This is a genomic window from Pseudobutyrivibrio sp. 49, assembly GCF_900100545.1.
GTDB lineage: Bacteria > Bacillota > Clostridia > Lachnospirales > Lachnospiraceae > Pseudobutyrivibrio.
Genome location: NZ_FNDP01000017.1, coordinates 1 through 57,671 on the forward strand (window position 1 = coordinate 1; position 57,671 = coordinate 57,671).

At 36.2% G+C, this 57,671-nt stretch carries 54 protein-coding genes and 2 tRNA genes (1 of these 56 running past the window's edge); 23 read left to right on the forward strand and 33 right to left on the reverse strand.

Going from position 1 to position 57,671, the window contains the following annotated elements:
* Positions 1–1,264: 1,264 nt before the first annotated feature.
* From BLP54_RS12280 to BLP54_RS12305, 6 genes are all read left to right on the forward strand, one after another.
* On the forward strand, positions 1,265–1,810 hold the full coding sequence (locus BLP54_RS12280) for a replication/maintenance protein RepL (RefSeq protein WP_090170094.1): 546 nt from the start codon (positions 1,265–1,267) through the stop codon (positions 1,808–1,810).
* 128 nt (positions 1,811–1,938) lie between these two features.
* A complete protein-coding gene (locus tag BLP54_RS12285) occupies positions 1,939–2,568 on the forward strand; it encodes a hypothetical protein (protein WP_090170096.1) in 630 nt (209 codons plus the stop codon).
* Positions 2,569–2,843: 275 nt separating this feature from the next.
* Entirely contained in the window at positions 2,844–3,614 is a 771-nt protein-coding gene (locus BLP54_RS12290) for a hypothetical protein (protein WP_090170097.1), read from the forward strand.
* Positions 3,615–3,775: 161 nt separating this feature from the next.
* On the forward strand, positions 3,776–4,153 hold the full coding sequence (locus BLP54_RS12295; protein WP_090170099.1) for a hypothetical protein: 378 nt from the start codon (positions 3,776–3,778) through the stop codon (positions 4,151–4,153).
* A 434-nt stretch (positions 4,154–4,587) separates the two neighbouring features.
* Complete coding sequence (locus BLP54_RS12300) at positions 4,588–5,373, forward strand: plasmid recombination protein (protein WP_176754551.1); 786 nt, start codon at positions 4,588–4,590, stop codon at positions 5,371–5,373.
* 2 nt (positions 5,374–5,375) lie between these two features.
* On the forward strand, positions 5,376–7,079 hold the full coding sequence (locus BLP54_RS12305; protein ID WP_176754552.1) for a type IV secretory system conjugative DNA transfer family protein: 1,704 nt from the start codon (positions 5,376–5,378) through the stop codon (positions 7,077–7,079).
* 62 nt (positions 7,080–7,141) lie between these two features.
* On the opposite strand, the gene BLP54_RS12310 is transcribed toward BLP54_RS12305, so the two are convergent.
* A complete protein-coding gene (locus tag BLP54_RS12310; RefSeq protein ID WP_090170107.1) occupies positions 7,142–7,801 on the reverse strand; it encodes a DUF5688 family protein in 660 nt (219 codons plus the stop codon).
* A 537-nt stretch (positions 7,802–8,338) separates the two neighbouring features.
* Between BLP54_RS12310 and BLP54_RS12315 the strand changes: the two genes are divergently transcribed.
* Entirely contained in the window at positions 8,339–9,658 is a 1,320-nt protein-coding gene (locus tag BLP54_RS12315) for a tyrosine-type recombinase/integrase (RefSeq protein ID WP_090170110.1), read from the forward strand.
* Between the two features lie 358 nt (positions 9,659–10,016).
* Here BLP54_RS12315 and BLP54_RS12320 read toward each other — a convergent pair whose 3' ends face one another.
* From BLP54_RS12320 to BLP54_RS12335, 4 genes are all read right to left on the reverse strand, one after another.
* Positions 10,017–11,234, reverse strand: a complete 1,218-nt coding sequence (locus BLP54_RS12320; protein WP_090170112.1) for a DUF6033 family protein — start codon at positions 11,232–11,234, stop codon at positions 10,017–10,019.
* A gap of 158 nt (positions 11,235–11,392) precedes the next feature.
* Entirely contained in the window at positions 11,393–11,770 is a 378-nt protein-coding gene (locus tag BLP54_RS12325) for a hypothetical protein (protein WP_090170114.1), read from the reverse strand.
* 53 nt (positions 11,771–11,823) lie between these two features.
* On the reverse strand, positions 11,824–12,237 hold the full coding sequence (locus BLP54_RS12330; RefSeq protein ID WP_090170116.1) for a hypothetical protein: 414 nt from the start codon (positions 12,235–12,237) through the stop codon (positions 11,824–11,826).
* Positions 12,238–12,257: 20 nt separating this feature from the next.
* On the reverse strand, positions 12,258–12,386 hold the full coding sequence (locus tag BLP54_RS12335; protein WP_090170118.1) for a cyclic lactone autoinducer peptide: 129 nt from the start codon (positions 12,384–12,386) through the stop codon (positions 12,258–12,260).
* 173 nt (positions 12,387–12,559) lie between these two features.
* On the opposite strand from BLP54_RS12335, the gene BLP54_RS12340 reads away from it, so the two are divergent.
* From BLP54_RS12340 to BLP54_RS12360, 5 genes are all read left to right on the forward strand, one after another.
* A complete protein-coding gene (locus BLP54_RS12340; RefSeq protein WP_090170120.1) occupies positions 12,560–13,915 on the forward strand; it encodes an ATP-binding protein in 1,356 nt (451 codons plus the stop codon).
* Positions 13,896–14,597, forward strand: coding sequence for a LytR/AlgR family response regulator transcription factor (locus BLP54_RS12345; protein WP_090170122.1), 702 nt, complete (start codon positions 13,896–13,898; stop codon positions 14,595–14,597). The genes BLP54_RS12340 and BLP54_RS12345 overlap by 20 nt, the downstream gene beginning before the upstream one ends.
* Positions 14,598–14,608: 11 nt before the next feature.
* Positions 14,609–15,175, forward strand: coding sequence for an accessory gene regulator B family protein (locus tag BLP54_RS12350; protein ID WP_176754553.1), 567 nt, complete (start codon positions 14,609–14,611; stop codon positions 15,173–15,175).
* 440 nt (positions 15,176–15,615) lie between these two features.
* Positions 15,616–16,650, forward strand: a complete 1,035-nt coding sequence (locus BLP54_RS12355) for a hypothetical protein (RefSeq protein WP_090170126.1) — start codon at positions 15,616–15,618, stop codon at positions 16,648–16,650.
* A gap of 12 nt (positions 16,651–16,662) precedes the next feature.
* Entirely contained in the window at positions 16,663–17,697 is a 1,035-nt protein-coding gene (locus tag BLP54_RS12360; protein ID WP_090170128.1) for a hypothetical protein, read from the forward strand.
* A 45-nt stretch (positions 17,698–17,742) separates the two neighbouring features.
* On the opposite strand, the gene BLP54_RS12365 is transcribed toward BLP54_RS12360, so the two are convergent.
* Positions 17,743–18,417, reverse strand: a complete 675-nt coding sequence (locus BLP54_RS12365) for a sigma-70 family RNA polymerase sigma factor (protein WP_090170131.1) — start codon at positions 18,415–18,417, stop codon at positions 17,743–17,745.
* Positions 18,417–19,271, reverse strand: coding sequence for a helix-turn-helix domain-containing protein (locus BLP54_RS12370; protein ID WP_090170133.1), 855 nt, complete (start codon positions 19,269–19,271; stop codon positions 18,417–18,419). The genes BLP54_RS12365 and BLP54_RS12370 overlap by 1 nt, the downstream gene beginning before the upstream one ends.
* Positions 19,272–19,630: 359 nt before the next feature.
* On the opposite strand from BLP54_RS12370, the gene BLP54_RS12375 reads away from it, so the two are divergent.
* The 5 genes from BLP54_RS12375 to BLP54_RS12395 all read left to right on the forward strand — a co-directional run bounded on the left by BLP54_RS12375 (position 19,631) and on the right by BLP54_RS12395 (position 25,063).
* Positions 19,631–19,984, forward strand: a complete 354-nt coding sequence (locus BLP54_RS12375) for a DUF3847 domain-containing protein (protein WP_051194706.1) — start codon at positions 19,631–19,633, stop codon at positions 19,982–19,984.
* A complete protein-coding gene (gene mobQ, locus BLP54_RS12380) occupies positions 19,985–21,472 on the forward strand; it encodes a MobQ family relaxase (RefSeq protein WP_090170138.1) in 1,488 nt (495 codons plus the stop codon). It abuts the gene before it with no gap.
* A gap of 12 nt (positions 21,473–21,484) precedes the next feature.
* A complete protein-coding gene (locus BLP54_RS12385; protein ID WP_090170139.1) occupies positions 21,485–22,102 on the forward strand; it encodes a CHC2 zinc finger domain-containing protein in 618 nt (205 codons plus the stop codon).
* Positions 22,062–23,444, forward strand: coding sequence for a virulence-associated E family protein (locus tag BLP54_RS12390; RefSeq protein WP_242870701.1), 1,383 nt, complete (start codon positions 22,062–22,064; stop codon positions 23,442–23,444). The genes BLP54_RS12385 and BLP54_RS12390 overlap by 41 nt, the downstream gene beginning before the upstream one ends.
* Before the next feature lie 185 nt (positions 23,445–23,629).
* Entirely contained in the window at positions 23,630–25,063 is a 1,434-nt protein-coding gene (locus tag BLP54_RS12395) for a tyrosine-type recombinase/integrase (RefSeq protein ID WP_090170141.1), read from the forward strand.
* A gap of 15 nt (positions 25,064–25,078) precedes the next feature.
* Here BLP54_RS12395 and BLP54_RS12400 read toward each other — a convergent pair.
* The 3 genes from BLP54_RS12400 to BLP54_RS12410 all read right to left on the reverse strand — a co-directional run bounded on the left by BLP54_RS12400 (position 25,079) and on the right by BLP54_RS12410 (position 27,056).
* Positions 25,079–25,151, reverse strand: a tRNA-Gly gene (locus BLP54_RS12400).
* A 115-nt stretch (positions 25,152–25,266) separates the two neighbouring features.
* Positions 25,267–25,800: a hypothetical protein gene (locus tag BLP54_RS12405; protein ID WP_090170142.1), complete on the reverse strand. Its 534-nt coding sequence runs from the start codon at positions 25,798–25,800 to the stop codon at positions 25,267–25,269.
* 20 nt (positions 25,801–25,820) lie between these two features.
* The gene (locus BLP54_RS12410) at positions 25,821–27,056 is read right to left on the reverse strand and encodes a transglutaminase domain-containing protein (RefSeq protein WP_090170144.1); all 1,236 of its coding nucleotides are present in this window, start codon (positions 27,054–27,056) and stop codon (positions 25,821–25,823) included.
* A 180-nt stretch (positions 27,057–27,236) separates the two neighbouring features.
* Between BLP54_RS12410 and BLP54_RS12415 the strand changes: the two genes are divergently transcribed.
* Positions 27,237–27,309 (forward strand) — tRNA-Gly (locus tag BLP54_RS12415).
* A gap of 129 nt (positions 27,310–27,438) precedes the next feature.
* Here BLP54_RS12415 and BLP54_RS12420 read toward each other — a convergent pair.
* From BLP54_RS12420 to BLP54_RS12435, 4 genes are all read right to left on the reverse strand, one after another.
* Positions 27,439–28,641 carry a tyrosine-type recombinase/integrase gene (locus tag BLP54_RS12420; protein WP_090170146.1) on the reverse strand — a complete coding sequence of 401 codons (1,203 nt, stop codon included), beginning with the start codon at positions 28,639–28,641 and terminating at the stop codon, positions 27,439–27,441.
* Positions 28,642–28,824: 183 nt separating this feature from the next.
* A complete protein-coding gene (locus tag BLP54_RS12425) occupies positions 28,825–30,201 on the reverse strand; it encodes a virulence-associated E family protein (protein WP_242870702.1) in 1,377 nt (458 codons plus the stop codon).
* A complete protein-coding gene (locus BLP54_RS12430) occupies positions 30,158–30,769 on the reverse strand; it encodes a CHC2 zinc finger domain-containing protein (protein ID WP_176754554.1) in 612 nt (203 codons plus the stop codon). Before BLP54_RS12430 ends, BLP54_RS12425 begins: the two co-directional genes overlap by 44 nt.
* Positions 30,766–32,049, reverse strand: coding sequence for a plasmid recombination protein (locus BLP54_RS12435; RefSeq protein ID WP_090170152.1), 1,284 nt, complete (start codon positions 32,047–32,049; stop codon positions 30,766–30,768). The genes BLP54_RS12430 and BLP54_RS12435 overlap by 4 nt, the downstream gene beginning before the upstream one ends.
* A gap of 744 nt (positions 32,050–32,793) precedes the next feature.
* Here BLP54_RS12435 and BLP54_RS12440 point away from each other — a divergent pair.
* Positions 32,794–33,615: a helix-turn-helix domain-containing protein gene (locus tag BLP54_RS12440; protein ID WP_090170154.1), complete on the forward strand. Its 822-nt coding sequence runs from the start codon at positions 32,794–32,796 to the stop codon at positions 33,613–33,615.
* A gap of 250 nt (positions 33,616–33,865) precedes the next feature.
* Entirely contained in the window at positions 33,866–35,080 is a 1,215-nt protein-coding gene (locus BLP54_RS12445; RefSeq protein ID WP_090170156.1) for a DUF6033 family protein, read from the forward strand.
* Positions 35,081–35,461: 381 nt separating this feature from the next.
* Here BLP54_RS12445 and BLP54_RS12450 read toward each other — a convergent pair whose 3' ends face one another.
* The 6 genes from BLP54_RS12450 to BLP54_RS12480 all read right to left on the reverse strand — a co-directional run bounded on the left by BLP54_RS12450 (position 35,462) and on the right by BLP54_RS12480 (position 42,123).
* Positions 35,462–35,665: a hypothetical protein gene (locus BLP54_RS12450; protein ID WP_090170158.1), complete on the reverse strand. Its 204-nt coding sequence runs from the start codon at positions 35,663–35,665 to the stop codon at positions 35,462–35,464.
* A gap of 89 nt (positions 35,666–35,754) precedes the next feature.
* Positions 35,755–36,831, reverse strand: a complete 1,077-nt coding sequence (locus BLP54_RS12455; RefSeq protein WP_143002025.1) for a hypothetical protein — start codon at positions 36,829–36,831, stop codon at positions 35,755–35,757.
* A gap of 1,468 nt (positions 36,832–38,299) precedes the next feature.
* The gene (locus BLP54_RS12465) at positions 38,300–39,298 is read right to left on the reverse strand and encodes a DUF4179 domain-containing protein (RefSeq protein ID WP_090170163.1); all 999 of its coding nucleotides are present in this window, start codon (positions 39,296–39,298) and stop codon (positions 38,300–38,302) included.
* Positions 39,295–39,858, reverse strand: a complete 564-nt coding sequence (locus BLP54_RS12470) for an RNA polymerase sigma factor (protein ID WP_090170165.1) — start codon at positions 39,856–39,858, stop codon at positions 39,295–39,297. Before BLP54_RS12470 ends, BLP54_RS12465 begins: the two co-directional genes overlap by 4 nt.
* 144 nt (positions 39,859–40,002) lie before the next feature.
* Complete coding sequence (locus tag BLP54_RS12475) at positions 40,003–40,899, reverse strand: hypothetical protein (protein WP_090170167.1); 897 nt, start codon at positions 40,897–40,899, stop codon at positions 40,003–40,005.
* Between the two features lie 675 nt (positions 40,900–41,574).
* A complete protein-coding gene (locus BLP54_RS12480) occupies positions 41,575–42,123 on the reverse strand; it encodes a DUF3990 domain-containing protein (RefSeq protein ID WP_090170169.1) in 549 nt (182 codons plus the stop codon).
* A 221-nt stretch (positions 42,124–42,344) separates the two neighbouring features.
* On the opposite strand from BLP54_RS12480, the gene BLP54_RS12485 reads away from it, so the two are divergent.
* A complete protein-coding gene (locus BLP54_RS12485; protein ID WP_090170171.1) occupies positions 42,345–43,898 on the forward strand; it encodes a methyl-accepting chemotaxis protein in 1,554 nt (517 codons plus the stop codon).
* A gap of 148 nt (positions 43,899–44,046) precedes the next feature.
* Positions 44,047–44,409, forward strand: coding sequence for a hypothetical protein (locus BLP54_RS12490; protein ID WP_090170172.1), 363 nt, complete (start codon positions 44,047–44,049; stop codon positions 44,407–44,409).
* Between the two features lie 89 nt (positions 44,410–44,498).
* Here BLP54_RS12490 and BLP54_RS12495 read toward each other — a convergent pair whose 3' ends face one another.
* The 11 genes from BLP54_RS12495 to BLP54_RS12545 all read right to left on the reverse strand — a co-directional run bounded on the left by BLP54_RS12495 (position 44,499) and on the right by BLP54_RS12545 (position 56,206).
* Complete coding sequence (locus tag BLP54_RS12495; protein ID WP_090170174.1) at positions 44,499–45,821, reverse strand: MATE family efflux transporter; 1,323 nt, start codon at positions 45,819–45,821, stop codon at positions 44,499–44,501.
* Positions 45,802–46,278, reverse strand: coding sequence for a J domain-containing protein (locus BLP54_RS12500; RefSeq protein WP_090170176.1), 477 nt, complete (start codon positions 46,276–46,278; stop codon positions 45,802–45,804). The genes BLP54_RS12495 and BLP54_RS12500 overlap by 20 nt, the downstream gene beginning before the upstream one ends.
* Positions 46,259–47,479, reverse strand: coding sequence for a bifunctional folylpolyglutamate synthase/dihydrofolate synthase (locus tag BLP54_RS12505; RefSeq protein WP_090170179.1), 1,221 nt, complete (start codon positions 47,477–47,479; stop codon positions 46,259–46,261). Before BLP54_RS12505 ends, BLP54_RS12500 begins: the two co-directional genes overlap by 20 nt.
* Before the next feature lie 9 nt (positions 47,480–47,488).
* Entirely contained in the window at positions 47,489–48,325 is an 837-nt protein-coding gene (locus BLP54_RS12510; RefSeq protein WP_090170181.1) for a DegV family protein, read from the reverse strand.
* 109 nt (positions 48,326–48,434) lie between these two features.
* Positions 48,435–49,586 carry a transglutaminase domain-containing protein gene (locus BLP54_RS12515; RefSeq protein ID WP_090170183.1) on the reverse strand — a complete coding sequence of 384 codons (1,152 nt, stop codon included), beginning with the start codon at positions 49,584–49,586 and terminating at the stop codon, positions 48,435–48,437.
* A 141-nt stretch (positions 49,587–49,727) separates the two neighbouring features.
* Entirely contained in the window at positions 49,728–49,931 is a 204-nt protein-coding gene (locus BLP54_RS12520) for a cold-shock protein (protein WP_015548251.1), read from the reverse strand.
* 211 nt (positions 49,932–50,142) lie between these two features.
* A complete protein-coding gene (gene clpX / locus BLP54_RS12525) occupies positions 50,143–51,645 on the reverse strand; it encodes an ATP-dependent Clp protease ATP-binding subunit ClpX (protein ID WP_090170185.1) in 1,503 nt (500 codons plus the stop codon).
* Between the two features lie 29 nt (positions 51,646–51,674).
* Positions 51,675–52,640: an alpha/beta fold hydrolase gene (locus tag BLP54_RS12530; RefSeq protein ID WP_090170187.1), complete on the reverse strand. Its 966-nt coding sequence runs from the start codon at positions 52,638–52,640 to the stop codon at positions 51,675–51,677.
* Positions 52,641–52,663: 23 nt separating this feature from the next.
* Complete coding sequence (locus tag BLP54_RS12535; RefSeq protein ID WP_330386167.1) at positions 52,664–53,488, reverse strand: glycerophosphodiester phosphodiesterase; 825 nt, start codon at positions 53,486–53,488, stop codon at positions 52,664–52,666.
* 84 nt (positions 53,489–53,572) lie between these two features.
* A complete protein-coding gene (locus tag BLP54_RS12540; RefSeq protein WP_090170190.1) occupies positions 53,573–54,904 on the reverse strand; it encodes an MFS transporter in 1,332 nt (443 codons plus the stop codon).
* Between the two features lie 39 nt (positions 54,905–54,943).
* Positions 54,944–56,206, reverse strand: a complete 1,263-nt coding sequence (locus BLP54_RS12545; RefSeq protein WP_090170192.1) for an SseB family protein — start codon at positions 56,204–56,206, stop codon at positions 54,944–54,946.
* A 228-nt stretch (positions 56,207–56,434) separates the two neighbouring features.
* On the opposite strand from BLP54_RS12545, the gene mscL reads away from it, so the two are divergent.
* The gene (gene mscL / locus BLP54_RS12550) at positions 56,435–56,881 is read left to right on the forward strand and encodes a large conductance mechanosensitive channel protein MscL (RefSeq protein WP_090170194.1); all 447 of its coding nucleotides are present in this window, start codon (positions 56,435–56,437) and stop codon (positions 56,879–56,881) included.
* 60 nt (positions 56,882–56,941) lie between these two features.
* Here mscL and BLP54_RS12555 read toward each other — a convergent pair whose 3' ends face one another.
* A complete protein-coding gene (locus BLP54_RS12555) occupies positions 56,942–57,487 on the reverse strand; it encodes a GNAT family N-acetyltransferase (RefSeq protein WP_090170196.1) in 546 nt (181 codons plus the stop codon).
* 41 nt (positions 57,488–57,528) lie between these two features.
* A protein-coding gene (locus BLP54_RS12560) for a class I SAM-dependent methyltransferase (RefSeq protein ID WP_090170198.1) crosses the window boundary here: on the reverse strand, positions 57,529–57,671 show its final stretch. 658 nt of this gene lie beyond the right edge of the window; only the last 143 of its 801 coding nucleotides appear in the window; the start codon falls outside the window, past its right edge — the gene reads right to left on this strand; the stop codon is at positions 57,529–57,531.

Consider the following 57,671-nt stretch of genomic DNA (forward strand, 5'->3'; position numbering starts at 1 on the left):
AAAGAATTCCGATTCTAACAGGACAATATGAAGTCTCGCCAGACGACATCCTATTAAAACCGGAACTCTTAGAAAAATAATATTTTAGAGCAGACAGGTAACCACTCAATCATCATTTTTACTTAATGACGGGTGGAATTTACTTTTGCTCAATTATTTCCAGTCGTCTGTTTGCCATGCAAACAAACAGACTCTGTAAAACGATTTTATCACGTTTTACAGAGTCGTCAAATGTAGTTTTGATTGTAAATAATTGTAAAAAACTCAACTGAGGCGTTTTTGATGTTCTTTGCCAGAAGTTAGTTTTTCATTTGAGCTTGTTAAAATTGTTAGAAAAAGAAATGGTGAGATTTCAAATTGTTGATGTACCCTTATTGTACCCACTTTGTAAATGGTTAGATGATAACAAAAAAGCTCAGAAATATTGATTTCTCAACATTTCTGAGCCAAATAAAAAGAGCGCGAGACGGGACTCGAAGCGTTGCAGCTAGCTACAAATGCAGTAAAATCAAGGAGGAAAGCATGTCGGCTAAGCTAGTTGCCCTTTTGGTTGTCCCTACTTCAATATTGTAATTTCGAAATACTATCTATATAATAAGGAAAGCAAGTAAAGACATATTAGATACTGAAGAATGGCTAGCGTATTGACTATTCTAAAAGACTTGCTATAATGATTATAGGCAAAGAAACGAGATTATTAAATCTTAACAAGTAAACAAAAAAGCTAGGAGTTGCAGCTCCTAGCTTTTTCTATGCCATTCTTTGGATAAGGCGGCTTAAACCTTAAGGCTCGTTGCCATTGTCATCGCCGTCGAACCATTTGCAAATATAGTAGGCTGCTATACTCGCCGCAACGGAGATTAGAAACGAAATTATTAAATCCAAGTGAACACCCCCTTCCTTTGCCTGTCTAGGGGTGGCAACGTTCATCATTATATCATCTCAAAAAATATTTTTCTATCCTGTAATCATATAATAATAAACTCAAAATATATTTCCCGTAATAAATAATGAAACGATATTACAAAGTAAAAATCAGTATAAATCTTATGAAAACTCATAAGTTTAGGAATCAGTAAAAATCTAGCAATCACAAGGGATACGCCAGTTTTAGTGTGTTATTTACTCTTATCTATATTGTTAAAGCGTCATAAATTTTAAAATAATAACCGTATTTTTTATAAATCATAATTTTTTTCCCATATAAAATATGTAGCCGCTACAAAAGACAAATATAACATTGATAAAAGAAAGGACTTTAATTATGAATAAAAAGACTATAACTACAAAAGAGATGCCAGTTGGAGTTCAAGAATATATTGATAAAATTTCTGGCGAGCTTGTTCCATGCAAGATAACAAAGCTTATAGAGAAAGATTATAACTTTCATAAGGTTTGGATGACTAATCTCATTTCATCCCTAGAAGATATAGCAAATCAAAAGACAAAAGTAGCCTACTGGATATTGATGCATCTGAATCGAGAAAATAAGCTTTTGTATACACAGCAGGAAATTAGTGCTGCTACTGGTGCATCAATCCAAACTGTAAATATCGTTATAAAATCTCTTATTAATGCTGACCTTATCCGTCAAATAGGTGGAGGAATATATATTGTAAATCCAAATACATATTTTAAAGGTACAACAAAAGCAAGACAAACTACAGCATGTTGCTATAACGCCGTGGCCAAGAAACAAGAATATGATGAAGAAATGCTACAGGCTTTACAAGCTCAAATTGCAAAATTAGAAAAACGAGCAGAGTTGATTAAATCTAAAACAAATAAACACTCAACACCTGTGACATAACTGTTCACTTGTACATAAGGCGGACAATATGAAAAACTGTGTCCGCCTTAACAAGCCAAATTACAGATGATATTATTCAGATATCAAAAGCGCTCTTGAAGTATATTTTAAAGAAAAGGAAAACAAAAATGAAAAAAGACAATTTAATTACAATAAAAAAAATCATAAGGGCAAAGTATAAAAATGCTCGAATTTATTCTTTACAAAAATATATATCGAATACGTATCAAAGCCAACCCTACAGAATAGACAAGGATAGGGCTATATTCAAAGACGTTGATGCAATAATAGAATTAAACAATTTTCATAAACACGCAGTAAACATATGTAACATTTTAGACATGGAACTCCCAAAGATATATTTACTTGGAGATAAAGGTAGTTTTCATAGAGATGGTGTAAATGGAAAAACTCTCTATAGAAAGAATCCTCTCGTGTATGTTTATTTTGATAAAGATAAGTTTATATTCTATCTAGCTCATGAATTATTTCATGTATATCAATATAGGAATTATAAAGAAAGATTTCTATTTGAAGGTCTTATCGATAACGAAGAAGAGAAATCAGAGATAGAAGCCCAAGCCTTTGCGATAGCATATATAGAAACAATGTGCCCATCGGTATCACTCGATTTAGCAGATTGGACACATTGCAAACTTAGTAAACGCATCTTAGACGATGTAAATGCTCAAGGTGAAATACGGGAAATACGAGAACAGGCAGAAGTATTTAAGGCGCATCTAATTAATAAACAATGAAAAAAATAGGCACTGGTTTTTAAGCTGGTGCTTATTAAGTTTATACTTGCAAAATACCTAAAACGTGATATAATAAGCTACTAATTTAATCATAGCGCATATATATAACGAATAAATAGGCTCGTCGCAAAATGCGACAACCTAAAAAGAATTAATAGATAATGTTATTCTATCTAAGGATTAAAGAAGTGCGGACCTTTTTTATTATCTTCCCCATAATAAAAATGTTAATCCGCTAATTTGATTAAAAAGAAAGAAATAAGGAGGAAAAATCAATGAAGAGATTGATTAGATCCATTGTTATATTTACATTTGTAATGGTTGCGACTATCGCATTCAATAGAGTAGAAGTAAGAGCTGCTGGTTATGATCCAGAGACAGGAATTATTGACACAACTGGTGTTGACACTATGACAGAAGATGAGTGGAGAGCAGCACATGATGCCATGGTTGCAAAAGAGATGGCAGAGCAGTGGGGCGCTGATTCAAATACTCAGGCTTCACCTTCTACATCTTCAAGCTCAAACACAAATTCTTCGTCTACAAAGCCATCTACATCAACAACTTCATCTGCACCTAAGTATACAGATGCAGAAATTGAGGCTGCTTGGGTAGAGTCTAGCAGAACAGAAGCTACTTGTGCTAACGATGGTGTTATTACATACAAGAACACACTTACAGGCAAAACAAAAACTGAGGCTATTCCAGCCACAGGAAATCATACATACGAGTTAACTGAGCATGTAGATTCTACTTGTGTTAACAACGGTTATGATTCTTATACTTGCTCTGTATGTGGTGATTCTTATAAAGATGAAATCGAATTAGCACCACATACTGAAGGTGAGCCACAAATAACAAAAGCTGCTAGTTATTTTTCCGAAGGGGAAAGCAAAGTATACTGCATTAGCTGTGGTGAATTAGTTTCTACTAATACTATCCTACAAACATTCCCTCTCCCATTATCAATTGTGGCTGCATTTGGTGCAGGTGCAATCGTATTACTTATAGGCATACTCTCCTTACTAAAAAGAAAAACAAAATAAAAGGGAAAAACAAAAAATATAAACTATGGAAAATAGGTCTGAAGAAATTCAGATCTATTTTTTTATTGCAAAATTGCTTTATTTTTTCGGTTCAGAAAAAAAATTCCATATTAGATATGTACGGGTTAAACGTACAAAATCTAGAGAAAGGAAAAAAGAAAATGTCAAAAGACTACAACACAGGAACTGTAGCTTTTTCTAATGGGTGTAAATTAATCCCATTAGAAAAAGGAAGCGACCCATATTGTCGTTCAAGAATTTCAATGGACAACAATAATTATATGGATGTCGTATTTAGTCCAGGTGTTCACTTTGTAAGAATCGATGAAGATTCATTAGTTTATGATAATAAGCTAGATGTACTTCTCGAGACTTTAGAAATCTTTGCAACTGAAAATGATTATAAAGTGATACAAATGGACGGTCTAATAGAACCAGAAACAGTTGACGCTTTAAAGGATTATGGCTTTGATACTGTTTATACTGTGACTGGTGGTAAGTGCTCTTGTAATTCATTGATGCTGCCAAGGAGGAAATAGTTTCACTCCCTGAGAGTGAAACGTAAAGGGAGGTATACCTCCCTTTGCTTGTTCTAAGGGGCGCCTTAGAACAAGGGGCTGAGGTAGTTCGTCTTTTTAATTTGGTTTATATCAAATTAAAAAGTACGAACGTAGGAGCTCGCAGAGGCTCCTATAGCATTTGATTGCAAAGCATTTGTAAGCAAATGATAGCGGTTAAGCTGCTAAGGTTACATGTTACCGAGCAGCTGCGAGGGGATACCAACAATTTGCTTCAGAAAATTTTGGTAGAACATGTCTACCAAAAAGCATAAAAAGCACGTAAGCATTGAGAGCGCAGCGACCTTTGCTTACGACATAGATTTATATTGAGAGCCAAAAGCGACCTTTATAAATCTATGTGTTTTTATGCTTTGAAGGTAGGAAAAATAAAAAATAAAGAAAGGAAAAATAAAATGGCAGCAAAAAAGAATTATACAGATTATAAATTAAAGAGATATGTAACTCACCTTACACAGGAATGCTATTTTAACAAACAACCAAGCAATAAGGAAATAGATATGAGTCTACATCATCTCAACAAAAATATGACACCTGAAAGAGGAAATTCAAAGAAAGAAATATTGGCTTATTATCGTCATCGCCTGAGTCAGCTATATCATCTTAATCGTAAGAATCTGGTCACTGGGCTTGAGTGGGTTATTACAGCTCCTACTGGCCTTACGGAAGAACAACGATGGAAATTCTTTGATGTATCGTTAGATTATCTGAAAGAAACCTATGGTGAAGAGAATATCATTACTGCTTTTGTTCATGCTAATGAAGGTATAAAAAATAAAGGTGTTGTTCTTTATGGAGAGTGGCATATGCATACTTTGTTAATACCTGTTAAAGATATTGAAAATCCAATGCCTCGACATAAGGGCTTTACTCAAAAAATATGCAATCGTGATGTATGTACATTAGCACATTTAAGACAATTTCATAAATCATTTCAAGCTTATGTTGATGAACATTTACCATTCAAAGCACAAGTATACAAAGGTGGTATTACAAGTGCAAACAGTAAGGATGTTAAACTACTAAAGGCAGAAACTAAGTATGAAATTGAGCATCAAAAGGTACTTGAACAGCATCGTGAAATAGAAAAGCTCCGTGAGAAAATAGCCGAAATCGAATTGAATAAGACGAATTCATGGGGCAATAATGCTACATGGGGCGAATATACTTATGGGGGTTGAGAATGCTAAAGAAACATGGAATAAAATATACGCTCGAATATTATAGGATACATGAATTGATAGTATTTGCTCTTGTCATGATGGGCATAGCTACATATTTCATATTTACTATTGAATCTTATATGAGCGCATACATAAATGATAAACAGCAAATATTAATCAGATTAATTATAATCGGTGCATTTTGCAGGGTGTATTTCAAACATGTCTACACCACAATTCGAAGCCAAACATATCGCAAGCTAACAGGTAGAAGCTATGGTTATGACCACAGTAAATACAAACGCAGTTTTAACGAATTAGTTGATTATTTTAAAGATGCAGACCCTTATAAAATTAATACAGAAAAACTTGAAGCGGTATCATGGAAAAATGCTGAAGGTGTTATTCTTGGGAAAACAAAAGATGGAAAGCTCTTTAATATCCCAAGCTCTAAAGATGGTCGAAGTTATATGGCGTTTGGACTCCCTTCATCAGGAAAGACGGCTTCAATTATAATTCCCACTTGTTTAAGATTTGGGGCTAAACATCCATTGGACAAAAATAATAAAGAAACTGATGGCAGTGTTTTTTGTATAGACCTCAAAGGAGATATTTACAAAGCAACATCTGCTTATCGTAATATCAAAAGGTTTAATCTAATGGACGATTGGGAAAATAGTTGTCACTATAATCCGTTTTCAGGTATTGAAAAACTGGATATAGATGCACGCTGTAACTTCATCGAAAATATTGGTTTTAATATTGTAAGTAAGGCAACTGGTGGGGATGGGAAATACTTCTCAGACACAGCTCAGGATTTTTTTAACGGGATTGCGTTATATATGTTGGGAAAAGATATAAATACAAGCTTTCCTGATGTCATCAAAGCTATTCTATATGGAAATCCTGTTGATTGGATTAAGCGAGTCGTCGCTGATGGATGTGAAGAATCAAAACGCCGTCTTCAATCTAAGTATGGAGAAAATGAGAAAAACTTATCTGGAGCCTATGCATTGCTTTCACAAAGTTGTAGAAAGTTTGCCAGTGAAAAATTATTCTTTCTTTTAGGAAACGAACCTGAATATGACTATATCTCAGTTCAATCAATGGAGGATGGAAACGATGTGTACCTCCAGCTAAAGCAGTCAGAAATATGCAATTATTCTGCTTTACTATCAATGATTGTACAGGGATTTTTAAATGATTTTTTGATAAGAGAAGAAAATCAAAAAGCTGGTCGGTTATCGGATGGCAGCTTGCGACCACAGTTAATGGTGCTTGATGAATTTGCTCAATTAACAAATTTAGAATACGATTGCGTAAAGACTGCGTTCATGACCTTAAGAAGTCGTAATGTAAGCATATTGTGCGCTTTACAAAGTAGAAGCTCAATATCTGAAATGTTTCATTCTGAAGATGCCTGTAAGAGTTTGATAGATTGCGTTACGACGTTCGCATTTTTGAGTATACAGGAAGTAGAAACTCGAAAATGGGCATCAGAATTAATAGGAACAAGGAAAGTATTAAAAACAGGAAACAATCTAAATAATGAAGCAAACGGTACACAAGGTACAGGCTCAAGTGCACAAGAAGCAGAAGAACCTATATTTCATCCAGCCGATTTCGGAAATCTAATTGATAAAAATACAGGAAAGGATGAAATAATCATCTACTCCCAAGGCAAGTATTTAAAAGCAAATAAGCAATATTATTTCAAGGATTAATATTGATATAATATCAATAAAAAGGCAAATAATCGCTAGGAACAACTTCCTAGCGATTATTTTTATGCCAATATTGAAAGACCACTTGAATTAAGAAGATATACGCTGTTTGACAAGAACTCTTCTGCACTCACTAAGCTTTCATTGGAATTTATGGATTTTACGAGTTTTTTTATAGCAGCTATATCAATGTCCTCATGATAGATTAAAACAAGAATTTCCATTTTACTGCATGGAATAATTACTAAGTCCTTGCTAATCTTATCCTGTAGATTGCGTAAAGCATCTGAAAACATAGCTGTAGCCCCAAAGATTCTATCTTTAGTTGTCATTACATATATATCAGGTACACTAAAGTCAATCTCACGATACTCGTCCGCAGGTGCATCAAAATAATCCATTATTGCAGACATGATAGGGGTTAATGTGAAATCCTTATAAGCTTTTACAGTATCAAACAATTCGCTTTCAGTAATTCCAGCTCTTGTCATAATATCATAATTTAAGTTATATGCTCCTATATGTTCGTTACTACCTAAATTAACAACCACTTTGTAAATTACAGCCAAATCGAGGAAATTAGTACGAACAACATCTGTGTTAAGTATTATGTCATTGTCTGGAACTACACAAGCTCTAACATGGCTTAAAATATATTCTCGACTTGTAACCTCTTCCTTATTAACTTTAAAATCTCCTGAAACATACTCTAAAACTTTCATTCAAAAATCTCCTTTAAAAACAAAAATATTAATTTCGGTATTGAGTGGGTATCGAGCCCTTAAATTCTATTTTTCAAGTTCAATTTGACCACCTCTTTCTTTAATAATTTCAATTAATTTCGTATATCTCGCGGTTTATCGTTTGCCTAATAACAATTAAGAGCGACTGGCTACATAAACAATGAGGTCTAAATAGACACTTGTGCTTGCCTCTTGTTTATGATCAGACACAAAGCGCTATGTTATTATGGGCAAACGTCCGTGAGATTATTAATTTGAAATAAAGAAACAGGGGAATAGAACGAAGAAAAATACTTGTCATTAGAGAAGGATTTATTCCTATACATGCTTGTTAGGAATAATATTCCTTAACCAAATTATCTTGGTCAAGTTACGATCAAGAAATAATCAAGATAAAATCAAGATAATCGACAAATTTGCATTTATAATCAATCTTGTCGCGAGGGATAATAATCGCACACACATAAAAGGCCTTTTAAAAGTAACAAGTAACACCAATTTTGAAAGGAAATAAAAATGAACAAGATTATAAATTTTGAAGAAGAGCTTACAAAACTAATTCGTACACAGGAAGAAAGAAAATCAAATATCGTTAAGGAACACAAATGTGGTATTATTACGGATGCCGACATGCATGAAGAATTAAAAATGATTAGCAAAAAAGAAGTGAGCATGAAAAGAAAGCTCGTAAATAAAGTGCATGTTAAAATGAACGGTACACCAAAAGCCATTAGATATGAGGCATCGAGAGATTTATGGGTTACAAAAGTTTCTGGAGATGTTAGGCTTCATGCAAGAACTGAAGCTGGTCTATTGGACAAGATACTGGAGTACTATGACTACCATTTAATGTCATATTCGATTGATCACATGTTTGAATTAGCCTTGGAAAATAAGGAACAGACAGAAAACTGTAGTAAGCTTACAATTCAAAGATTGAAAGATGACTATAATCGTTTTATCAGCGATGATTTTGGTAAGACTGATATACGAAATGTCACAAAAGATTCTTTGAAGGCATATACAAAGTCAATGGTTATTGAATTACACCCTAAATTTAAGGCATTCTTAAAGTACAAGGGAGTACTCAACCTAATCTTTGAATATGCACTCGAATATGACTATATTCAGGTTAATCCAGTCACTGCAATTAACAATCAGAAGTACAAGGCAGAATGCGACACATCAAAGCCTGCAAACACGGAAAAGATACTCTCTAATGAGGATATTAAAATGATACAGGCAGAAGTTCGTAAAAGAATGAAATTACCACGCTATAATGGATATTTCATCTGCGGTTATATGATTTTATTAGCAATAGAAACTGGAATGCGTGCAGCTGAATTATGCGCCTTAAAATGGGATGATATCGAGGATTACAATATTCATATCCATGCGCAACAACTTACCGAACGACCAGCGGGTGGAAAGGTGTTCTACTACGCAGACTGGACTAAGGATGAAAAAGGTGTATCTAGAGGTGGTAGATACTATCCAATCACTGACAATATCGCAGAGATACTTATTAAGTTAAAGTGTCTCCAGAAAGGTAAAGGCATAGACTCTGAATACGTCTTCTGTAACACTGCTGGTGAGTGGATAAAGATGAATGCTTATGAATCGTGCCTAAGAAGACTTATGCGCAGTATGGGCTATTCCGTGACAAATAACCACGCATTTAGAATGAGTTTAAATTCTAATATCCTCATACCAAAAGGAATACCTGTTGCAGATAGAGCAAGATTACTCGGGCATAGCGTAGAAACAAACCTTAGACATTATTCATATGCACGTATTGGAGTGGATGAAGAAATTAGAAATTTATTAAATGCGTAGGTTGTCTTTTGGTTGCCCCTAGGTTGTCCCTTTTTTAGCGGAAAAAGGACAATAAAAGAAAAAGAAAAAGCCCTGTAAACCGCGTGTTTACAGGACTTTTAAAAAACAAAAAATAAGAGCGCGAGACGGGACTCGAATCGCATTCCTTATCTTAAAATACTGATAGAAAGGGGATTCTAGCACCGCTATTTGCTTAGGGAACACCTGAGGGGTCACCTAGATCATTTTCATGTCTTACAGAAGTTGGGACTTGAACAGTTCTGTCAGTCCACAACCCCAGTAAGAAAGGAGGTCCTGGCACCGTCTCGCGAAAGTCTCGAACCCCATTGGGAACCCGTTGTTAACATTGCATTGCTCTTTATAAAATTTCATCATAGCTATAAGCATTTGCTGGATTTAGCATTGACAATAAGTCTTCGCACATTCTAGCATGCATCTGAGCATCGGGATGATTTATGGTTTTCATCCAAGATAAAACTCGCTGCATCATTTCACTTGTATTGATTTTTTCATCAAGGAATCTGCTTTCTCCATTCTGATAATCATGGTAATAATAATCACCATCACTAGATTTCATTCGTTGATATGCATCATAATTGTTTAATGCATTTGGAATTTTATTTCCTATTAATCCCTGATAAGTCAAATATGCAAACATTTCCATGTCTGAAGCTGATTCAACGTCAACATCATTAACATGCACGTCAATTATCTTCTTCTCTCCATCACTACCTTTATATTCTATTTGAATAACAGGGTCTTCTAGAGTCGATTCAGAAGGTAAAAATGCAAATACCCCAGCCTTAACGTGTTCTGCTACTGGAAAAGTTGTAAAACCTACGACCTTTCTGTCAGTGTTTTTTTCTTCATTATGTTCGCTTGTGATTGCTGAAATATCCTCTGCTTCTTCCTTTTTTTCGATAATTTCTGACGAAGCCAGCTCCTTCATCTTAAGTATGCAGTTTTCTGTCATTTTTAGATAGATATTTATAAGGTTTGCTTTCTGCTTTTCGAAAACTTGCCCTACCGTTTTTTGATACTCTTCATCAGCCCACATTCTTTTTACTTCTTCCTCTGTTGAGAAAGAAGAATTTGCACAAAGTCGTCCTGTTTGAATACCTTCGCCAAAGTCATCTATAGTAAAACAAAAATTACTATTTCCATGACTAGAAACATCAGTAGCATGAGAACTATAATTCTGTTCAAATGCCTGAATCCAACCATGTACGTTTTCTGCATATTGTTGGTCTTGCATCATTTTTTTGATAACGCTCACATCAATCTGTATACTACATTGACCCATTTCTCCAAAATTCTCACCTACTTGGTTCATGCTATTATTATACCCTAGGAAGTATCCGCTAACATTAGATCCAGTAGCATAGTCTTCTAAACGAAATGAAATATCAGGATAATTGCCACATAATTCCTTATAAAATGTTAGCGGATCATTAGTCATAGATTTTTCAGAAGATATATCAGTCTTAGAATCTATTGTACTTGTCTTGCTATTAGCTTGCTTATAAGCGGCACCTATACTTGAAATATAGCTTGATATTGAACATCCTATTTCCATAAAACTCCTTTCTGCGGCTTATCTATCAGTCTAAGCCGCTCCGCTCTCCAGAAAGGTCCGAGCGGAAAAATTTATCTAAAAAAGCACTTATTCCAACTTCATTCCGTTGAAATAAGCGCTTCCTTAGCTTTTATATTATGAGATAGATAAGTATTTCATCAAAAGTCTCTTATACCGTTAGTATAATGTTCTGAAACTGGTTGATTATAATCATAATAGAATAGTCGATCTTGATAATTTCTATGTTGGCAACTCGAACTCTCACATAGGAAATAATATCTATCAAAATCCCACATATACATATGTACTTCGCCAGCAGGAACTACTTTTTTACACACTGGACAGTAATTTCCAGCATTTTGTGTTTGCGTAACGCCACCGTAATTAGGATCATATCCATAACTAGTACATAAAGTATGGCATCTCGAACATCTCATTTGCTTTGGAACATATTTAGCATCCACTGTTAATGCCATAGTTATAATCATACACAGAGTCAGACAAACGACAACTATCTTTTTTACTGTTCTATTCATATATTTGTGCTCCTATATTATTACCTTTCGTATATTATGCGTAATTCTAAATGCTACTCAATTGGAATAATTACATTATCATAATATGTAGTCCTTGGATACCGTAAGGTTTGAGCTTCGGCATAGATAACTAATGAAGGTAATCCATATATTTGATCTATTGTATAAGGTGTCTTAAAAAATCGTACTTCTCCCGTTTCAATATTATTATTTCCAAAAAGAGTGTATCTTAAATTAGTTTGTTCAGGGCAATTATAATTGTTACAAGTAACTTTTGATGTACTTGGTCGTCCATTATAGTGTACTTCAATAAATACCTCTCCCGTACTATCTTCCCACTTTACATCCCAAATCTCTACTCTCGTTAGCGTTGGGGCAGGTGCAGCTTCAACATTTATTGGCCTTATAAAGGCTAATAAAAATGCAAGCATCATCACCACAGAAGTAACTTTCTTAAATATTTTCATATACTCAACCTCCACACCTTTTATTTTTTTAGTTTTGATGGTACCTTCGGCTCATAAAATCTACCGATACATAAGCAATTAGCTTTCATCCTAGCTACAGATTCAATTAGCTTTAATGTAGTCACTGCAATATTCTGTTTTTTATTCATTTTCTTTTTCACCTCCCAAAAAGTGTTCGTCTAAGCAAAATATAACACTCATGAATATTTTTACAATACAAAGTGCACGAACGACATCATTAGGAGCACGAATGACATTCTTAGGGTCTTGTAGCATTTTTTTCATAATGTTAGACTATAACTAAGATAAGGGGGAGGTGAGTATGTTATTTCTAGCGTATTTATGGGAATTTCTTGTTAACGTTGCTGAGCCAAGTCTTCTTTGGTTCTTTTTGAATGATAAACTTTCCAATAACCAAAGGTGGACATTTATCCATAAGTTGGTATTTGTCGTAATTATTACCATAGCAACATCCATTTTAAATGTATGTAGAGTTTCCACGAGTGCTAGTTTTCTGCTTATTTTTTTGTTTTCTCTTATCTTTTCTATTCTTTTTTATAATGATTCAATTACAAAAAAGATTATTTGGACGAGTGTTTTTCTGGTCATCTGTTTTTTTGCAGATAGCATCGTTACGCTGATTCCAATGTTTATATTCAATATTGATATTAGCAGCGCCCAAATAGGGGCTTCTATCCGTTTTCCTTTAACTCTATTATATATTTCTACTGTAATGTCTTTTGTTTTTGCTTTTCATTTTTTTAAGTCTAACAACGTTTTATTATTATCTTGGTTACAGAGAATTCTTTATGTATTAATCTGTATGATTGGTTTATTCTTCGGAGAATACATCACTTCTATGACAGTGGAAGCATCTAACCGGTTCAACGACTCCCATTTTACTAAAGGAATGTTTTATATCATCATTATTTATATAATTTTATTTGTGTTATTGCTCATTTATATATATAAATTAGCTTGTTTAAATGCTATGAACATAGATTTAAAGAATCAGCAACAGCTTCATGAGATGGAATCCAAGGAGTTTACAAATCTTATTGCAGCAACAGAATCGCTACGTCAAATGAAACATGAATTAACATTACATCTAACCACCGTATATTTTATGCTCTGTAAGGAAGAATACCCTGAGGCAATTAATTATGTAAAAAAATATATGCAACTAACAGATGAAATACATCATTTTCCATCAACAGGTAATACCGCAATTGACTGTATAATTTCCACTAAAATTCCAGCTGCTAGGAATAAGGGGATTCAAGTAAGGTCATCAATATTTATCCCTTCAGATTTTCCACTTGATGATTTAGATACTTGTTCACTGCTTGGAAATCTTTTTAACAACGCAATAGAAAATTGTTCAAAGCTTACTTTTGATAATCAGGGTGCTGTTATTGATTTTTCGATAAAACCTGTCCAACGAATGCTGTTAATTAGAATTGAAAACCCGTTTGATGGTATTGTTCGTATAGATAACCAAGGAAAATATCTTTCTAGAAAAAGAAACTATGAAAAGAATGGTTTGGGATTAAATAGAATATATGAAATAGTAGAGCAATACGATGGCCTTATTGATATAAGTACTACTAATAATATATTTACTGTGTCTATAATGATTCCATTAAAGGAGGCGTCTAATGAAGCTAGTGATAGTTGAAGACAACGAGGCTGCATGTGTGCGCTTGAAAAATATCATTTATTCTTGGGCTACAACTAATAACATCGAGTGTGAACTACGTATGTTCAATTCTGGCGAAGGTTTCTTTGCTGCCAAAATAAAAACTGATGATATTTGTGCCTTTTTCCTTGATATAGAATTGGGTGAAATGTCTGGAGTAGATGTTGCTCATCGTTTAAGAAATAATAATTATAATGGGGATATTATTTTTTTAACAGCATTTCAAGAATATGTTTTTCAAGGTTACAACGTCCGCGCAATGAATTATATTTTAAAACCAGCGGAACCAACAAACGTAAAAAAATGCCTAGATGAAATATATGCAAAAAACATCAAGGAATTTTACACATATCATTACAGAAGTGAAGTAATATCAATTCCCTATAAAGATATTATATGTTTTATCAGTAACTTGCATAACGTAGAAACAGTAACTCTATCAAAGACATATATTGAGCACTTAACCTTTAATGAAATAATTGATTGTATTCCCGGCACATTTATCCAAATACATAGATCGTATATTGTCAATTTATCTCATGTTTATAGAATGACAAGAAACAGTGTCGTATTATCAAATAACATGGAACTTAGCATTGGGAGATCATTTGCTAAATCTGTATCTGAAAAGTTTATTGGATACTCAACACGATTAGATTAGAAGGTGAATTAGTGGAAAGAATTGCGGGAAAAATAGTAAATTATTTAGTAAAGAAATCATCCACAACCTGTAATCAGGAAGATTTAGACGTATATATTTATGGGGTCGAATGCCTACTAAACGAATTGAACACACTTTTATTGTTGTTTGTCTGGGGTATACTTACAAAAAGCTTATTAGAAATGCTTGTCTGGTTGATTACATTTTCAATATTCAGGCATCACACTGGTGGCTTACATGCAAAATCAAATCTTCGATGCTTTTTCTATACTTGTGGTGTAGGTTTTTTAACAACCTATTTTATAAGAATTCATTTGTTGAATCATATAATATTAATGATATATGGTATATCGCTGTTGCTAGTTTTTATTCTAGCACCTCGCAAAAATGCTAAGAAAATGTTATCAAATAAAGAAGAATGGTGTGAAAAAGTTATTTCTCTATTGCTAGTTTTTTTCGCTTTCATCATTTCGAACATATCTTCTCGTGAAATTTCAATGGCTATCAGCTATGCCATTTGGGGAAATTGCTTTCTACTTATTTTAGATTATTTTATTGAAAAGTATGCCAAGAAGTAGAGTCTATTTATAGGATATTCCCATCATTTATACCATCCCTAAGCTCTGCCAGGGCATTCTTTTCAATTGCTTTAAGATAGTTTTCTGTCAGTCCAGAAACCCGCTAAGAAAGGAGGTTCTGATGCCGTCTTCCGAAAGGGAACCCCTTAGGGAACCCCTATAATAAATTATCTCTCAAAAGAGACTTCTCTTATCGAAGCATAAGGATTAATACATGATATTTTATCAGGTATATTATCGAGATTTATATTATTATCAACGGTTATTCTTGTATATATAGTAAATCTCATATTAAAAAAAGTAGGCCCTACTCGATAGATTGTTATTTTTATAATAATTGTACAATTCATAATTTCTACATAATATTGCCACAAAAATATGTTATTAGTGATAATGCGCGCAACAAAAATTATATTTAGTTTCATAAAAGGAGGAAAACAATGAGAAAAGTGAGAATGATATCCCTGTTAATGTGCCTTTTTCTACTTGGTTCAGTTGCTAATGCAAATGAGCTAGAAACTATAAGTAATGATGAAGATTGTTTGAGTATCGAATTTGAGGATGAGGCTATAGATTCCCTTGAATTAGAAGCAGTTAATGATGCAATTAATGAAGATAATAGCTTATTACCCGAAAACGACTTCGATAATGAATATTTTGACTATACTATTGATGCAGTTCAATCAAATTCCACCTTTGTAGACAACTACGAAGATAATGATACAATGGCAAAAGCTTATGACTATTCTCGAACTGAACCTGTAAGTACCACTATACGAGCAGCGGGTTCGTTATATTCATTAGGAATGCGAACGGGTGGTTTATATTCTGCGTCGGATGAAGATTGGTTTAAAGCAAGATATAGTTCAGGTGATAGAATATTTATAGATCTTAGAAATATAGGAAAAAAGAATATTAACATAGCTTTATATAATAGTAGTGGTTCAGAAATATGGGATTCTAAAAAAATATCTAAATTTAATGGGTGTCCCGAAAAATACTATAACTACTACGTACCTAGCACAGATACGTACTATATTAAGATTTATACCTTAGGTGATTTACCAGAACCTAATTACTATTTTTATTTCGGCCTTAAAGAAAACCAAAAATTTAATTATCGTATACAGATGGAAGCCTCTACAATAACCCCTTCCACAACCATTAGTACAGGAACTACAGATTTTAGAAATTTCTTTCCTAGAAGCGCAAGCGCTATTAATATGACATTGACACCTTATATTATCACTTCTTCAGGATTAGTTCGTTTACAAGAAATGGCTGTTGAGATTAATGGTCAACAATATTCAACTCGTGATGAAGATGGTAGAATACCTATTGGCGGTGCTGATTTATATGGCAGATGTTCATTAGAAGGTAGACTCCAATCTGGAAGATGTGGTATTGCGTCTTGGGCACCTCAAGCGTATGGATCGTTCCGTTGTGATATGGCACCATACCCTGGAAATGAATAGGAGTATGTATTTATGGCTGCAATATATGATGTTAATAGGCAAAGTCTGTGGGTGCATTCTAATTCAGGGCAGGGGAAATTAAATTACACAATTAAAAACGATAAAGCTGTCTTTTGTAATAGTAATGTCGATACTAATGGTTATGATTCTTTAGATGCAACAAGCCGAATATCTTATTACGATATTCAAGATATTGATGTAAGGGCATGTTCATTTGATGATTTTTGTAAAGTTATGCAATTTGCCAAAGATAGCTATAGTTCCTTTTTATATGATAGCGATTTACTTTTGAGTTTTAAAGAAGACTTCTCTGATAGCAAAATGAACGATTTTTATCAGTTTTTTGAGGAGTATAGATTAGAATGTGCTCATAATGGAGATATGAAATTGTATCATAAAATTGTTCCAATAGTACAAGCATGTTACAACATGATTCAAATTACAGATCATGAAATATCATCTGAGTTAACGGAAGATGGATATTTTAAAACAAATATTTTTAACGATGAATGTTGCTTAGGCTGTTATGATTCATATTACTTAGGTGATGAAATATTTGATTTTGGTGGGACATGCTATCGTGTAACAGCTCAATATGATATAGAGTCATCTGACAAAAATCCAGTAATTGATGTTTATCTCACAGACTTCATTTCGGGAGAAAAATTAAAAGGAACCTATATCGTTGATATCAATTCAATTGATTTAAAATGTGCCACCCCATTAGAAGTATTTGCTTATTTAAGTTATAAGGAATCAATAGATGATGCCAACTGGGAATCAACCAATAATATTGATAGCAATTTTAAATTGTTGTTTGATAGTGGTGCATTGAATGTAGATAGTCTGAGCGATTTTACTGATAAAACGTTAAACCTATATACTGCTATTAAGGATACGACAAAGAAATTAACAAATTCACAGCCTTATTTGAATAAGAATATAGATTTTGAGATATATAAAAAGAACTTAACAAAAGAGTATATTGAAAAATGTCTAAAATTATGCGAGAACATTTTAATGGCAATTGATAGTGATGAAAGTTAATATGTATAAAAAAAGCGGGGAGTTCAATCAGAGCTCCCTCCTTTTTTATAAGATTTTACCGTCATTCATTCCATCCCTCAATGTAGCCAAAGCCTGATCTTCAATTATTTTAATGTACTTTTCTGTCAAATGAAAATACGCGGCGGTTTCGCTGATACTTTTGCATTCTAATGCGCCCAAGCCATAGTGATAAGCAAGCAGCCTTCTTTGGCGAGCAGGTAAACGCTTCAATCGATTGTACATCTTCTCAAGCATTACATGAAGAACTGCAAGTCTTGCGGTGGGGTCAAATTCTGCAGAAGGAACTGTTTCTGTGATATGAACATCAAATTCATTGTTAGAATAATCTTCATCCAAGAAAACTAATGACATTCCAGATTCAATGATTCTATTCTCAAATGCTGAGATACCTTTTCTGCACAAGTCTGTCATTGCATTCTTAACAATTGTGTAGGCATAGGTAGAAAACTTTGTGTTATTGGACTCATCATAAGTCTGCGCGGCTCGAAGCATTGCAATTCTACCTTCTTGTATGATATCGTCTTTTTCAATTCCGCCCCAGTGATTTAAATCTAAATCATAGGCAACTTCCATACTACCTGCCAGCCCAACAATAAGAGCTTCATTTTCCATTAGAAGTTGAGTTTCAGCCAATAAATCATTATTCCTTATCAAGCTACAAAGCTTTCTATTGTGTTGGTCTTTATCAATATTTTCCATTACATTTCTTTCCCTATATCCATAAGTGTTGGGGCTATCTGAGATATAGCCGACTCTACACGAGCTTTATTCTCTGGCGAGAGTGAAGATGCTTTCTCTACAGAAGTATTCATTGCTTTAATAATGATTTCCTTCTTTTGTTCTTCTGATAAATCTTTTATATTTGGAATTTTGGCAGCCTCAGATTTCACTGTATCAAGAATGTCGTAATAAATGACTTTCTGTTCCTTTTGATATTCACTAACTTCATCAGTAATCTTATTTTGAATTTCCTTTACAGCCCCCATGAGTTGCCTTTGGATTCTATCAAACTCATAAGTGTTAGCAGGAACCTTTGCATGTTTGAATTGCTTCTTTAAATCCTGGATATCTTTATCATCTTTTGGAAGCTCGCCAGTATTTTGATATTCCAAAATCATATCATAGTTGAAATCCATGAGGGCATTCTGAGCCTTTAACAAGTCAGAAACTGCTCCAGAAAAGTAAGTCGCCATCATCTTAGTTGCCACAGCAAATTTGTTATTTATAAGAAGTTCATTGATAACTCTGGCATCTACTTTTCCTGTATAGAGATTCTTTGCAGCTTCAACACTTAGTCCTAACTCACCAATGTCGTAGTAAGTCTTTTCTGGTGTATTTGAAATTCCAAGAATGTAATCTACTGATACATTGTAAAGTTTGGCTAACTTCAAAAGTACATCACTGTTGATACTCTTTATTTCCCCACGTTCAATTCTTCCATATCTAGAACGATCTACTTCAATCGTATCTGCCAGTTTATTTCTTGAATAGCCGTGTTCCTCTCTAAGTTCTCTTAATCTTTCTTGAAGATTACCTGGTAAACGTTCACTCATCAATACATTTCTCCCTACTAAAAATATCTTTAAAAATCATAGCATAGGTGATGCAAATATGCATCAATATCACCCTCGAAATTCAAATTAGAGCCTAAAAAATGCAGTAACAAAGCAAAACAGAGGTATTGCCATTTTCACTCGTAACATTAAGTAGAAGGATGAAAATCCAAAGTCGAAGTGCCACTCAATCCCTTACTTTTAAGTAAGGGCGCACTTCTATACCTCTTCAAGAGGTATGTGCGTTTTGCCTTCGCAAAAGTCTTCCCGACTTCGTCGATTTTGCGTTCGCTATCGCTCCGGGATTGCAGGCAATCGTGCAAGACACTATTAACAAAAATCTGAAAGGAACCAATATTATGGAAAACAAAGAAACGATTGTAGAGGGCTATACTATTAGCTCCAAACTAACAAAAGCACTATCAGATTATGAAAAAGCTGAGGCTATTCATCAAAAAACGCTAAAGCGTTGTGAACAGCTTGAGCACAAAGTCACTTTACTAGAAAACAGAATTGAATATCAGAAGAAGCAGGAAAGAAAACGAAGAACACACAGGCTATGCACAAGAGCAGGTCACATTGAATCACTTCTTCCTGAAACAAAAGAGCTAACAGATAACCAGTTCATGGCATTCTGTGATGCTCTTTTTTCTTATCCGAAGATGAAGGAACTTGTCAGCAAACTACTAGCCAAAGTAAAGGAGGAAAACTAAATGGCACTTTATCATTTTCATGTATCTCAAGTTAGTCGAGGAAAAGGACAAAGTTGTTTGGCAAGCGATGCATATATTACAGGAACAAGACTCATTGATGACTACTATGGCGATGTCCATGATTACACCAAAAAGCAAGGCGTGCTCTTTACAGAACTTCTACTTCCTGATTATGCGCCAGAAAGATTGCATGACCGTGAAGTATTATTTAATGAACTTGAAGTAATTGAAAAACATCCTAAAGCGCAACTGTGTTACTCCTTTGATTTTTCTCTCCAAAATGAATTGAGTTATGAAGAAAACTTAGAAATTGCCCAAAAATTCATTAAGGAAAATTTCTTATCAAAAGGAATGATTGTAGATTATGCAATTCATAATCCAGATAAACATGGCGGCATCCCAAATCCACATGTTCACATGCTCATTCCCATACGCCCTCTTAATGAAGATGGAACCTGGGGAGAAAAACAAAAGCGAGAATATCTTATTGATGAGAATGGCGAAAGAATTAAAAAGCCAAATGGCAAATATGATTTTAAATCTGTACCGACAACTGACTGGGGAGATCCTGAAACGCTTGATGCCTGGAGGAAAGCTTATGCAGATATCTTTAATAAGGCATTTGAAGAAAAGGGACTTGATTGCAAAATAGACCATCGTTCTTATTCAGCGCAAGGACTTGAGCTACTTCCAACTATTCATGAAGGACCTCAGGTAAGAGCAATGGAAGCAAAGGGGATTAAAACTGAAATCGGTGATGAGAACCGCAGGATAAAGGCTTTTAATGAAATGATTAAAAAGCTATCTACAAACCTTATTGATATATTTGAATGGCTCTCAAATTTCATAAAAGAATGTCATAAGCAAAAAATATACGTTCCATCACTAGGTGAGCTTGTTTCTGATTATTATGACAAGCGCTATATCAATGCATGGAGTAACAAAGCAAAGGTAAAAAATTTAAAAGAAAGAGCTGCTGTGATATTTTTCTTATCCCAAAACAACATTAGCACTTTTGAAGAACTTAAGGATTTTGTTCATGCATCATATGGAAAAGTTAATGAACTTCAGGAGGATATTTCAGAGATTGATAAAAAGATTTCTAAAATCAATGATGCATTTCGCTATCGTCAAATGTTGGCTGAAACAAAACCTATCTATGACAAGCAGTTTTCTTTTCGTTTAAAGAGGAACCAAGAGAAGTATGTGGCTGAACATAGAGATGCACTTGATAAATATCATTTAGCCAAACGAATGCTTGATAATTATTGGTACGGCAGAAAGCCAAACTGGGAAGTTGCAAAAATTAATTTAAGCAATCTTGAGAAATCTAAATCCCAAAAGCAACAACTTTATAAAGACTGCAAGGTAACAGCTAGTGAAGCCTATAAGATAAGAAAGATTGCAGAAGAAATGATTAAAAAGCCTGCGACTAACATTCCGGTTCATCAAGTAACTAAAAAACGCAAATACGAATTAGGTCGATAGGAGGAATAACAATTGAATTATTTTACGGAGATCAAGTCAGCTGTTTCCATTGAGGAAGCCGCTTCTTTTTATGGTATCAACTACAACAATAATAAAATGTGTTGCTGTCTTTTTCATAAGGATAGACACCCTAGTATGAAGCTTAATAAAGATTATTACTACTGCTTCAGCTGTGGAGCACATGGTGATGTAATTAACATTGTCCAACAGCTTTACAACTTAAGTCCTATTGATGCTGCAAAGAAAATCTGCTTAGACTTTAACTTAAATCCCAAGAGCGATAGTTATAGCTATTCATCAATAGTAAAAGAAAAGAAAAAGGAAATTGAACACAAGAAGGAACTTGAAAGAGCATTTGCGAAGAATCGTCGTGATGCTCTTTTTATTTTGCATGAGTATCACGGTCTACTTCTTAAATGGAAAAGAGAACTAGTTCCAGATGATATGAATCTTGATAATGCAAATCCTCTTTTCCTGGAAGCACTCAATAACTTTGACCGTATCGATGCAATGATTGATGAGCTGACCTACGGAACAATGAAAGAACAAATTGACTTTATTAAAACATTTGACAAGGAGGTTTCTAAAATTGAAAAACGAATCACTGAATTTAAGTCCGCAGGATACTAAAGTGCTTGAAGCACTCTTTAAAAGCAACGGATATACACTAATAACAGATACAGATGAATCCGAAGAATGGACATCAAAGCTTGAACAGGATGCTAAAGGGAAAATCAAGCAGACAAATAATAACTGCACCTTAGTGATGGAAAATGATTCTCTTTTGGCAGGTGCTATTAAGAAAAATGAGTTAAGTGGAGGCATCGATATTGTTAAAGATCTTGGTTGGAACAGGAACGGAAAATCTCTTACAGACACAGATATAGATAACATCATCATTTATCTGGAAAGGAACTATGATCTTCACGTAGACAGAATGATAGAACGTGCTATCAGAGTTGTTGCAAATCAGAATTCCTATAACCCAATAAAAGATATGTTAAATGGTCTTAAGTGGGATGGAAAACCAAGACTTGAAAAAGCTCTTAGTCATTTTCTGGGAGTAGAAAAGACACCTATAAACATAGAGGCTTTAAAGCTATTTATGTTTGGCGCAATAGAAAGAGTCTTTAATCCAGGCTGCAAGTTTGAATACATGCTTTGCCTTGTTGGTGGACAGGGAGCAGGAAAATCTACATTCCTTCGTTTTTTAGCAATGTATGATAACTGGTTCTGCGATGATATCAAGCAGCTTAGTGATAAGGAAGTATTTGAAAAACTTCAGGGACATTGGATTATAGAGATGCCTGAGATGACAGCTATTCTACATGCTAAATATGTTGAGGACACTAAGGCATTCCTAAGCAGGCTATCTGACACATATCGAGCTCCATATGATAAGTATGCACAGGACCATCCAAGAATATGTGTATTCGCAGGTTCATCTAACACCATTCAATTTTTACCACCTGACAAATCTGGTAACAGACGATTCATTCCAATAGAAGTTCATATGGAAAAAGCTGAAACTCATATCTTGGAGAATGAAAATGAATCCAGATATTATTTCGCTCAGATGTGGGCTGAAGCCATGGAGATATATAGAAGTGGTAACTACAAGCTTGCATTTACAAAAGAACTTCAAAAGGAGCTTGTAAGGCTTCAGTCAAAATATACACCTGAAGATCCTATGGAAACTGCAATACTAAATTTCATAGAAGAAAATCAGCCTGAATACGTTTGTGCAAAGATGCTATATGTGGAAGCTTTAGGCAATAGCCCGTATTCATCCACAGCGTCATGGGAATCTAAGGCTATAGGCGAAATAATGAATCAGAAATGTCCTGATTATAGGAATATTGCAAGCCATGTATTCAAAGACTATGGCAAGCAGCGAGCCTGGGTTAATACAAAAAAGCCTGATTTTAAACCAATAACTGATGATGAGGAGAAGGAACTACCTTTTAAGTAGACCTCCTCCTTTTTTGTTGCCCTTTTTTCATAGAGCAACAGATAAACGGATAAACAGACAAAACTAAACATTTTGATTTTCATAAACAATGATTCTTTTTTTTGGAAAATCGCTGTTTATGTGTTGCTCGGAGTAGTTAAGCCTTTGTCGGCTTGCTGCTCCTTTTTTTATTTGGAGGAGGATACATGAAGCAAAAAGGAAAAAATATTGAGATTATTAAACTAATGTACAAACTTCAAGCTGATGTAGAGAGCTTGAATTCAGAGATTAATCTAGGTATCATTGATGCAAGCGGTGCTAGAGATGAATTAGAACTATTGAACATTAAACAACAGAGGTTACGTGATCAGCTGGTCTTTTCAAATCATGTAACAAATGATGGACAGCCACGTAACATCAAGCATCACACACCAACCGCAGGTGATCCGAAGGATTACTATATCACCATTATGGCTGATGGTAAGAGGATTAAAGCTGTAAGCTACGATAAGCTTATCGACAAGCTTTACAACTACTATGCCGAAGGCTTGTTGGACTTTTCAGTTAAATCAGTATTTGAAGCTGCTCTCAAAGAAAAGGCAGCTACTGAGAATCCGAAGCCTAGAACTATAGAAAAGAATAAAGGGGATTTCAACAGATTTATCAGTGAAGTCTTTGCCAAAAAAGATATAAGAGCTATTACTGAGATTGATTTGAAGAAATACATCCAGGAATGGGTTACTGAAACACATCCCAAGCAGAAAACTTTTCTTAGTTTCAAGGGCATTCTCAATTTAATCTTTGAATATGCATTTATTCATAAGATAATTGTAGAAAATCCTGTCAGCTACATTAAAAACAGACCTTATATGAAGTCATGCGATACTTCTAAAGCTAAATCTGAAGAAAAGATTTTCTCTCCTGAGGAAATCCAGATGCTAAAGGATGAAGTAAGAAATCGTATTGGCTCAAGTACTAAGCGTTATGGTGATTATTACATCAATGGCTATGCTATGTTATTTGCTATTGAAACTGGTGTTAGAGTTGGTGAATTGTGTGCGCTAAAGTGGGAGGATATCCACGAAAACTATATCCACATTCATGCTCAGCAATTATTTCAAAACGTAGATGGTAAAAAGGAAGTATATTATGCTCCTTACACCAAAAACGAGAAAGGCATATCTGAGGACGGAAGACAGTTTCCACTTACTAATGCTATTGCATCATTACTTGGTGAAATCAAGGAAATGCAAAAGAAACTAGGGATTGAATCAGAATTTATCTTCTGCAATGAAGATGGAAGATGGATTATTGAAGAAGCCTACACATCATTTCTTCGTAGACTATGCCGTTCAAAAGGACTTACCGTAACTAATAACCACGCTTTTCGCATGTCCCTTAATTCAAATGTGTTAATTCCAATGGGAATATCTGTAGCTGATAGAGCTGCTATGTTAGGACATTCAATTGAGACTAACTTGAAGTACTACAGCTATGCACAGAAGGATTATCTAGAAGATGTGAAAGCAAAACTGGATGCGATGGGTACAACACCTCAGGGAACACCTGGGGGTCACCCAAAAATCGTTCCTTTCGCAAAAAAAGAAAGTCCAGAAAGCTTGAATTATCAAGCATTCTAGACTCTCTACTAGTCGAGCGCGAGACGGGACTCGAACCCGCGACCCCCACCTTGGCAAGGTGGTGCTCCACCAACTGAGCCACTCGCGCATAACCTGTCGTTCCTGACGACAATGGTTATTCTATAGGATAAAACGGTATAAGTCAAGGGATTTTCTAAAGTTGCAAAGCTTTAAAAAATCCCTTTGTTTTTCAGAATATTCTATTAGTTTTTAGGACTGTCATATTCGATAGAAATAAGGCTGTCACCATCAAAAATGAAGACGAGCTTTACACCATCTTTTTCGAATTTTAATGAGGTAGCTGATTCTTCTGAAGGCTCACCATAAGCAGCAAGGATATCATCCTTTGAGCTTGCCAAATCGATGCCCTCTTTTGTGGCAACATTGTCTGTTCTGAGTGATACATAAAGAATTAAATCGGTATCACCATCTGGATATGTCTGAATCTGGAAATCATCATATGTGTAAAGATGACCATCTCCCTGTCCAGCACAACTAGGTGATGTAAATTCTTCCTTAGGCTCTCCAAGCTTTTCTAGAATAGGTGCAACATCAGCGTCTACTGGCATATCAATTCCATTGTAAGAAAACACATATCCTGCAGAGCCTGTAGCTTCTGCAGAAGCTGTTGTGCTGTTGCTTCCTTCAATAACCTTTGTGTCAGATGAACCACCACAAGCAACAAACGAAAGTGCCATTACTCCAATCATTCCAAGTGTTAAAAGCTTCTTTTTCATTGTCAATTTTCCTCCGAGTTTTATTGTATAATAGGGTACTTACTTGGATCATAATTATGTGTGTTTTTGTGCGCATTTGAATATGCCCACAAATCTGCATCATGCCAATAGAATATCAAAGTACCATCCAGCTGTAAATTAGGATCATAGTGATACCAGCCCTCACCGATATCAATTAGCAACCAGTAATGCCCTCTTGTATCACGAATCTTTTCGATTTCCATATTTTTGATTCCAAGACGATTCAGTAATACCTCAGCGGTCTTTTGTTTTACGGTGCAATCACCAACATGGTAATACATTCCTTTATATGCTGCAGAATATAAATCATCAATTCCTGCGGACTCTGAATAAGTAATATTATTAACTACCCAGTTGAATACCGCTTTAGCCTGAGCCTTCTGGTCCATCCCGTCCTTAATAATGTCTTCTAGGACAGCATCTGCTAAAGCATTAACATTTTCCTCAGTGGCCTCAGAAATCTTCGCTGAAACTATTTTTACTGTTGTTGATTTCTTAGTCTCATTTCCAGCAGCATCTCTTGCTATATATGTAATATTGTAAACTCCACGTTTATCAGCATTTACTTCACTGCTATCAACCTCAAGTGTAGGATTGTCATCAATATCATCAATAACCTCTATATTCTTCTTGAAAGAAATAGCATCTCCTTGGGCAATTTGTAAGGGCTCAACTCCGTTTATTACAGGCGGAGTAGTGTCTGCAATAACTTTACAAGGAACAGTACAAACGGTCTGATTGCCTGCTTCATCAGTTACAACAATAGCAATGTCGAATTCACCATCTTTAGTGAAATCATATTTCTCTGCAAAATCAATGGTGCAATTAGTTACATCGTTAACACTTTCCACCAAATCAGCAGCAGAAGGCGCCTGTGCATTTACATACATTTCAACAGTATCTTCAGAAAGAGTAACCTCAGGAGCAACTGTATCCTGTACATGAAGAGTAGTTGTGTTTGTCACATTTCCAAAGACTGGCATCTTCCATGCGATTTTTAATTCATAATCACCAGGAACTCTAGGATCAAATTGGGAATCATCCGTAAAGTGAGCACTTGGTTCACTACGCTTCAGGAACTCAGTTACATCACATTCTGACGTGCCAGCCTCCACATAAACTTCGGAGTAAACAAGATCCGACTTCATATTATAGAAGACAATCAATCCAACTCCTGCACCAATGATGGTGATGAGCAGAATTATTACTAATATAATTAAGCTTTTTTTCTTCATTTAGTAATTCCTTTTTCTATATTTAATTATGATAATGCAACCTAAATTCGACCAAAAAACAAGCGGTATTATCATTATCCTAACAAATATTAACATATATCAAAAAAAATATAAATTTCTTCTTGACTTATGCTTAATCTTCCTATAGAATAACCATTGTCGTCAGGAACGACAGGTTATGCGCGAGTGGCTCAGTTGGTGGAGCACCACCTTGCCAAGGTGGGGGTCGCGGGTTCGAGTCCCGTCTCGCGCTCGACTGAAAAGGCTCACAAATGTTGATTTTATCGCATTTGTGAGTTTTTTATTTTGCAAAAACAGGGGTACAATAAGGGTACATTCGTTGTTCTGGGCTTATAGCCCTTATTTTTTTTCTCATTTTTGCTTACCCAAACATCTCATTCCAACTATTAGTATCGATATCACCAAGGCGTGATACTCTCTTATAGTGGTCTGTAGTTGCTGGATCAGCATGTCCCGCCATACGCTGAATGTCAGCTTGTTGCATTCCATTAGCATACATGTTAGTTACCGACCAGAATCTTATCTTGTGGCTAGACATGTAAGGCACATCGGCTCGTTCACATATCCTCATCAAATGATGATTGATAGTGTTTGATACAAGTGGTGCTGCCTTGTAAAGAAATACATACTCTCCAAAAGGATTAGCTCGTCTCTGAGCCTTAAGTATCGATATAGCCTTATCAGATAGTGGCTGCATTCGATTACCTTCTTTGAGACCCGATTTTGTGTGGTCTACACACACGAAGATTTCATGACCTTCTTCATCTTTTCGTCTCACTATTTCCCTATGGATATACATAGTTCTTTTTTCGAAATCCACATCTTCCCATTTCAATGCTCTAATCTCACCAATACGAGTACATGAGCAAAACATCAGGATAATAGCTCTTGCAAACACATCATCCTCAAGCTCAGCTTGTGCAATAATTTTCTCACGTTCCTCATTGGAGTAAACCTTTAGTTCATTGTTCACATCCTTGCAGTGTATATCTCTGGTATTTACAGAACGAGCTGCATTAGTGGAGATATAATCATTATCCACCGCATAGTCGAAAACATGATTCAAAATGGTTTTGGCATTGTTGAGTGTTTTTCTTGAGATTGCTCCGTTTGCACAGATAGTCTTGTAATGGTTCTTGATAGTAGAAACCTTCACATCACCAATGTTCATTGAAGCAAGGGCTGTTCCTTCATAAAATCTAATCCAGTCACTCTTATAGCGTTCATAAGTGAGAATAGACCTATGACCAAGTACAGTATCAATCTTGTATGCTTCAATCCATTGTTCAAAGACCTCTGCAATGGTTCGAATCTTAGTGCCGAAATAATACTCATAAAGAGCTTCTAAAAGCTCAAAGCGAGTCTTCTTGGCAATCTGTGGATTCTTAGTTTTCCAACGTCCATCAGACAATTGGCAAATCTTGTTGTGGTGCACATCTTTTAGTGCATCTTCGTATTTGCGTTCTAGCTTGCATTTCATATCGTCAATAAATGCAGGACTGTCGCCATTCATTGTATAGCTGTTTATCACAGTACGCAATGATTGAATTTCGGCATCAAACATAAGATTCTTCTTGCAACCTCCTTTCTTCTTTATTTTTTGCAACTAAAAAAGCAGCCTCATCAAAGGAAACTGCTCATGTGGAACAAAGAAACAATCAAAAACGAAAAGTTATTTTATTAAATTATTATTTTTAATCTTTGAGAATTTTTGCTGTTTATTTGTTCCACCTTGATTTGTATTCTATTAAATAAAAGGCAAATCATCAGTATCTTCGACAGGTGAAAACTCTGGTTCCTTAATTCTTACCCAAGCACGTTGCTTTCCATAACCTTTAAATCTATGGGAACCAATTCTTCTATATTCATCCTTAAATGAATTAGTTATGATTTCACCTATCACAGTGCCATTCCACTTTTTATAGTCCTCAATTCGATATCCTAATGCTTCAACAAATAACATCTCAGCGCATATATACTCAGGCCATTTATCTTCAATGTAGTTCACAATGGCACTTTCCATTGGATCATCTGGCAAGTATTGTTCTTGCTCAGCATAGAGGATTTCTTGCATCTCCTTTGACAAGGTAAGTGAAAATCCGCCTTTACGATATATTTCCATTGTCTCTGCCCAAAGTTGGTTGAAATATGCTCTAGATTCTTTTTCATTATCTAATATATGAACTTCAGCTTTTTCTGCGTTCACCTTGATGGGAAGAAATCGTCTATTTCCAGATTTATCATCCGGAAGAAATTCAATCCTATTTGAGGTGCCAGCAAAAACACATTGCCTTTTGTGATCACCTGAATATTTATCATAGGGAATACGATAGTTGTCATACTGCCTACTTATAAAGGACTTTGTTTCCTCTACAAACTTTGTTTTAAGTAGTGCAACCATTTCAGGTATTTCTATTATCCAGTGACCATTTAGATGTTCATAGATATCTTTATCACTTAGTTTTTTCAAATCATCTGTAAACCAAGAATCATCCATAGCAAGAAATCTAAGGAAAGTAGATTTGCCTGCGCCTTGTCCACCAACAAGACAAAGCATGTATTCAAATTTACAGCCTGGATTAAAGACTCTTGAAATAGCACCAAGCATAAACAACTTTAGTGATTCTATAGCAAGTGGAGTTGGTTCAACACCAAGATATTTTGTTAGTACCTTGGAAAGTCTTTCCTGCCCATCCCACTTGAGAGAGTTCAACCAATCCCTTATTGGATGATATGAATTTTCAGCAGCTACGACTTTAACAGCCCTTTCAATATACTTGTCATTTTTCAGGCCGTAGTTTATTTCAAGGTGGGTGATAATGTTATCAAGGTCATTATCTGAAAAAGCTTTTGAAAAACGTTTCCAAGGCATTTTCTTTACAATGTCTCTGCCACTTGTAAACTCGTTAAATCGAATAGCACCTTTTAGAAGCTCATCTTCTCGTAAAACCAATTGGCAGTTTTCATTGCTTTGAACCACATTACCTTTTGAATCACGGCTTAAACGTTCTAAAAGCGGTGTCTCATCATCAAGATAATTATCCAATTCTCCCGCATCTTTTAATTCTTTTAATAGAGCTTTAGTCTCTGGTGTTATTGAGTTCATTGACTCTGTTTTTAACACGAGCAATCACCTCCTTGTAAGTATTCATAAAATCTAGTTGTTCATTTAATGTCGTATTTTCCAATTCCTCAATCATCACATCAATCATGTCTAGATTGTGCAAAGCCTCTTCAAATAGAGGATTACAGTTTTCTAATTCTTCTGGTGTATGAGGAGCATAGTCTCGTTTTGCACAGTGAAGAATGTAGTAATACTCATGCAAATAATTAAGAGCATCTCGCTTATAAAGCTGAAATGCTCTTAGTTCCTCTTGCTCTGTATTTGGTTTTTTAGCTTTATCATCGGGCTTATAGGGGGCTTTTATATCAATAGGAAGATTAAAGTCTGCTATAAGCTTTTTGGTGGCATCAAGTGGTGATAGTCCAAACATCTGTTGAACAAAATTGATAACATCACCATCAGCTCCACATCCAAAACAGTGAAATCGATTATCTACTTTCATGCTTGGATGCCTATCATTATGAAATGGACATTGGCACATTCCATTCCTAGAAACTTTTATCCCATAAAAAGAAGCTGCATCTCTTGTAGACACAGCTTCCTTTACACCTTTAAATATATTTGTCATCGTTCCACCTCGCATTCTTTATGCTTCTTTGTTTTGGTGAGATTTCTTTGTTCAACCAGAAGATGATTCTTTTTGAGAATTTCCATTGTACTAGGACGAGCCTTTTCTTTGATTTGATTAATAAGTTTTGATTTCTTTTCAGGATTCATTAAAGCATCTTTAATTCTTGTAATTACCTTAGAACCAATTTGCTGGATATAATCACCTAAAGAATCAAAATGTTTAACCAATGTTTTCTTAACGAGCTTTGGTTCTTTACATTGATTCGATTCAATCCAGTTTTTGTACTTACTAATCATAGCCATATCTTCATTTCTGGCTTTATCAGCAATTTCTTCTACAAGCACATCGCAAGCTTTATCGTATACAGAACATGTAACTTCGTGAAGAAGTCCTTCAACATCTTCAATCTTAAGTTCTAGCTTTTCATTCATCGCTAGAAGCCTTTCGTTTTCTGCTTTCGCATTTTCATATAGAAGATTTAGCTTCTGAAATTTCGACTGCAGCTCTTCATAATTGGCATTTAGCTTTTTGATAATATATTCCTTTTTCTCCAGATATTGCACACCACCATAGATAGGTTCAACTTCAATTTCAATTCCATGTTTGTGACAAATCTCTATAAAGAGTTTTCTGCACTCAGCATCATATGACATCTTTCGATTATTAAACTTTCCAGACTTTTTTGATGGATCAGGAAGTTCAAATCCCATTTCTTTTAATGCTTGTTCTTGCTTAGGTTGACGTTCTCCATATTGATTGATTACATCAAAAACATGACGCTCATGAATGTGTGGAGTTCCTTCATCAAGATGCAGCGCCCAGTTCAAAATGTGAACATGCTCACCATATCGTTCTTGAATTGTTGAGAAAAACTCAGCTGTAATTTTCAGCAGTTCTCCAAATTCAACAGTGCCATCAATATTTCCAATTTGATAAACTGTTTCTTCTGGACAAGTCAGTTTATTATTTCTGATATCATCCATTGTTCTGCATCTTTCTTTATGTCTACTTTCTAAGTGACGAGCATTTTGTCCTTCTAAATAATCTTTGTAAACCAAGTCGTAGAAGTTTTCTTCTACCTCAGTGAATGAATGCCAGTTATCACCTCTGTCCTTATGTTGAGTTGCAACTCTATCCACGCAATTCCAATAAACGTTGTAAGGAGTCATTGTTGGATCAATGTTATCTGCTTTATCTAAATCAAATTCTCTATCATTATGCTTTGGATTGTAGACTCCATTTTTTCCAAATCGACCATTGTGACGTGAAGCTCTCATAAAATGTTTTTTCTCCTCCTTGTTAAGATTTTTTCAAGCGAGGGAGTAACCGTCCTCAAAGCCGTAAGTGGCGATTGTGACAAGTAATACCCAGTATAGTATGTCGCACACAACATACTACTGGGTGGGGATTCTCCCTCAACCCTACAAAGGAGCGCTGCTCCCTTGACCTACGTTTATGAAAATGCGTGCACTCATTTTCATAAATGCAAAGGCTTGCAGCCTCTGCACACTGCACCAGAGCAAAGAGATAATGATTATTATTGAAATGAATAATCATCATTTCTTTGTTCTGGATTTATTGAAAAATCAATTCTGTTTTTCAATAAAAGAAAGGCAGCTATAAAACTTGCTGCCTTTCAACACCCTCATGCCGCTCATTTATTAAAGGGGTACAATTGGGGTACATTCGTTGTTCGTGTCATCTCTCCAAATGTTTTCCTGGCAGGTAACCTCTGGGTTCTTTAGCCTCGTGGACTTTTTTGGACTGTGCCGTTTTTCTATCCTTGGCTCGCTCCGTTTTCACATCATCGCTTAGCTTCTCTGAAATAGTATTCATTTGGAATGCTCATTCAGTTTTTATGATGTGAGTATGACACTTAAAAAAGGGCTTTCCCGTATATCCAGAATGTAGGATTAATTTTAAAATCGAAAATATTCCATGATTCCGGACAGACCGCATTCTTTCTAAAGAAATTCAAAACTGCTATACTTTTTTATATATACGAAGGGGGGATTTGCTATATGAAAACAAAGGTGACATTGCAAGAAAGACTTAAAGATTTAAGAGTGGAAAGAAACTTAAATCAAGAAGATGTTGCTGATGCAATTGGAATTTCAAAATCTGCATTATCAACATATGAGAGTGATGAAACTATGGGTATTCCACATTTTAACCTAGTTAAATTGGCAGAATTCTATGGGGTGTCATTGGATTATCTTTTTGATAAATCCCCAATAAGAGAAGATTCGAATATAGAAATATCAGCACTAGGTCTAGATCAAGAGACTTTAGATATTATTAAATCTCAAAAATTTAATAATAGACTTTTATGCGAACTTATAAAGCACCCTGAGTTTAAGAATCTGCTTGCTGATATAGAAATTTATGTTGATGGCGTAGCTGGATTATTCTTTCAATCTGTATCTATGTGTATGAATGGCTATAGAGAAGATATTTTACATGATATGCCTAAAGAGAAAGACGATGTTATTAATAGAGTTTTTGAAGTAAGCAAATATGAAGAAGATACATATTTCTCAAATAGAATTCAATCAACATTAAAACCAATTTTAGATGATTTGCGAGAAGTACATAAAAAAGATGCAGAAACTGCCTCAGACACTTCTTTCAAAGATTTCTTCCTTCAAAGATTGGATGCGGTTAATTGTTATGATGAAGATTTATCGAAGAGCTTTATTGCACTAACATGCAAGGTTCATAATATTCCGCAATCCGCATTGTCTCAAGAACAAAAAGAAGCATTGAGAAGTATTATGCTAAAATCTAGAAATTATCAGGCAGCTGTTAAAAACCGAAAGAATGCAAAAAAGAAAAAGAAATAGCAAGATATTTATTCTTTTCGTAAGTTTAAATTTCCAAAAGTTGCACCTCATATTTGTTAAATATATCCATTAATTATTAATCAAATAATCTCGATATCTAAGTGTAAGAATTTTTATAAGGCTAAGGATGCGCTTATTTCAACGGAATGAAGTTGGAATAGGCGCTTTTTTAGTCTCTAGCATCACCGCTCGGACCTTTCTGGAGAGCGGCGCAGCTTTGACTGACAGATGAGCTGCAGAAAGGAGTTTTATGGAAATAGAAAGTTCAGTATCAAGCTATATTTCAAGTATAAGCGCTGCTTATAAACAGACTTATAGTAAAACAAGTAAAGTAGATTCGCAGATAAGTATATCTTCTGAAGAATCTATTACTAGTGATCCATTAGCGTATTACAAGGATTTATGTAGTAAGTATCCACATATTTCGTTTCGTTTGGAAGACTACGCTACTGGAGCAAATGTTAGTGGATGTTTTCTAGGGTATAACAATAGCATGAACCAAGTAGGTGAGAATTTTGGAGAAATGGGTCAATGTAGTATACAGATCGATGTGAGCGTTATCAAAAAAATGATGCAAGACCAACAATATGCAGAAAACGTACATGGGTGGATTCAGTCATTTGAACAGAATTACGGTTCTCATGCTACTGATGTTACTAGTCACGGAAATAGTAATTTTTGTTTTACTATAGATGACTTTGGAGAAGGTATTCAAACAGGACGCCTTTGTGCAAATTCTTCTTTTTCAACAGAGGAAGAAGTTAAAAGAATGTGGGCCAATGAAGATTATCAAAAATCGGTAGGTCAACTTTTCGAAAAACAGAAAGCTGACCTTATAGATATCTATCTAAAAATGACGGAAAACTGCATACTTAAGATGAAGGAGCTAACTTCGTCAGAAATAATTGAAAAAAAGGAACAAGCAGAGGATATTGCAGCAATCACAAGCAAATATAATGAAGAAGAAAACGCTGACAGAAAGGTTGTAGGTTTTACAACATTTCCTGTAGCAGAACACGTCAAGGCTGGCGTTTTTGCATTCTTGCCATCTGAATCTACTTCAGAAGACCCTATTATTCAGATAGAATACAAAGGTAGTGATGGAGAGAAGAAAATAATTGACGTTCATGTTAATGATATTGATGTCGAATCAGCTTCAGACATGGAAATGTTTGCATATTTGACTTATCAGGGATTAATAGGAAATAAAATCCCAAATGCATTAAACAATTATGACGCATATCAACGAATGAAATTTAGTGATGGTGATTATTACTACCATGATTATCAAAATGGAGAAAGTAGATTCCTTGATGAAAAAATCAATACAAGTGAAATGATTCAGCGAGTTTTATCTTGGATGAAAAACATAAATCATCCCGATGCTCAGATGCATGCTAGAATGTGCGAAGACTTATTAGAAATGCTGAATCCTGTAAATGATACTCTCGAGAATTACGTTTAGAGTGCGGATTAATTCTCGGCTAGAAATTGACAATAGAAAGGGCTTGCTCATTGAGAACAAGCCCTTTCTATTTAAGGTATATATGTTACAGTTTCGAAACAGAAATGATTATTATTTTCAATAATTCTAGCTATTGTTTATAGTATTCTTCTATGCCATGAAATTCCTCCACAGTAAGGCAATCATCATTTAATTCAAAGGGATGTTTACCATCATTTATCATAATAAATTTGTTTTCAGCATCCCAAGTGAAATTGATTGTATCTTGTCCATCATAAACGCCAGTTCCATCAGAATTGAATGTATAAGAAACCTCGTAAGAAACCTCTTCGCCTTCAATCTCTTCAGTAAATGTAGCAGAATACGTTCCATCTGGACCATCTAAGAATTTCGCATCTTCTGATTGTTCTGAATCACTGGTCTGTGATGTTTCAGAAGTATCATCTTCAATATCTGTTGTATTTTTTCATCTACAACTACATCTTCAGTTGGATTGTCAGGAATCTGACTCTCTTTTGTATCAGTGCCGCATCCCACTAATCCAAGTGTAAGTATCATACATACTAACAACAATTTTTGTTTCATTGATTATCCTCCTCGTAATTACTGATATCAACGTGAGCCATCAGCATCACCTAGTATTTTTAAAATATTATGAAACTAAAAGGAACCATTTAGTCAAGTGGTACATAATTCCACTCAGCTTCTGGGTCATATGGTAATGTCTCCACTGGTGAAGTAGAACTTACTATATACTCATCAGTTGATTCCTCTAAAGAATCGTCTAATGCCACCTCTTTATGTGGATCAGAATCAAGTACAAACTCTGGCTTTATAGTCCATTTATTTTCTTTATCTAATGTTAAGTGAAGCACACCATATCCAAAGGTATCAGAATGACCATATGCACCTGAAATATAGTATTTTACAAGTAATTCTCCGTTGTCTGTCACTACAAAGCCACTTGCACAGTCAGATTTCGAATCATAGGCACTCATTACGGTTCCTTCTATATTTGATATATCATAGTATTCACTAGACCCTAATTTATAATATATTTCCTTTACATTTTCCTTGGTAAAATCGACTAATACTTCGTCATTATAGCTTATAGTTGCAGCACCCTCATTCCAATCTATATCAAAAGGAGTGGCGTATTTATCTTCTTGATATATCAGCTCTTCCCCATCTGAAGAATATACATGTGGGAAATATCCACCATCCCCGCCATTACATTCTAACTGTTCCACGACTATCTTTTCGTTTTTTCCATCAGTGTTTAAATCACATTTTACGGTATACCCATCTTTCATTGATTCATGCTCGTGGGAATCGATGAAGTAAGATGATATGTAATTCATAGAACCGCTATTTATAATAGATATAATCGCAGATAAATCACCATCGATAGTCTTATATTGCTTACCGCCAACTGCGATTGTAGATATAGCTATTCCTAAAGGTTCTGTTCTATCTTCAAAAACTAAGTTAATAGAATAGAAACCTTTTTTATAATCGTTTGAATCTATTTCTTCATAAGTACAAGAATTTAATGTATCTTGAATTATAGAAAGCGCCTGTTCATTGGTGAAAACAGTTTTTCTTTCATTAAATTCAAAATACTCGACAGACGAGAGTTTTCCATCAAAATGCTCAAAGAATTCAGCATTTGTTGGACTATTAGTTTCTTCTGATGATGTAACAGTAGAATCTTTGTCAGCGCCACAGGCTATTGTATTCAGGCACATCATAACCACCAATAAGCCTATGGTCCCCCGTTTGATTTTTCTTAACATTATTTTGTTTCCCCTTAGTATGTGCAGATTTTACAGGCACGTTTATTCTCTTGATTATTATATACCACAATTGTGCCGCAAATGTCTATAATTGAGCTTATGGTATTATCCATTATGATTACACTTTACGCCATAGATTAAATAATAAAAGGGGTACAAATCGGGTACAAATAAAAATGACAGTCCTGCAAACCTCCTTTTTACTAGTTTTTTCGAACACGCCCAATATTCGAGTCCCGTCTCGCGCTTTTTTTGTTTTTTAATTCCTATGAAATCAAGCTTCATAGGACTTTTTCTTTTTTATCTTCGTATAAAATCATTAAAATTTCGGACAACCTATGGGCAACCTACGCGTTCAATAAATTTCTGATTTCTTCATCCACACCTATACGTGCATATGAATAGTGACGTAGATTTGTTTCTACACTATGCCCGAGTAGTCTTGCTCTATCTGCGACAGGTATTCCCTTTGGAATGAGTATATTTGAATTAAGGCTCATTATACATATAGATAAGAGTAAATAAGAGTAGAAAATGTCAAAAATCGTTTTATTTATCAGGTTTGTTTGGGGTGTAAATTATGAAATTTCATATTTTTTATTCTAAATTTCGATAAAAAACTGAGATAGTAATTGAAGAATTTTATGATATAATGATGAACGTTGCCACCCCTAGACAGGCACAGGAAGGGGGTGTTAGCTTGGAGATAATAATCTCATTTCTAATTTCTGTTATGGCAAGTATAGCTGCCTACTATATTTGCAAATGGCTTGACAGAAATGACGATGGCAATGAGCCTAAGGACTAAGCCACCTTGACCAAAACGGCATAGAAAAAGCTAGGAGCTGCCACTCCTAGCTTTTTTGTTAGCTTGTTATGAGCTAATAATCTCATTTCTTTGCCTATGTTTATTATATCAACTATTTCTAAATAGTCAACTGAATGGATTTTTACTGTTTAAATCCTAATGACAATAATATTTTATATTCTTTCCTTATATAATACAACCAATTTTTGAAAGGACAACCAAAAGGGGTACAACTGGGGTACATTCGTTGTTTTCATTGCACTGTACCTCAAGCTTCGTCCGTCAGCAGTCTGAACGGTGCCTTGGCTTGCAAAGGTTGTATTTTCATATTCTAGATGGGTTCCTTCTGTAGCCGTTATTTTCTGCCAAACTTGAGTCCTAGAAACTGACTCAGCTGAAGACAGATTTAAGGTATTCTGACTGATTCCATTTACACTGAAGCTAACGCCATCTGAATTATTATCACATCCACCAAGTACTCCCTTTTGCACCTCCATATGCCTAGTCTTCATTCTTAATATCGGAATGTTTTATAGAAATATAACTTTATAAAATAAAAAAATGCTTCCCACAACTGATTGTTGCAGGAAGCACAATGAATAGATATTAGAGGTGTTATTTCAGTGTCAAAGTTGCCATATTTCCATTAATATCCCTTATTTCAACTGATTTGACTGTATTGGGATCAATGATGTTGTTAAATTCCACAGAGAAAATAGCATTATTATTTAATCCATCAATATTGTTTAAGCTATCTAAATCTTCGCAATTAATAATCTTTCCATCATCAAGAGTGAGACTTGCAATATATGGTACTGGGGATTCTCTTTCGTCGAGCCATCTTTCTAAAACATCCTCAGATATGTTATATCTTATCTCAGCAGAGATAGGACTGATTTTAATTGATGCAGCCTCGCAATTAAAATCAGAAAGTGATTGATTTAAATCAATGACCTTAGCATTGCTTACTTCAGGAATAGGTAAATCAAATGTCCACTTACCACCTAAACTTTTCTCAGATGAATCAAAATTCACAACCGAAAAGTCACTTAATTCTAAATGCAAAGTTTTACCAGTTAAGGTAATTCCGGAATCAATTGAATCTGTTCCATCAATAATGAACATCAATTCATCATCCTTGATTCCCATGCTATAGCCTAAGGTATTACCTTCATAGCCTTGTATATATACTTCATCAATGTTTATATTAGGCTCTGCATCATTATTAAGCTCAATGCCTGAGTATTTTACTGCAAGATTAATCTTATTATCATCAGCCACAATTGCTACTGGTGTAAGAGTAATTCCATTATCAGTAATAGCATATTTTGAATAATCATCGCTCTCTGAAAAAATAATAGCCTGTCCCTGATTTGTAAGTGACTGTTGCTCATCATCAGTAGCATTAAAATAACTACTCAAACCTTTTCCCCAGAAGTGATGAATTGCAGCTGTTGCAGTGATTGTTGTCAAAAGAATTAAGCATATGCAGGCAGCCATTGAAAATCGTTTATTGAATTTTACAACCTTATTGCCGGCATGATATCTTGCACACTGTGTAATTAAAACATCATCTACACCATTAAATGCTAAAAATAAGTTTTCTTTTTTCATGATACCAAATAGCCCTCCTTTACCAAACGTGTTTGAAGCTTCGTTCTCAACCTACTAAGTGTTACTGAAACATTGTTCTTTGATATACCATATTTCTTTGAAATGTCTGTAATATCTTCTACATAGAAATATCTGCTGAGAAAGATATATGCCTCCCTCTCTGGAAGCGCCCTAACAAAATCTGCTACTATGTTCTCAAGCTCTTTGCCTAAAATGGACTGTTCGACACCATTTGATGCAGGAATACATTCCTCTAGTTCATCCAGTATCTCATGCATTGTGCCATTTCCACGTTTTTTACTTCGAATTGCTCTATATTTGTCAAAAGCAAGTTCTCTAGTAATTTTGGCTAAAAAGGCTTTTAAGACTCTTGGTCGCGTAGGTGGGATTCTATCCCAAGTCTTCAAATAAGTATCATTTAAACATTCCTCAGCATCTAATTCATCATTAAGGATATTTTCAGCAATTGACTCCAAATAATTTCCATATTTAGAATCAGTTTCTTCTATAGCTCTTTCATTTCGTTTGAAATACAGCTCAATTATTTCCTCGTCTTTCATATATGCCCCCTTTTAGATTTATTTGTAAGCGCCTTACACTTATATAGCCGTAAAGTAGCAAAGGATATTACAAAACTTAAAAAAATTATAATCAAATAAGAATGAGCCTCCATAAAGGAGGCTCGTCTGTTATCGTAACCATAATTAATTATCTAATTCAATTTTATAAACGTTAGGAAGAATCGCAGGCAGGACTTCTTCAACACTGCCATCAAACCAAATTCTTACCGAATCCCCTTCAGAAAAATCAGTCTCTAATGTTGAACCATCAACTACATAGTCTCCATCTGCAAGAGATACAAACATATCATCCATATCTACAAAGGTTACAAGTAACTGTCCATCATTTCTAACTTCTTTGATTGTAGCAATAAAATTAGCTACTTCTATAGGAATGGATGAATCTGTTAATTTGGAATCTCTGAAAATATATTTCTCTCCATCAATATCAACGACTATTTGGCCTTCAGTACTATATTGATAATTATATCCGGTACCAAAATTAGATTGGTTATTTTCAGTAGGTGTATCTTTGGAATCAAGAGTTTTATATATGGTGCCATCCATATTCCCACAGCTAATAGCGGAACAAATATAACCCGTATTCTTGTAAACCACATCATTAATCTTGACCAACATAGGATACTCTGAATTACAGCTATCATTTGAAGTAGTATTATTCCATTCATAATCTGAAGAGATGCCATCTGGAATGTCATCAACATTTTGTTCTCGATAAAGCATTGGAACATCCATTTCGCCGGATTCATAGTATTCTATAATCCATTCATCAGAACTAAAATCTTTGTACTCATAGATTTTACCCTTTGAATCATCACCAACAAATCCAATTTGCACACCACAATCGGCTGGTGTAACTGATGTAAATGGAACAAAAACTTTATCATCTATCTGTAAGGTCTGAATGCCTTCATTCTCACTTGCAGTGTAGTTTTGTAAATTGTCGGTAACGGATTTTCCACAGGCTGATAAGCAAAAAAACAACACAGCTATTAAAAATAAAGATTTTGGATTTTTCATACATAATTTCCCCTCAAGTATTTATTATACTTAAATACTATCATTCTTAAACAAAGTTAACAAAGCTAACTTGCAACTGGACCTCCCAATTCCATAGCAACGTATAAGTATAAATAGCTATAATTTATTTTACCATTAAAAAATTTAAATGTTAGTGTCCACTTTACCCACTTTTAATCGTATTATAAGTAGAAGGCCTTCTAAAATTAAGAAAAAGGGAGCAATATCACATGGATGAGTTTGTTTTAGGATAATGTAGCATTGAATAAAAGAGGATTTGATGTTATATTATATATAAAGAAAGCACCCATTCCAAAGTGGATGCTCCTGAGAAAATAACTAGTTATGTTCTCAATGAGAACAACAGCCTCTCCCGTTGGCAGACAGGAGAGGCATTTTTATTTGCGCTTACTATTTCTCTTGTCGAGAAAGTTTAGCAACGCGAGGAGAAAACTACAAGCCGTGAAAGGCAATACTAGGATACCTAGCATTATCATTATGATTTCGTAATCGCTCACTGGCGCCACCTCCCTTCCGTTAGCATCCAATTGCTCAGATACCATATAGGCTCGGGAGACTACCACCCTGTCATGGGTACTTTCAGTGCGGATGAACCGCATAGATAAATCTAGCACAAATGTTCTGTTTTTACAATCGAGACGGGCTGCTTCCTTATTATTCCATCTCCTTAAACTTCTTGGCGAACATCCGCTGAAACTCCTCATTCTCTTTTGCCATCAATTTCTGATATTCAGCAAGCTGCTGGCTTGTTATTTCATCGCTTGACAGCCATTTTAGCTGTGCCTTTGCTCTTTCCGATTTAATCACCACCTGCATATACTCAGGCCCTATCATAAGAAGCTCCATGGATTCTTTCTTATCTAAAAATCCGCTGGTAGTGATTCCCAAAGTATCATATATAATGTCATTTGCTATAGGCCCCACTATAACATCAGCTTCCAGCTCATCTGGCTTCAGATGTCTGTTGGCATAGATATATTCAAACCACTCTTCGCTTCTGGAAAAATACTTCACCACTAATCCATCAGTATCAAGCTCATAGTAATTTACTATAGTCTTCTTCCCAACGCTCTCCTTTGCCCACCTATAGGCAAATTCCTTATCAGGGGTAGTGTAGAAGCCCTGACCAAAATCCGCATTCTTCCTACCATAATGAATATCTGGTTCTTTAATTACATCAAAGCCCGCATGGTATAACAGCATAAAACCTCCTTCAATAAACCCCTTTCTACTACATATTATTGTATAATCCCCGCGTTTTCCAGATTATTTATTTACTTTACCAATTATGCCACAGAAACATCGTTATATTTTTGTATACTTTTATCGTTCACAGATTTTTCATAACATGATACTATGCCTCAGCAACAATCGTTGCGGTATGTTTTACATAATGTGTTGATTAATATTCGAAAGGAAAGACAATGGAAGAAAAGTTTTTATACTCCGACAGAAATGAGCAGGTAAAAAGAATTAACCGTGTGTTAATTTTTACATATGGAATCTATTTTACATTACTTACAGTAGTTGTTGTAATTGCATACTTAAGAGGCTTCAGATCTCTGGCTTATCTTGCAACAACAATAGGCTTAGAAATATTTACTGTTATCTCATTAACCTCTATTTATGCCAAAAAGCCTAATTCAGAAAAACTCAGATGGATATCTCTTATAGAGCTTGCTATTATTGGCGCACTTGGCTGCTATGGTTTCACTAGCTACTATTTAAGATTTGCCATGGTCGGACCAGTTGTTCCATTTGTTCTTTATTATGATAAGAAGTTTTCAAGAATCTCCGGTTTAACGGTTGCTATTGTACAGCTTGGTTCATTTGCAGCAAGATTTGTTAGCGCCCTTCCATATACTTCAGAGGAAGCAATTGACAACGCTGCAGCAATCGGATGTACCTTCGCCGTTGTAGCACTTTGTATCTACCTTGAGAAGATTCTAGAGCTCTTCCAGCACGATACTGTTGGTCTTATCGAACATCGTGCAGAAAACCAGGCTCAGCTCCTTTCAGAGGTAATGAATGTAGCTACCAAGGTTCGTGAGGGCGTTGGTCATGCAATGGATAATATGAACCAGCTAGACGAGACTACACAGTCTGTCAGCGGTGCTATGGATGACATTTCCAGCAGTACTTTAGCAAATGCAGAACACATTCAGGAACAGACTGTTATGACACAGCAGATTCAGGATCTTATTGAAGAGACCGTAGCCCGTTCTGAGGAGATGGTGGCATCTGCTACTGAGGCTAGCAATATCAATGAAGAGAATCACGAAAAGATGGTTGAGCTGAAAGCAAAGGCTGAAAAGATTTCAGAGATTAACAACCACGTTGGTGATGCTATGAACACCCTTGTTGCTAAGGGCGAAGAAATGAAGCAGATTACAGAAGTTATTTTAGAGATTAGCGCTCAAACTAACCTTCTTGCCCTTAACGCTTCTATTGAGGCTGCCCGCGCAGGTGACTATGGTCGTGGCTTCTCAGTTGTAGCAAATGAAATCAGAGAGCTTGCAGAGAAGACAAAAACTGCAACAGAAGATATTACAAATATGATTATAGAGCTTGGAAACAACGCTCAGGATGCTGAAGCTGCCGTTTCTGAAGCACGTATCGCTTCAAGTCAGCAGGGTGAATTAATCGAAAAAACTGCTGAAGGCTTTATAAAGATGAATGATAATGTTAACAACCTTACAGCAAACATCAGTGATTTAGAGGGAATGATTGAAAACCTCGCACAGTCAAACAACACAATTGTTGACAATATTTCACAGCTTTCTGCAACTACAGAGGAAGTTACAGCAGCTGCAGCACAATCGGCAGAGCTTTCTAACGATAATAAGATTCTTTCTAATGATACAAGAGAGCTTCTTAATGATGTTATGCAGACAGCAGCTGTTCTAGATAAATATAATGATGGTATTCAGGAAGCTGAGACTTCCGAAAGAAACAGCAAGATTGTAAAATTTGCATAAAGCAACTTAATAATGTAAATACCGTAATTCGTTACACGTTATAATTATAAATATATTTTCATTTTATTATTGACATATAACATTTTGCATGCTATTATCTTTCTGATTGAGCACAGTTGATACGGTTTTTAGTTTATGAGGTGTAAAAATGGAATTAACAACACTTAACAAAGAATACAAGTTGCTCCGTGAGGAAAGCTCTGAGAAATTTGTAAAAATGAGTGCTATCGATCCTACTATCACTTTCGTAGAAGAATACTGGATTACTTCAGATCATACTCTTGGAAATGCTAGAGCTTATTTCGATTCATATGAAATGGCAGTTGAGTATGCACTTGACAGAGTTGATTATAGAATGACTCTTAATGAGGATGGCCAGAAGCCATTTATCATTTTAGTAAACGGTAAAGCTATCAATACACATGGTCAGCTTGAGAGCTTCCTTAAGGGAGATTTCAAGATTTCCGCAACAGACGTGATTGAGAGCAACGTGAAGAAATTGTATTCATAGTATGATTACTTTATTTATAGCACTTTTGATTATTAAAAAAGCCTTTGCATCGTCTAAATAATGATAATGCAAAGGCTTTTCTTTTTACTCTATTTTTTCCACAACCATCTAACAGGTACAGCAAGCATAATAGCTTTCAAAACATTATCTGCTATCATGCAGCACCATACTCCCACTAGTCCAAATCCAAAATAATGAATACCTATATATGTGGATAATATTCGAACCAACCACATTCCACCAAACTCTACAACAAATGGATATTTTGTTCTTCCCAGTCCATAATAAATACCCTCTGATATTATATATAGTCCAAAGAAAGGCTCATTAAAGGCTACCATTTTCAGCACCTTGCTTCCAAGAGCTATGACATCTGAATCATTTGTGAAGAAGCCCATTAATGGTGTAGCAAATACATACAGCAGTACTCCACTCAACGTCATAATTAAAACTGTAGCTAAAATACTGCTAACACAAACAGCATGATATTTGTCGTGATTCTGTTCTCCATAAGATATGCCTACCATGGTATTGGCTGCAGATTTAAATCCATAGCCTCCTATATAAAACAGCTCCTCTGCCCCTACTGCAATACTATGGGCGGCAAAAATAATGGTGCCCATATGGGATACCAGACCTGCGAAAACCACGTAACCAGATGTAGATGCCACATTGATAAGAAGTACTGGTAGAGACAATCTCCACATTCGACTGATAATCTCTCTTTCAATGGAAAGAATTGGTCCTTCCATCTTAAACTCCTTATGTCTAAGGAATACCATCAAGGTCATTACACCACTGAAAATCGCAGAAATACATGTAGCATAAGCTGCTCCATCCACCCCAAGATTGAAGGTGTAAATCAAGAGATAATCAAGTACAACATTAAGAATATTAGCTCCCACACCAATATACATCGGAGTCTTTGTATCCTTTGTTGCACGTATTGCCGCTGATAAAATGATATTAAGCGATTTAAAAATAATTGGAACTGAAATCCAGAAAAAATATCGTGTAGCTGCCGGAGCAACCTCCGCAGAGGCACCCATCCAGCTTGCCACAAATGGACATGCTGCCAGACAGATAATCTCAACTACAGCACCAACACCTATTGCAAAAACAAGGCTTGCCTTCGCAACCTGCGATATTTTATGATGTTCTCCACTACCAATAGCCTGAGCAATCTGCGTCATGGCACCAACGCCAAAGGCCACAGGGATACTTCCCACCAGCCAGGTAATCGTAGTAGATGTAGATACAGCCGCTGTTGCATTAGCTCCAAGTCGTCCTACCATTGCAGTATCAACATACTGCATTAACACAGAAAGAATCTGTTCCAGCATAGTAGGTAGAGCCACAACAACTACTGAAATGAAAATATTAAATAGAGAATTATTCTTCTTTAACGTCATTATTTATATCTTTTCCTAAACCATTAGCCCACACCATGTGCTCTATAGCACGAGCCACTCTAATGGCATCAATAGCTTCCATGGCGCGCTTATAATCTGCCTCCTGCTTTTCATACATGGCAGAAAAATCCTTTTGTTTCTGTTCAAACTCCTGCTTACGGCGCTCCTTTTGCTTGGCAGCTTTTTTCTGAAAAGCTGCATAATCAGCACTACTGGCTGGCTTTCTAGTATTAGCTTTGCCCATAACACGTGTATGTGTCAAAACTTGTCCCTTGGATTCAGTAATCAAAAATTGATATGCCTCAGTAATCCTGTTGTAAAGAGTGGCATCTTCCATTCCTGTCACATCAGGGTGGCATTTCTTTACTAAATCCTTATAAGCCGCCTTAATCTTCTGTTCTCCTGCATCTGGGCCCAACCCCAGCACGCGAAGCGCTTCAACTCTCGTTTTTATCATAACCTGACCCCAATATTTCCCCTATAAAATATAAAGAACCAAAAACTATGATCTTCTCGTTAAAAGTTTTTGCCAATTCAATGGCTGATTCGTAGGATTCACATGCCTGCGCCTCTACCCCAAGAGTCGCTATGGCATCTGCAAGCTCCTTCGCCTGAAGTGCACGCTCAGAATCAACTGTAACAGTATAAATACGTTCTGAAAGTGGTGCAATGAGCTGTGCCATCTCCACATAATTTTTATCTGCCATTACTGCCATTATAAATGAAAACTTCTGATTTGGAAATTCCGCCTTTAAACTATCACGAAGTGCAGTCACTCCCGCAGGATTGTGTGCACCATCCACTAAAATATATGGAGATTCCGAGATAACATGCATCCTTCCCGGCCACACAGCCGTTGCAAGACCATTTGCAATCGTCTGATTATCCACAATCATTTTCAGATTCCTAATTATTTCCACTGCAACTGCCGCATTTTTTCTCTGATATCCACCAAATAGTCCGAGCTTTAAATCCGATTCTACCTGAGTAGCATGAATCAAATCACATCCCAGCTCATCACATCGTGCTTCTATGACCTGTGAAGCCTCCTCATCCATCTCTCCTATTACAACAGGAACACCTGATTTGATGATTCCAGCTTTTTCTCCTGCGATAGCTGCTAAGGTATCACCCAAATACTGTGTGTGTTCCAAACCAATGGACGTGATGGCACATACCTCAGGCAACTGACTTAATCCATTTGTAGAATCCTTGGCACCACCTAGACCTGTTTCTAAAACAACATAGTCCACATGCTGCTCCTTAAAGTAAACCATTGCCATAGCAAGCCAGTAATCGAACATTGTAGGTTCAAGCTTAAGCTCCATATTAAGAAGCTGCTGGCCTATACGTGTCACATCTTCACGTGAAATCTGTTTTCCATCTATCTGAATGCGTTCGGTATAATCTATCAAATGAGGTGATGTAAATAATCCTACCTTATAATGTTCAGAAGACGCAAAAGAAGCAGCCTGTAAGATACTACTTACAAAAGCTGCTACTGATCCTTTTCCGTTGGTACCGGCGATGTGGATGATATGCAGCCCCTTTTCAGGATGGCCTAAAGCCTCCATAAATTCCTGGGTAACATCCCTTCCACATGCCTTTCCAAATCGGCGTTTATTATCAATTGTGTATACTACCTGTTCGTATGTCATTCTTATCTTCTAGACCACAAGAATTACTCCACCATCATTTGCGTACATTGTGCTGACGCCTCTCATATCTACAATGAAGATTTCCTTAAATGTGGCCAACGACTCCATTTTTTTCTTTAATGATAGTGCACGCTCTGGGCAGTTGCAATGAGAAATTGCAAGAATTTTGTTCTCACAATCTGTGGTAACATCCATGACGCATTTAGTCATCTTGTCGATAGTCTGGTTCATTCCACGGCCCTTAGCAAGCTGCTGAATATAACCTGTCTCTGTAGAGCCCATTACAGGCTTAATATTTAATGTCTCAGCAATAGCAGCCTTTAAACCTGATAAACGACCTGACTTTCTAAATGTCTCGAGAGTCTCCAGCACAAAGAAGGTGTGCTGACCTTCGATATAAGCATCTACAGTCTCAATAACCTGTTCAAAAGACATGCCTGCATTTTCACACTCTGCAATCTTAAGAGCGATAAGTGTCTCTCCGATAGAAGCTGACTTTGAATCAAAAACGTGAATGTTCTTAGACTCATCGTCCTCCTCGTATAAATCTTTGCCAAGGCAGGCGCTATTATATGAACCAGAAAGCTGAGCTGAAAGTGTAACTACATAAACATTCTCAGCCTCACAATCCATCTCCACCATGTATGCATTTGGTGATGGACATGCTGACTTTGGTGCATTAGGGCTTTCTGCTACAGCCTTAATGAAGCTTGCCTGATCAAAGCTATCATCATCTATAATCTGCTGGTCATCTATCTCCAGAGTGAGTGGTACATTAACAAAATGACCATCCTTTTTCATTTCCTCAGTAAGTTCTCCGCAGCTATCAAGAATAATTTTATACATCTACCTAGTATTCCTCCGCTTTTTCTACCGACATTATAGCACGAGGCCTGTTCCACGTAAATAGTTTTTATTCTTGCGACATGTAGTTTTCAAAACCACGTGTGTATTATCACCGTTTTACCCATTGAATTGTAAGGACATTTGCATTCTCATCTAGTAAATAGTACACAGAGTTTATGCCTCTACAATAATCAGACAGGTGATTTTCATCTATAAAATAGTTAATTACCTTGGAATATAGGTCAGAATTACTAAATTTTAAAGATATTTCTGCCTCACCGTTATTGTAGGATTGTGCAAGTCTGTTTCCTATTGAATCTACACCGAACCAGTCGTAATAAAGCCCTTCGTGAACAAAGAAATTATCTGCATTTGACAGGCACTCTGGCACCTCAAAATCCACAGTAATTACGTGATTCTGACTGATTTCCTCAGTAGTCATGGCAAAATAAGCGTAGTTCACACGCTTTGCGGTGTCATTATTTCCATCCAGGTATTTGCTATTGCCCCAAGTGACATCCATGTAGTAATAGGCACCATCAAGATATACCAGATTCCATGCATGGCTTTCTCCGTTTGCAGTTCCTGTAATAACAGTGCTCTTTATTCCCAGCTTATCAAGAAGATACCATGCCGCATCAGCATAGCCCTGGCACACAGTAGAACGATACAAAAATACACTGAGAATATTTTGATTTTCCTCACTGTCAGTGTTGTAATCAACATTCTCAATTAATGTTTCAAATACATAAAGTGCCTTCTTGAAATCACTGGCATCCTGACTGATTCCAGAAAGCCATTCGTCAGCAGTAGCCTCGATTGAAGCCTTGTACACATCCCTCTGATCCTTGGACATAGTATACTTTGGCCAAAACTCTATGCTGACAACCTTATCATCGCTGGTATAGGTATTGTACTTATAACCATTTACCCAGAATAAATCTCCATAATCTGCCATAACAGCTTCATAGGCCTTTTGGAGAGTTGAGTTATCCTTTGTAGATACAGTGATTTTTTCACTATACTCCGTCATACAGTTATAAATCTGATCGTATGTTACTTTGGTCTCATCATTAAGGTGTTGATATGCATATCTATCATAGGAAACACTTTCAACCACTACCGGTTCGTCCACCATAGGGTTCAAATCTATTTCCTTATTTGTATAATTCTGTATGAAATAAGAAGCCACCAGGAATATACCTGTGGCTGCTATAAGCATCGATATTGTCCTTAATAAAAATCTAACTACTCTTTTCAAAAATCCTCCTATAAAACAAAAGCAGCGTAATATAAATATTACGCTGCCTCTCCCCTTAATCACATGTTTGTATTGCCTTTAAATCCCGTTTTTCATAACAAAACCAAAGGTACCCAAAATAATGATTAACTGTGGTGCTAATTAACGTACAACTGTTACGTTAACAGCCTGTGGTCCCTTTGCACCATCGGTTACTTCATACTCAACTGTAGCACCCTCTTCAAGAGTCTTGAAACCTTCTGAGTTGATGCCGCTGAAGTGAACGAATACGTCCTTGCCTTCTTCGTCTGAGATAAATCCGTAGCCCTTAGAATTGTTGAACCACTTAACTGTACCTTTGCTCATGCTAAAGTACCTCCAATATATTACTTGCCGAGCTTCTCTCGACTAAAGATAGTTTAGCAAAAGACTTTATCAAAGTAAAGAAAATGTCGGAATTTTTTGTACAAATTTTCCAAAATGTTATCAATTAAACCATTTATGCAACAATATTAGTTTCTATAACTGCCACCAACAAACTCTGTCGGTCTGATGTTTAATTGACAGGTGTTTTTTTCTAATTTGCAGCTGCTCTTTCTGGTATTAATCCAGCTGATCTGACCATGATTCTTGGTCCACCTTTTTTCTCGATGTAGTCCTCTGTGATAATAACCTGACCGATATTATCATCCTTTGGAATCTCGTACATAATATCAAGCATAAACTCTTCTATTATAGAACGAAGTCCACGGGCACCAAGCTTTTTATCAAGTGCCTTTCTTGCGATAGCATGTAAAGCTGCATCTTCAAACTCAAGCTTAACCTCATCAAGCTCTAAAAGCTTCTCGTACTGCTTGATAATAGCATTCTTAGGCTCTCTTAAGATGCGTACAAGCATATCCTCATCAAGCATCTCTGTAGCAAACACGATAGGAAGACGTCCGATGAATTCTGGAATCATACCAAACTCTCTTAAATCTTCAACAGTAACCTTCTGAAGGATATTCTTATCATCATCGTATTTGTCCTTAAGATCAGCCATGAAGCCCATTGATGAATGCTTATTTAATCTTGCCTTTATGATTTCATCCATTGCAGGGAAAGCTCCACCGCAGATGAATAGAATATTTCTTGTATTAATTGTTGTGGTAGGAACCATTGCGTTCTTGCTGGATGCACCGATAGGCACCTCAACATCAGCACCCTCAAGGAGCTTAAGCATCCCCTGCTGCACTGACTCACCACTTACATCACGCTGATTTGCATTCTTCTTCTTTGCAAGCTTGTCAATCTCGTCGATGAAGATGATACCCTGCTGGCAACGCTCAACGTCATTTCCAGCTGCTGCAAGAAGCTTGCTAACAACCGACTCGATATCATCCCCGATATAGCCTGCCTCAGTAAGAGAAGTAGCATCTGTGATAGCGAGAGGTACATCAAGAAGCTTTGCAAGTGTACGAACAAGATATGTCTTTCCAGAACCTGTAGGTCCGAGCATAAGCATATTTGACTTCTCGATTTCGATGTCGTCCATTGTGCCTGTGGCTACACGCTTATAGTGATTATAAACAGCTACAGACATAACCTTCTTAGCGTAATCCTGTCCAACCACGTACTCATCAAGCATGGCTTTAATCTTGTGTGGTGGAATGATGTTATTGATATCGATGGCAGGAGCTGGTCTGTCTTCCTTTGCCTGGCTTGATGCTGCACCATGAGCATTCTTAACCTTTGGGCCTTCTCCAAAAAGACTGCCAAGGTTCAAAAAGCTGATGTTTGGCATCTTATTCATATCCATATTGCTCTTGGAGTTGTCTCCGCCGCCAAAGCCAAAGCTACCCATAGAATCGAAAGTACGCTGCATGCATTCATTGCAGACACCCATTCCTGGAGCCATCTTGATAAGTGGGCCACAGATAGTATCTGGTCTGTGACACATATAGCAAAACTCAGTTGGCTTCTTATCATTATTATCATTTGAAGAGTTGTTGTCCTTTTCTGGTGTAGTATCTACTACGTCTGCATCAACAACTTCGTTTGTTTCCTCTGGGTCAAATTCTCTAAAATCCTGATCTGACATAATAAATCTCCTTACAATTTTCCATAGCTCTAATTCTCGTAATACTCGAAAATCTTAGAATAATAGTCCTGTATAATCTCGTCAGTGGCATTAAATATCTCGTGCTTACTTCCTTCAAAACGAATCAGCTTGCAATTCTTAGCCTTCTGACAAAAGTGCTCCTGGGCATCTGACATTACCAGTGTATCCTTGGATGCTTGCATTAGTATAACAGGAATTTCTATCAAATGGGCGTTTTTAAGAATTTTTTTAGAAACATTAAGTGCCTCTCTTATCCATGCAAAGGTAGCTCCATTGGTGCGATAATGTGGCTCCCTCTCACGCTCATTGTACTGATAGGTGTATCTTGCCTTTGACATCGCCGAGCAATGTGGATACTTGAAGGTATGGTCATAATCGTGATGCTTTGGCAGATATCTCTTACTAAACATAGGTAAGTATGAAAGTATGCAAACAATAGCCGCCACGAAACTGTTAATGTTATGTGTAACCAGTCTTATCATTGGCGAAGTGAGAACCGCCTTTTCAAAAACCTTTGGATATTTTTCCAGATACATGGCACCGATACCTCCGCCCATTGAATGGGCGAATAAATAGAGATGCTTTGTTTTACTTTCTGGAATAACAATCTTTTCTATAAACTGATTAAAATCTTTCACATAGTTTTCGAAGCGGTCCACATATACCTTTGAAAAGCCTTCCACCTGTCTATCTGAAAAACCATGTCCTCTGTGTTCCACAATAAATACAGAATACCCCATCTTATAGAAGTAATAGATTGTCTCTGTAAACTTGGTAGCAAACTCGCAGTAACCGTGACTGATAACTATAGATGCCTTCTCTGCAGGATTAATCATCATCTGATAATGAAGATTTAGACCATCCGTATTTACGAAGTAACCGTCCTGTAATTTTCCATTCATAAAAGGAAGAATGGTATCCTGCATAGCATTTGCAAAATCCTTATCCTCTATAAATATGTCTTTAAAATTCATAAAACTTTCCCCTATATTTTGCCTTAATTAAAGCTGGCTACTATTTCAAGTGCTGTATCTGGATAGTTAGTAATGATGCCATCAATTCCCATCTCACATGCCATCTTCATATACTGCTTTGAGTTGATGGTCCAGCTGTTAATCTTCAGACCATACTCGTGACAACGCTCCACATAATTTGGATACTGAACATTGTAAAGAGCAGGGTGAAGGGCCTCCACTCCGTGGTCTCTACCGTACTCAGGCATATCCAAAGTGCCATCCATATAAAGGAAGCCTGTGTGTGCTTCAGGATCAAGCTCCTTCACCTTCATGATGCTGTAGTGATTGAAGGAAGAATAGATTACTCTGTCTTCCATATCAAATTCCTTAGTCATGGCGATGATATCCTTTTCTATATCCTCGTAGAAATAAACACCATTCTTAATCTCGATATTGATATGAAGATTGGTTGGCTTAATAAGCTCGAAAACCTCTCGCATTGTAGGAATATCTGCATGAGGGCAGGCTTCAGGCATTGTCGCATTGTAATTGTACTTACGAAGCTCCTCTAAAGTGTAATCCCTAACATAACCTTTTCCATCTGATGTTCTATCTATCTTTTCATCGTGGATAACTACCAGCTGACCATCCTTAGTCTTGTGGATATCAAGCTCGATTCCATAAGCCCCCATCTCAATAGCCTTTTGAAAAGCTGGAAGTGTATTTTCTGGTAAATATCCGCTGGCACCTCTATGTGCCCAAACAACTGGCTTATTCATTGCCCCATTTCCCCCTTTTGTACGTCCTGATACTCGGTACCAGGACAATCTAATTCTGTCACATGCTCTTTTTAATTTCTTATTCATATCTCTGTCCTTCTTAACGATGATATTTTTAATTATAGTCAAATCAAACCTAATAATAAAGGACTCCCAACGGGAGCCCCATAATTAATCCATATCTTCAAAGGCCTCTAAGCCTCTTCTTACCTCTACATCTACATCACCATGCTTTACAAAGAGCATTGTGAGAAATGCTAAGAAGGAAAATATTGTTGCATATGGGAATAATGTCATATATCCCACATGAGCAAGCAGCCAGCCTGCAACAATCGGAGTGATTATCTGAGCTGCCATTGAAAATGTATAATAATATCCTGTGAATTTACCACTTTCTGAATCTCTGCACATTTCAAGAACCATAGGTAAGGAGTTGACATTGATGAATGCCCAGCCTGCGCCCATAGTTGCAAAAAATAAATACAAGATTGGTGAAAAGGTTCCGGATAATAACGTAAATACGAATCCAGCAAAGAAGCTGCCTCCCAGTAATACTATTCCAAGGAGTATTGTCTTCTTTCTTCCAATCTTTGATGCCAGCATTCCTGACGGTATAAAGAATATGATTGCCCCTGCATTGGCAACCAGCATACATCTGGAAGCATCACCAAGCGCCATATCCCACATCTTTACAGCGTAGGTAGTAAACCATGTCTCCATGCCATTATATGCTATGAACCACAGGGCGACAGAGAAAAGCAAAAATCTCAGTGAGCGTTTCACATCAGGTGGCAACATCTCGTTACCACTTTCATCCTCAACAGAAAGATTCTCTTCTGGGTGAAGAAGCTCATAGTTTTCCACCTGCTTTCTCATTTGTACCTCATCTACATTAATCATGACGATACATAATGAAACAAGCATAATTCCTGCCACCACCATGAAAATCAGCATGTAATTAACATGTGGCAAATCTCTTGTCTTTGAGGCAGGGTAGAAAACAGCCGCAACAATCAAATATATGATTCCACCCAATGCTCCCATCAAATTAATAATGGCGTTTGCTCTAGAGCGAAGTGGCTTAATAGTGCAATCTGCAACAAGGGCAACTGTAGGACTACGATAGGTACCCATTGCCACAAGCAAAGCTCCCAATATACCTATGAAGAAAATCTCCTTCCCCATAGATGGATTTGCATAGTAACTGTTATCCACAAGTGGAAGCATAAGCATGAGCACTACTGCTGCAATGGTTCCGAACAAATAGAATGGCTTGCGGCGCCCCATTTTGCTTTTGCACTTATCTGAAACTGCACCAAAGAATGGTAGTAAAAACAAAGCAAAGACATTGTCCATAGCCATGATTACACCAGAGATGGTCTCATCCAAATGAAAGGTGTTGGTGAGCACAAGCGGAATCAGGGCATTATACATTTGCCAAAATGCGCAGATGCTAAGAAAGCCGAAGCCCATCTGCACAGTCTTCTTCACATCAAACTTCATATTCAATTATCCCCCCAATATAAAAAGCTGCTCCTCTAATTATGCAGTGTAAATAAGCATCTTATCTGAGTGCTGATTTACGACGTTGTCTACGGCTGGAATGGCCCCCTTGAGCGCATATTCGATAGCCTGAATCTCGTGAGCAAGTGGTCGAATCTCCTGATAGATAGCCTCCATGTGAACCTTCATCTCTTCCTTTTCGTATCCCTCTGGGAACTCGAGAACTACGAGATGACGAACAGCCTTTGTCTCTTCCTCAACCTTTGTAAGGAAGCTGATAGACTTAATCTCATCATGTGACTGACCGTACTCTACAAGCTTTCCGCGGATAGCCTCATTCTCCTCGCATTCCTTTGGAACACCAAGAAGAATCTTCTGACCTGCTGGAATCTTCTGCTCCTGCACATTTCCCTGTGCAGCACCTTCCTTTGGACCAAATTCAGCCTGATATCCAGGTGTGCTAACAATTGTATCAAGATAAGGAATTGGCAGTGTACATGGAACCTTGTTGAATGGATTGATAGCTATACCAGCGTATACATTGCCTCTTTTAAGCATAGCATATACATCCTGAAAGCTAAGAATCTGTGTGTGAATCTTAGCGCCATCATCCGCAAGACCTGTCCAACGACGAAGTGCATCCCAATCAGTGAAAAGTGGAAGTACCATGTTGTCCTGATCTTCAGGTGTACCTGCAAGCTTGATTGTAGATTTGAGCATGTAGAAGCCAATCTTTGTATCCTTCTTGATAACTGAAACCCCCTGCTCGTTAACCTCTGGCTCCTGATCCATCTTGATAGGTGTAAGGAAATGAGCGTGGCTTGCCCAATATGCTACTGTGCCATGGAAGGCATTGTCCTGTGCATATGTAGTAAGACCATTGATAATACCTGAAAGTGCTGGATTTTCAATAGAAACTCGTGGATTAATCTTCTCCTGTGGCTCGATATTTGTAACCACTGCATACTTCTTAATCTGAGCATCATCTGGAAGTGTAAGCTGAAGTGAAACCTTTGTATCCTCAGCCTCTTCAACGATAGAGCTTTTTCCATCTGCTGAAGCCTCTACAGCCTGAACCTCGCACTGGATAGACTTTGACGCTGGCATGCAAACGAATACCTTATCGCCCTTAACTATCTTTCCTGTAAGCTGGCCTGTGATGATGCTACCGTTGCCATCAAGCATAGTTGTGATGCCATCTATAATTACAGAAAAACGTCTTCCTGTTTCAACATTGGTTGTTACATCTGTATCTGCAACCTCAATGTTTTCCTCTTTTTTCTTCTTGTCAAATAAACCCATAACAAATTCTCCTACTTTATTCTTTCTAAATTATTTTTCGTATTATCGGATCCGCAATTCCGATTTCGACAGTAAATCTATTATATCCTAATTGCCCCTGAAAAAAAACAGTAAGCGCTTTAATTCCTTGTTGTCGCTGTCTTTTTTGCCTCATTTTCTTATTTATGTTTTATTTCAATATTGGTATAATGGTTAAAGTTTAAAATATTTTTCACAAGGGAGGTCACTATGAGCGATAAAAAAGGTTTCATCTCAGAATTTAAAGAATTTATCATGCGTGGAAACGTAATGGATATGGCAGTCGGTGTTATCGTCGGCGGTGCATTCACAGCTATCGTTACATCTTTGAACGAGGACATCCTTACACCTATCCTTGGTATCTTTGGTGGCACAGATTTTTCTGAGCTTAAGGTTACACTTGGAAGCGGTGATTTAGCTCCAACACTTACATACGGAAATTTCATTACTGCTGTAATTAATTTCCTTATCACAGCACTTGTAATCTTCTGCATCATCAAGGGTCTTAACAGAGCTACAGAAAGAGCTACTGCTCTTGTAAAGAAGAACAAAGAAGATGCTGAGGCTGCTGAGCCAACAGAGAAGGATTGCCCATACTGCTACAGCAAGATTCATATCAAGGCAACTCGTTGCCCACACTGTACAGCACAGTTATAAAATAAATATTTTAGTATGAAAAACCCTTGGGTGTGCACTGACCACTCAAGGGTTTATTTTTTATAATTCAGCTACCATTAGGATATCATCTCTGAAGGTACCATCATCATATTTATTTGCTTTTGGAATTCTTCCTGTTTCCTTAAATCCAAGAGATTCGTAAAGAAGCTTTGCTCTTTCATTTCCTTCAAGAACTGTAAGCTCCGCTTGCTCGTAGCCTGACTCCTTTATCAGCTCAATAAGGCGAGTTAATGCTAGTCGTCCAAGTCCATGGCCTGTATTTTTCTGGAAGAAGGCTATGCCGATGCTTGCTCTGTGTTTTGCTCTTCTGCTGGTTCCCACTCTCTCAAATGACATATTTCCTGCAAACTCACCATCTTCAAAGGCTAAAATCAAATATCCTGTTTCTGAATCGTTGCGTCTTTCGATAAACTTAATTTCATCTTCTGGAGTGATTTTTACTTCATCTCCATACTGAGACAAATAAGGAGTTTCATCGCAAACCGTTTTCAAATATTCTGTAAGCATTTCAGCATCCTCCGGCTGTGGTGCTCTGAGAGTTACTATATGGCCATTAAGTTCGTAGGTTTCTTCTTCTAAAATCATCTTTTCTGTCCTCCCGTCTGTTATCGTATATACGAATTAAATTATTGATTATCACAGATTACAAGCAGATGATTTGAGCTACCTAACAGCTCTCTCTTTTCACACATTGCAAGATGATAATTCTTGTATACCTCAAAGTTTTCTTCGCTTAGTTTGAAATTTTCATTACCAATTTCTACCAACT

Excerpts from the sequence above, each read along its gene's own strand:
- BLP54_RS12545 (WP_090170192.1), bottom strand. The coding sequence starts at position 56,206 with ATGGGTTTATTTGACAAGAAGAAAAAAGAGGAAAACATTGAGGTTGCA.
- BLP54_RS12370 (WP_090170133.1), bottom strand. The coding sequence starts at position 19,271 with ATGAGTGAACGTTTACCAGGTAATCTTCAAGAAAGATTAAGAGAACTT.
- BLP54_RS12330 (WP_090170116.1), bottom strand. The coding sequence starts at position 12,237 with ATGAAAATATTTAAGAAAGTTACTTCTGTGGTGATGATGCTTGCATTT.
- BLP54_RS12520 (WP_015548251.1), bottom strand. The coding sequence starts at position 49,931 with ATGAGCAAAGGTACAGTTAAGTGGTTCAACAATTCTAAGGGCTACGGA.
- BLP54_RS12440 (WP_090170154.1), top strand. The coding sequence starts at position 32,794 with ATGAAAACAAAGGTGACATTGCAAGAAAGACTTAAAGATTTAAGAGTG.
- BLP54_RS12305 (WP_176754552.1), top strand. The coding sequence starts at position 5,376 with ATGCTAAAGAAACATGGAATAAAATATACGCTCGAATATTATAGGATA.
- BLP54_RS12530 (WP_090170187.1), bottom strand. The coding sequence starts at position 52,640 with ATGAATTTTAAAGACATATTTATAGAGGATAAGGATTTTGCAAATGCT.
- BLP54_RS12500 (WP_090170176.1), bottom strand. The coding sequence starts at position 46,278 with ATGATAAAAACGAGAGTTGAAGCGCTTCGCGTGCTGGGGTTGGGCCCA.
- BLP54_RS12410 (WP_090170144.1), bottom strand. The coding sequence starts at position 27,056 with ATGAAGAAAAAAAGCTTAATTATATTAGTAATAATTCTGCTCATCACC.
- BLP54_RS12295 (WP_090170099.1), top strand. The coding sequence starts at position 3,776 with ATGTCAAAAGACTACAACACAGGAACTGTAGCTTTTTCTAATGGGTGT.
- BLP54_RS12430 (WP_176754554.1), bottom strand. The coding sequence starts at position 30,769 with ATGACAAATATATTTAAAGGTGTAAAGGAAGCTGTGTCTACAAGAGAT.
- BLP54_RS12505 (WP_090170179.1), bottom strand. The coding sequence starts at position 47,479 with ATGACATACGAACAGGTAGTATACACAATTGATAATAAACGCCGATTT.
- BLP54_RS12455 (WP_143002025.1), bottom strand. The coding sequence starts at position 36,831 with ATGATGTGCCTGAATACAATAGCCTGTGGCGCTGACAAAGATTCTACT.
- BLP54_RS12480 (WP_090170169.1), bottom strand. The coding sequence starts at position 42,123 with ATGCTGTTATACCATGCGGGCTTTGATGTAATTAAAGAACCAGATATT.
- BLP54_RS12405 (WP_090170142.1), bottom strand. The coding sequence starts at position 25,800 with ATGAAAAAGAAGCTTTTAACACTTGGAATGATTGGAGTAATGGCACTT.
- BLP54_RS12340 (WP_090170120.1), top strand. The coding sequence starts at position 12,560 with ATGTTATTTCTAGCGTATTTATGGGAATTTCTTGTTAACGTTGCTGAG.
- clpX (WP_090170185.1), bottom strand. The coding sequence starts at position 51,645 with ATGTCAGATCAGGATTTTAGAGAATTTGACCCAGAGGAAACAAACGAA.
- BLP54_RS12555 (WP_090170196.1), bottom strand. The coding sequence starts at position 57,487 with ATGATTTTAGAAGAAGAAACCTACGAACTTAATGGCCATATAGTAACT.
- BLP54_RS12510 (WP_090170181.1), bottom strand. The coding sequence starts at position 48,325 with ATGTATAAAATTATTCTTGATAGCTGCGGAGAACTTACTGAGGAAATG.
- BLP54_RS12315 (WP_090170110.1), top strand. The coding sequence starts at position 8,339 with ATGAACAAGATTATAAATTTTGAAGAAGAGCTTACAAAACTAATTCGT.
- BLP54_RS12535 (WP_330386167.1), bottom strand. The coding sequence starts at position 53,488 with ATGAATAAGAAATTAAAAAGAGCATGTGACAGAATTAGATTGTCCTGG.
- BLP54_RS12395 (WP_090170141.1), top strand. The coding sequence starts at position 23,630 with ATGAAGCAAAAAGGAAAAAATATTGAGATTATTAAACTAATGTACAAA.
- BLP54_RS12335 (WP_090170118.1), bottom strand. The coding sequence starts at position 12,386 with ATGAATAAAAAACAGAATATTGCAGTGACTACATTAAAGCTAATTGAA.
- BLP54_RS12495 (WP_090170174.1), bottom strand. The coding sequence starts at position 45,821 with ATGACGTTAAAGAAGAATAATTCTCTATTTAATATTTTCATTTCAGTA.
- BLP54_RS12345 (WP_090170122.1), top strand. The coding sequence starts at position 13,896 with ATGAAGCTAGTGATAGTTGAAGACAACGAGGCTGCATGTGTGCGCTTG.
- mscL (WP_090170194.1), top strand. The coding sequence starts at position 56,435 with ATGAGCGATAAAAAAGGTTTCATCTCAGAATTTAAAGAATTTATCATG.
- BLP54_RS12325 (WP_090170114.1), bottom strand. The coding sequence starts at position 11,770 with ATGAATAGAACAGTAAAAAAGATAGTTGTCGTTTGTCTGACTCTGTGT.
- BLP54_RS12300 (WP_176754551.1), top strand. The coding sequence starts at position 4,588 with ATGGCAGCAAAAAAGAATTATACAGATTATAAATTAAAGAGATATGTA.
- mobQ (WP_090170138.1), top strand. The coding sequence starts at position 19,985 with ATGGCACTTTATCATTTTCATGTATCTCAAGTTAGTCGAGGAAAAGGA.
- BLP54_RS12320 (WP_090170112.1), bottom strand. The coding sequence starts at position 11,234 with ATGGAAATAGGATGTTCAATATCAAGCTATATTTCAAGTATAGGTGCC.
- BLP54_RS12355 (WP_090170126.1), top strand. The coding sequence starts at position 15,616 with ATGAGAAAAGTGAGAATGATATCCCTGTTAATGTGCCTTTTTCTACTT.
- BLP54_RS12465 (WP_090170163.1), bottom strand. The coding sequence starts at position 39,298 with ATGAAAAAAGAAAACTTATTTTTAGCATTTAATGGTGTAGATGATGTT.
- BLP54_RS12540 (WP_090170190.1), bottom strand. The coding sequence starts at position 54,904 with ATGAAGTTTGATGTGAAGAAGACTGTGCAGATGGGCTTCGGCTTTCTT.
- BLP54_RS12435 (WP_090170152.1), bottom strand. The coding sequence starts at position 32,049 with ATGAGAGCTTCACGTCACAATGGTCGATTTGGAAAAAATGGAGTCTAC.
- BLP54_RS12420 (WP_090170146.1), bottom strand. The coding sequence starts at position 28,641 with ATGTTTGATGCCGAAATTCAATCATTGCGTACTGTGATAAACAGCTAT.
- BLP54_RS12285 (WP_090170096.1), top strand. The coding sequence starts at position 1,939 with ATGAAAAAAGACAATTTAATTACAATAAAAAAAATCATAAGGGCAAAG.
- BLP54_RS12450 (WP_090170158.1), bottom strand. The coding sequence starts at position 35,665 with ATGAAACAAAAATTGTTGTTAGTATGTATGATACTTACACTTGGATTA.
- BLP54_RS12485 (WP_090170171.1), top strand. The coding sequence starts at position 42,345 with ATGGAAGAAAAGTTTTTATACTCCGACAGAAATGAGCAGGTAAAAAGA.
- BLP54_RS12475 (WP_090170167.1), bottom strand. The coding sequence starts at position 40,899 with ATGAAAAATCCAAAATCTTTATTTTTAATAGCTGTGTTGTTTTTTTGC.
- BLP54_RS12470 (WP_090170165.1), bottom strand. The coding sequence starts at position 39,858 with ATGAAAGACGAGGAAATAATTGAGCTGTATTTCAAACGAAATGAAAGA.
- BLP54_RS12445 (WP_090170156.1), top strand. The coding sequence starts at position 33,866 with ATGGAAATAGAAAGTTCAGTATCAAGCTATATTTCAAGTATAAGCGCT.
- BLP54_RS12490 (WP_090170172.1), top strand. The coding sequence starts at position 44,047 with ATGGAATTAACAACACTTAACAAAGAATACAAGTTGCTCCGTGAGGAA.
- BLP54_RS12310 (WP_090170107.1), bottom strand. The coding sequence starts at position 7,801 with ATGAAAGTTTTAGAGTATGTTTCAGGAGATTTTAAAGTTAATAAGGAA.
- BLP54_RS12360 (WP_090170128.1), top strand. The coding sequence starts at position 16,663 with ATGGCTGCAATATATGATGTTAATAGGCAAAGTCTGTGGGTGCATTCT.
- BLP54_RS12375 (WP_051194706.1), top strand. The coding sequence starts at position 19,631 with ATGGAAAACAAAGAAACGATTGTAGAGGGCTATACTATTAGCTCCAAA.
- BLP54_RS12290 (WP_090170097.1), top strand. The coding sequence starts at position 2,844 with ATGAAGAGATTGATTAGATCCATTGTTATATTTACATTTGTAATGGTT.
- BLP54_RS12365 (WP_090170131.1), bottom strand. The coding sequence starts at position 18,417 with ATGGAAAATATTGATAAAGACCAACACAATAGAAAGCTTTGTAGCTTG.
- BLP54_RS12280 (WP_090170094.1), top strand. The coding sequence starts at position 1,265 with ATGAATAAAAAGACTATAACTACAAAAGAGATGCCAGTTGGAGTTCAA.